This is a genomic window from Bacillus cereus group sp. N6 (genome assembly GCF_016483705.1).
In the GTDB taxonomy this organism is placed as follows: Bacteria; Bacillota; Bacilli; order Bacillales; family Bacillaceae_G; genus Bacillus_A; species Bacillus_A wiedmannii.
In genome coordinates this window covers 57158-114828 of sequence record NZ_JAEHBI010000009.1, presented here as the reverse complement: position 1 = coordinate 114828, position 57671 = coordinate 57158, and the positions used below count along the sequence as shown (strand labels likewise).

Genomic DNA, 57671 nt, shown 5'->3' with positions numbered 1-57671 from the left:
ATCTACTTTATATTCAATATGATTCTTTTTCGCAAGCTCTACTAAATGTTTACGCAGTGCATAATGATACGGACCACTAGAGTCTTTTGCACAAATAGATACAGTATACTCGTCAGATGCTTGTCCATCACCTAGCGCTCCCATATCAACTGCTAAATATTCAACCGTTTCTTCTGGAATGTTAGAGTTACCACCGTATCCAATCTCTTCATTATTAGAAATTAAGAAATGAGTTGTATATGGTAATGTTATGTTTTCATCTTGTAATCTCTTAATTAATTTTAATAGAATCGCAACACTTACTTTGTCATCTAAATGACGTGATTTTATGTATCCACTCTCTGTAATTTGAACGCGCGGGTCAAATGAAACGAAGTCTCCTACTTCAATTCCTAATTCGCGTACTTCATCAGCTGAAAATACACGCTCATCAATACGAACTTCAATATTTTTCTCATCGCGTTTCGCTTCACCTGCATCTTTATATACATGCACAGATGTTTGATGCATTAAAATCGTTCCTGTATACGTCTTACCGCTTGATGTTTCAATTTCGCAATATTCTCCTTCTACAGAGTTCCAGCGAAATCCGCCAATCATAGAAAGACTCAGACGACCGTCAGGCTTAATTTCTTTCACCATCGCACCTAACGTATCAACGTGTGCCGTTAATAAACGGTGCTGTGCATCATTTTTCCCTTTTACCGTTAAAATGAGAGCGCCTTTATTGTTACGCTTCGTTTCTACATTCCACTCACTTACATAGTTTTCAATAAAACGAATGATTTTCTCTGTATTTCCAGATGGACTTGGAATAGAGACAAGCTCCTTAATAAGTTCCATCGTTTCTTTCGCATGATGTGCCATTGTCGTTCCCTCCTCATTTTCTCTATTATTTAGTATACCGAATTTACTATAAATCCTCTACTCATATAGCTTAATTTTCTAAATTGCGGTAAAATTCTTTTTAGTATACAAAAGGAGTTATAAAATATGAATATATCAAAAAAATATATACACATTGCACTCATTTGGTTTTTAGCATCATTATTTTGTTTACAAGTTTCTTATGCAGTTCACACTACTACTTCTATTACAATTGGCTGGGTATTAACAGTTATCTTCTTCATTATTAGTTTAATTGCAACAAAAAAGCATAGCGTTACTCACTAACGCTATGCTTTCCCTACGAAACTATTCTTCTGAAACATCCAACAAATAAATGCCTCTTTCAAATCCACCGCGCTCTATTTCTTTTTTCTTACGAAGACGTTCTACATCTTCAATTGTTGCACCTTCTGCACGCGCTAATGAAATGATCACTTCCAATGCATCCGCAAGAGAATCTAGCGCATGTTCACGCTCTTTCATAGAAGCAAATTCACGAATTTCTTCCGTTCCAATTTTCGCTAAAGCTTGTATGTATGCTTGTCCTGTTAATTTTTGTGCTGTATATGTTTTTCCAGACCTTAAAATCTTCTCTGGAACACGATCTCTTACTAACTTGTTATATGCTGACATCATTCATCCTCCTATGTTTAATAACATCCGAGCTCTGCTTTATAGAAAAACCATTTTTTCTTCACGCACGCACTAAGCATATCAATTCCTGATCCATGTGCCCTTACGTGAGGAAAGAAATAGTGCTCTGATTCTTCTTCCTTACCATATAGAGTTTGGTACTCAGCTGGAATTGCTTCTTTTTTCACATCTTTTTCTTTCGTCACTTCGCCAGAAAACGCAACGCTTGGATGTCCTTCAAAAAACAACGCAGTTCGCACAGCCATAGATGGTGTACTATGCAAAGTATAATATGCTATTACAATCATGCCGATAACACCAATAATTTTCTTCATATATTACTCCTAAAAAAAAAGTGCTAACACAATTATACTAAAATGTGTTAGCACTTTCTCCCCTTTACCTTAAATTAACCGGCAGTAAAACTACTATTAATTCAAATTTCACTTTATTCCCCTTTAAATGCAGGCAAACGTTTTTCTAAAAATGCAGCAATGCCTTCTTTATGATCCGCTGTTTGTCTCATCGCATATTGGCCGCGCTTTTCAAGTTGCAATGTTTGTTCTAAATTGGAGCGATTTACTTCACATAAAATTTGCTTCGTTTGAATCATCGCTTTGATCGGCTTTTGTGACCATTCACTAATTTTTTGCTTCACAGCCGTTTGGAAATCCTCACTGATTACTTCATCAATTAAACCGATATCAAGCGCTTCTGTTGCTGATAATTTCTTTCCTTCCCAAATAATTTGCTTCGTCATATTTTCACCGACACGCTTTTGAAGGAAGAAATGGCCGCCACCATCTGGAATTAAAGCGATTCCAATAAAGTTCATCGCAATAATGGATGATATATCTACCATCACATAGTCAGCTGTTAACGCAATACTTAACCCAAGACCAGCAGTTGGTCCATGAATCGCACTAATAACAAGCTTCGGCATCGTATATAAAGTCACAACAACTTCAGAAATGGTATTCATAATGCCATCAAACTTGCTTTCATCATTACTTGAAAGCATCGATTTAATATCTCCACCCGCAGAAAAACCACGACCACTTCCGCATAACACAACAATGTGTGCAGAACTCTCCGCTACTTCTTTCAATTTTTGTAATAACTCTTTTAATGTTGGCTCATCTAATGCATTTAACACCTCTGGGCGATTGACCATAACCGTTGCAACGTGCCCTTCATATTTCACAACGACAGATTCTGTTTTACTTGTTACTTCCATTATATATCCCCCTCTTTTCTACATAAAGATTATACTTATATAATTATAGAAAGGTGGTGAAAAACCCTTCTTTTTTCTCAATTTTCTGTCTAATAATCTCGTAATTTGTATATGACCTTGTATAAAACATACAATTCCGTTGAAAAATATAGAAATTAAAGTCGGTTTATCACCTCTCTTCATCTATTTACCATTACAATGAAATGGTGTATTCTTAAGTCTGATATAAAAATTAAATATAGAAATTCATTCTCCTTCCTATTTATATAGAGGTTCTGAAATAAAGGAATGAAGAAATGGAGGAACATATGGTTACTAAGTTCAAACAGACGGATAACTACTTCCCGCATTTCCTACTGCTATTCATTGTGTTGCAACCAATTTTAGATTTGTTAACGTCTTTTTCAATCTATGTATTACACATGAGCGCAACAGTCGGAATCGTAGTCCGTTTCGCCTTTATGCTTCTTGCATTAGGTTATCTACTTCTTCATCATAAACAACAAGGCGCGAAAAAGTATATTCTTTATTTATGTCTATTTGGCATTGTACTCGCAATTGGCCTTGTGAATAATTTAATGGTCAAATCTCCAGTTTCATTTGGAGAAGAAGTGAAATTTATTTTGAAAAGTGTATATCCAATAGTACTACTGTTTGGATATATTATCGCACTAAAAGAATTAAAAAATAACGACTACGCGTTTCATAAAATCATTACGTATTTCTTATATGCAACGTTAATTTTAAGTATTTCAATCATCGCGGCTATGGCAACTGGTACAGATTTCCCAAGCTATCCGAACTCAAAGATCGGTTCAAGAGGATGGTTCTTTGCTGGAAATGATTTAAGTTCCATTTTTGCAATTATGTTCCCAATCGTTGTCTTATACTCAGTTCATAAAACAACTTCTTTCTCAAAAGCGTATTACTGGATTCCAACTGTAGTTGCAATGTATGCAAGCATTATGATCGGAACGAAAGTAGGCTATGGTGCCATCGTTATTACACTTGGTATCGCCCTTTTCTTCTTATTCATTGAATATATAATACATCGTAAAAAAGAAGGAAAAGGATTCACATATCTTGTAAATACAGTTGTTGCTGCTGTCGTATTAGGAGGGTTACTCGTACTTACACCGCAAACTCCTATCGCAAAAAACATGACCATCCATTTACAAATATATGAATACAAAAAATCAGTACAAGAAGAAAAAGACCGAAAAGAAGGAAAAGTAGTTACAGAAGAAGAACATGAGCAAGGCGAACTAACAGACTCTGAAATGAAAAGTTTAATTTACAGTGATCGCGACAAGTTTTTAAAAGTATATAAACAATACTATAAAGAAGCACCACTATCTCAAAAACTATTTGGAATGGGGTACGCTGGTAACTATACAACGAAAATGAAGTTAGTCGAAATGGATTTCCACGACCTATTCTTCGCATTCGGAATTGTTGGCTTCCTTATGTACTTACTGCCACTTCTTTATTTCGGTATAAAAATATTCATTCGCATCATCACAAACTTCAAGAAACTATTTAGCGTAAAACATATGCTACTAGCTAGCACACTCGTCTTATCGCTCGGTATCGGCTTTATGTCTGGACACGTATTAACAGCACCAGCCGTTAGCATTTTCTTTGTTGTGATACTCGCTTACTTAATTGTTGATTTAGAAATAGAATAGAAAAGAAGCAGCATCCAGATGGATGCTGCTTCTTTTCTATTCCAACCCTTTACCGCCTCTAGCATTCAAAGTGCTAATTCTTTCTGCTCCAGTAATCATTGGTTTTGCTCGCTTTATTAAATTTTGTGTAGACTCTAACGTTAAAGATGCTTTATGTGCTTCTTCATTACTCCATACTTCAAAAACATATACAGCATTTGGCTCGTCATCAGAAGTACTTACAATATATACCTCACAACTATGAAGTACATTCATCGATTCCGCAGCCTCTAGCAAAATATTCGTTAATTCTTCCCGATTACGTTCTTCCACAATAAACTTACCATACAATCCGAATTTACTCATTCTTCTCCCCCTAATTATGCCACTTCTCTTATCTCAAAATTAATAATTTCCATAAAAAAACACTTAATGGCACACCTTTCTTATGTATGAAATGAGAAACTACTTATATAGAATAATTATTTTAATCAAATTATTAACATGATAAAATATTAAAGGCACTATTATATAAAAGAATATATAATAGATATGTCGGTTTTTTTTTGCACGAAATGTATTTCGAAAAAAGTGAGGAGAGTCCTTTGGTATTTAGTAGTTCGATTTTCTTATTTATCTTTTTACCTCTCGTATTATTTCTCTATTTTATAGTGCGTGCCGAGCTACGTAATTTCGTATTACTTGCATTTAGTTTAATTTTCTATGCATGGGGCGAACCGCGTTTCGTTCTTTTAATGCTCTTTTCCATCGTATTAAACTACTGCTTTGGCCTACTTGTGCATCATTATGATAAACGAAAAAATATGAAAGTCACATTTTTAGTTATGGCTGTGGTCGGAAATATTTTATTACTTTCTTATTTTAAATATATTTCATTTTTCACAGACATTTTAAACAAATCATTGCATTTATCTATTAATGTGGAACCTATTCCACTACCAATCGGAATTTCATTTTATACATTCCAAGCGATGTCCTATGTCATCGATATATACCGTAAAGATGGGGATGTTCAAAAAAATCCACTTAATTTAGCGCTATATATATCTATTTTCCCTCAGCTTATTGCCGGACCAATTGTTCGTTACAATATCGTTGCTGAGCAAATTAAAATGCGCATCCATTCTTTTGAACGATTCACAGAAGGTATTCAAATTTTCGTTCTCGGATTAGCAAAAAAAATATTAATCGCCAACCAAGTAGGATTTGTCGCCGATAAAATATTTGCCTTACCACCATCTGAAATAAGTGTTGGAACGGCATGGATTGGTATTATCGCCTACACTCTCCAAATTTATTTCGATTTCTCAGGGTACTCTGATATGGCAATCGGAATTGGAAAAATGTTCGGATTTGATTTCCCGAAAAACTTCAACTACCCGTACATCTCTAAATCTATTTCAGAGTTTTGGAGAAGATGGCATATTACACTTGGTTCTTGGTTCCGCGATTACATATATATCCCGCTCGGCGGAAACCGTGTTTCAAAACTAGCGAATTATCGTAACCTCTTCATCGTATGGGGATTAACTGGTTTATGGCACGGGGCGAGCTGGACATTTATCGCCTGGGGCTTATATTATGGCTTTATTATTTCAATTGAAAAAGCTGGATTCGAAAAAATATTAAACAAACTATGGAAACCGCTGCAACATGCATACGTATTACTAATCGTTATGATCGGTTGGGTCTTCTTCCGAGCTGACAACTTCGCTTACTCGTTCCAATATTTAAAAGCGATGTTCGGCATAGGAGGACAATCTTTCATCGATGACAATACAATGTTATACGTACATGAATACATTATCGTATTTCTCATTGCCTTTATCGCAGCGACTCCAATTTTAAAACGAATGAAAAACATACTAGAACTTGCGCCAAAAACGTATATGTTCACGACGCAATTTGTACGTCCTATATTATTACTAACATTATTTATGATTTCGGTTATGTACTTGATTAACTCAACATATAATCCATTTATTTATTTCAGGTTTTAACTGATGTAGGAAGGAAAAGTTATTATGAAAAAATTGGGGAACCTCATCCTGTTTATCGGTTTTCTCACCATTATCTTTTCATTTGGCATATTATCGTTACTCAAAACAGACCGAGACATTTCACCAGTTGAAAATCGGCCGCTCGCTCAAAAACCAGCACTTACGAAAGAAGCTCTCCTAACTGGTAGCTTCTTTAAAGATTTTGAAACATACACAAATGATCAATTAATCGGACGAGATGAGCTTATTAAAAACTATACGATTGCCCAAATTAATATGGGCAAGTCTCTCATTAACGACATTATTTTAACTGATGATAAATGGCTCCTTAAAAATCCAGCGTGGACGAAAAAGTATAATGAAATTGATCAATCCATGCCCGCTATAAACGACTTATCTCAGTTTTTAAAAGAACAAAACGTCGAGTTTTACTTTGCTTTACCACCGTCAAAAACGAATGCATTATCATTTAAATTACCTTCTCATATTCACACTTATGCACAGGACAATTTAAATTACTTTCTAACAAAACTTCCAGCTGACGTAAAGCCAATAAAACTTATGGAACACTATAAACAGAACTATACGAACGAAGAAATACAGGACATGTATTTCAAAACAGATCATCATTGGAATATGGACGGTGCCTTCTTAGGCTACCAATATATAATGAACACAATCGGACAACAATCTTCTATATATAAAGGAAAAGAAATAAAAAAAGAAGATTACATTCGTACATGTGCGCAAAATAAACATTTAGTCGGAAGCTTCAACAACCAACTATACCAACTCATCGATGCAACTGGTGAAAAATTGTGCTACTACACACCGAAAGGCGGTTTCAACTTCACAAGCGTTACCGCAAAAGATGTGAAAGGTACTGTTCATCAAAACTTAGATGACATATACGGCGTAGAAAAACAAAAAGATACAACATCATACGCAGGATATTACACGGACGACTATCCAGAAATCGTCACCGAAAATAACAATGCACCAAATGAAGTACGCGCCTTAGTCCTAAAAGACTCATTCGCAAACGCAATCGTGCCACACTTAGCACAAAGCTTCAAACACACATCTATCCTCGACCTGCGTCACTATCACGAAAAAGATGTATATCAATACATTAAAGACAACAATATTAACATGGTATTGTTCGTGTATAGTGATTCGAATTTGAGTGGGGATATGTTTAAGTTTAAGAAATAGAAAGAAGGCTCTTGTAAATGTACAAGAGCCTTCTTTCTATTAAAAAATCAGTGGGGATGAATCCCCACTGATTTTTCACTTCATCTATAATCGAATTATAGATTTGGGTTGTTAAGAACGTTAACGTGTACAGCTTGTGAACCGATTTCGCTTGTAATAACATTTTTATCTGTTAATACCTTGAATACTAATGTACCTTTGTCAGTGTACTTAGTAGTTAAAGTATCGTAAAGGTCTGCCTTGAAGTTTGGAAGTGTAGAATCACTTGTTTGAGATACTGTTACATCTCCAAGTTTTACATCGCCAGCGTTAAATACAGCATCGCCGTTTCTATCTAAGTAAAGTTTACCTTGCTCGTCACCAGATTTTACAACACGTACTTTATGTTGTGTTTCTTTCGTTAAGTTAATACCTTTTACGATATCATCAAGGTTACTCTTCTCAAGCTCTAATACAGTACCGATGTTGATTTTCTTCTCAACGAAGTTTTCTGTTTGAACTGGTTTGAAGTTTACAGATTTAATAGCGATTGTTTCTTGAACGATTTCAACTGTCGCTTTACCAGCAGTTGCACCATTTTTCGTTAAGTGGATATCAACTTTACCTGGTGCTTTACCTGTTACAACAACTTTATTTCCAACAATTTTAGCATCAGCTATATCTTTGTTTTTAGACTCAACTACATAACCCTCTAAGTTTTCAGGATCAGAGTATACGCGATCTGAAGTGTACTTAGATAATTGATACTCAACTTTGTTAGAAACATTTAGGTCAAGTTTCGTATCAGGTGATTGGCCGTATTGACCTACTTTAGATACAAGTTCAAAGTTTTTAAATGCAACGTTACCTTCTGTTACATTCACATATAATGAACCTAAAGTAGCTCCATTAGCATTTTGGAAGTGAACTGTACCTTCGCCTACTTCGTTACCTGTAACCGATACAGTTTTTGTACCGATTGAGCCAGCATCCGTTGTTACTACATCTAATCCACCTTCTGCAACTACACCTGTTTTTGGAAGAACTTCTTTAATTGCAGCTGAGTTAGTACCAAATGGATCACCATATTGGTCAGTTGTTACGAATGTAACAGGTAATGTTTTATTTTGAACAACTTGTAATTTGTCTGGGTTAGCTTTTACTGATACTAATTTACGAGAATCAGTCGTTACTTTAAATTTAACATCTTTCGTTACGTCACCTACTTTAATAGTAAGTGTAGCTTCACCAGCAGCCTCAGCAGTAATATAGTTGTTTACTACAGAGATAATACCGTGGTTTGAAGATTTGATGCTAATTGATCCTGGATCAACTACTTTATCTTCTCCAGCAATTGTAGCAACTAATTTACTAAGAGATGCTTTTTCACCAACAACTAAAGTTTGGCTATTTAAAGCAAAGTCTTTACCAGCAAGCTTGCTGCCATAGTTTACAGCACCATCATTATCAGCATCTACCGCAAATACAACATTTTTAATTGCAGAAGCTGGTGTATCAAGGTTTTTCACTGTAATAATACCAGTGTTAGAAACTGTTAAACCACCGCGTTTTGTAACTTGTACTTCTACTTTGTAGTCACCTTGCTTAATGCCAACAGCTAGTTTACCTGTAGTAGAAGTAGCTTCTCCACCTTCAAAGATGTTTGCTGATGTACCATCTAAGTTATTTGCTACAAATTTGACGTCATGATCTGCTAAGTTTAAGTACTCAACATCAGCGTTACCTTTTTCATCGTTTAATTTGAAAGCAACTGTTTGACCAGCACGATCATCGTCAAATGTAAGTTTTTCTACTGCTAATTTTTTAACTTCGTATACGAATTTCGTTACGAATGATTGATTTTTCACTTTTACAGTAAGATTTTTATTTGGAGCTACTTTACCACCAAGTGTTACAACTGCAGAAGTACCGTCAGCACTTGCTTCAATCGCAACAGCTTTGTCTCCATCAAGAGTTACATCTTCAGCAGCAAGCTTATCTAAACCAGTACCTGTTAATGTTAATTTCGTTGGTTCAGAAATTTTCACATCAGTTACATATGCTTGTGCATTATCTTTTTTGCCATATTTTTTATCTGCTACTGCGATAAATTTAGCTGCTTCTGCACGAGATACAGATTTATTTGGCTCCCATTTGTTTCCGCCTGTTCCTTCAGAAAGTCCAAGATTGATTAGGATGTTTGCTTTTTCTTCACCCCAATGATCTAATAAATCTTCAAATTTTGTAACTAACTCGCCGTTAACTTTATCTTTTAAGTTATAAGCACCTACTATCATAGAAGCGAAAGAAGCACGGTCAATCTTTTTATCTGGAGAGAAGTTTTCTTTACCATCACCTCTAACAACACCCGCTTTTTCAACAGCTGCAATGTATTTAGAAGCCCAATGATTTTTAGCATCTTTGAAAGATGGTTGTGCACCCTCTTCAACTTTTAAACCTAATGTAATTGCCATAATTTTCGCAGCAGAAGCACGATCAATTTCTTCAGCTGGAGCGTATGTACCATCTGGCTTACCTTCGATTGCACCTTTATCTACTAAGTAATTGATAGAATCTAATCCCCAATGACCAGCTGGAACGTCTGGGAATGATTTTCCTGCTGCTGCTACTGGAGATACAACACCTGCTACCATTGCTGCTGTCATTGTACCTGCGATTACTTTTTTGTAAGAGTTAGTCTTTGCCATTTTATAAATTTCCTCCTTCAGGAATATGCTACTAGTTTCATATCATATTAAATTTGAAAACTAGCTAGTTAGAAAAACCATAAAACAATAAAAGCACAAACAAAATACTATAATGAAAGTAGTTCATATAATAAAATGATACAAACCGTTAAATGTAAATATAAGGTTTAAATACCATTTTTTGAAACAAGTTCATCATACTATACAAAACTATTCGTTATCAAGAACTTTCTCAAAAGAAGATTCGACACATTCTGATAATTCAGTCTTTTCATCGTATTATTAGTATATTATTAATACTCAAATATAGAAATGAGCAAACTGTTTTCCTATAAACCACTCTCACTGCGCTTCGTATATTTTTCATATCGAATACACAATTGGAATTATAGCACATATTTCCACTTCATCAATTAAATGTTTTTTACAATAAATACAATTTTCAGACTACATTCGACTAAAATTATTGAATTTCGACATTTTATTCTTCTTTTCGAATGTTTTTTTAACAAAAAAAGGTGTGAATTTACAAATAATTTACATATTAATGAGATATTCTTCTATTTTTGAAAACGTTTTCGATTTATTTCTCAATAAAACTATTCCTTTTCAACCTCAAATGCACATGAAATAAAATCAAAATAAAAAGCCTATGATACTCATAGACTTTTGTCTATTTTCTCATAGGCTTTTATTAATCATTTCATGTATCAAATGATTTTAAATTAGTTTTTTGCTGCTTCTTTAATAGAAACATCTACTCGTACTGGCTTATCAAGCTCAACTTTTTGTGTTTGCTCACCTTTTTTAACAGTAAGTTCTTTTACAAAGATTGAAGTAGAACCTTTTGTACCAAACTTAGCAGTTTCTTCCTTTACAACATTTGTATCTGCAGAAACGAATTTCACGTCAGTTACAGTTGCACCCGCAGTTGTTGCTGGAACACCATCAACTGATAAGATATTTAGAAGTGCAGTTTTTAATTCGCTACCTTGAGCAACCTCATTAAGAGATGTGCTTGTGAAATCTACTGCTAATTTTTTAGCTGCAGGTGCTGTATCAACAACTTTGAATGAGTGAGTTGTGATTAGCTTACCGTCTGCTACTACAGTTGCTTTATATGTTTCACCAGCTTTTGCTTCATTTCCTACAGTAATTGTGCCAGTAGTATTATTTACAGCTACTTGACCTGAAGTTGCATCTACTACTTTACCATCTTTATCTGTAGTAGTAACTGTAATTGTAGCTGCTTCTTTCTCTTTTAAAACTAAACCATTAGCATCTACTGGAAGAACAGAAACTACCATTTCATTCTTTTTGTTTTCTTCAGTAACATATTTATCTAATTCAGTTTCTAATCCACGAACCTCAAATTTAGAGAATACGCCTGGAGCTTTTAATTCTAAAGCTAATGTAGATTTTACTTCTGTTTTACCAGATTTAGCTGTTAATTCTACAGTATATTTACCAGCCGCTTGACCATTTGCATTTAAAACTAACTCTTTATTAGCATGAGTTGCTTTTAATTTTTGGTCTTGAACTGCTTTACCATCTTTATCAAGTACTTTCACTTCTACAGGAGCTGTGAACTCTTTGCCGTATTGATCTAAAACTGGAGCTTTTACAGCTAAGTCAGTTACATCATTTGTAGAAAGCACTAAATTAGTTTTTTCTAACTTAATCTCTTTTAATGCTTTTTGAGCGAAAGCTTCGATTTCAACTGTTTTTGAAACAAGCTCTTTACCATTTTCATCTTTAACAGTTACTTTTACTGGCGCTTTTCCTGCAGCTAGTACAGTCACTTTGCCAGTAGCTTTATCTACTACAGCTACCTCTGTATTTAATGACTCATATTCAGCTTGAACGTTTTTCACCACGTTATTGAATTGGTCTTTTAATTCTACCTGAACAGAAACGTTATCACCTTCATAAACTTTAGTGTTTTGTTTGAAATCTTTAGAAGTGAAATCAGCTTTATCTGCTGCTACTGTCCAATTAGAAATTGAAGCTACTGCAGTACCTTCAGCAGAAACTTTTACTTCTTTACTTTCAGCTACTACTTTACCGTCTTTTTTGTAAATAGCTTTTACAGTAGTTGAAGTACCTTTTTCTAACTTGATTTTACCATCTGTAATTTTAGCTGGAGATACAAATTCAATACCTGATGGTGAAACAACTTCAGTACCGTTTTCATCTTTAACTGTGTATTTTAGTTCGCTGTCTACGCCAGCTACAACTGTTTGGTTAGTCATTTCGATCGTTTTTGCTTCTAAAGAACCTACAGCTACTTCTGTTTTACCAACTTTGTTTACATCTACAGTGTAAGTTTGTTTAGCTGCTAAGTTGCTATATAATTCAACTGTAGCAGATTTTTTATCATCTGATAATTTTACATCTTTAACTAATACTTTATCGTTGTTAGCTTTGTTAGCTACTTTAACGTCTTCTTTAGTTAATTTTTCAACAGCTTTGCTGAATTTAACTTCTACTTTTTGAGTTGTAACTGCTTTAGCAGATTCAACTGTTACTGCTTCGTTACCGAACTCTTTGTCAGTCTTAGCAATGAATTTAGCAGCTTCTGCACGAGTTACAGATTTATCTGGCTCCCAACCATTACCAGTACCATTAGTGATACCTAAAGCAACTAAAATGTTAGCAGCTTTTTTACCCCAGTGCTTTTCTAAATCAGAGAATTTAGTTTCTAATTCTCCGCTTACTTTGCTGTCTAATTTGTATGCTTTTACGATCATTGTTGCCATAGAAGCACGATTAATTTGGTTGTTTGGATTAAACTTACCAGTTTCATCCCCTTGAATTACACCAGCTTTTTCAACAGCTGCGATATATTTAGCAGCCCATGAATCTTGAGCATCTTTGAAAGATGGTTTTGCACCCTCTTTAACTTCTAAACCTAATGTAATTGCCATAATTTTCGCAGCAGAAGCACGGTCAATTGCTTCAGTTGGAGCGAATGTTCCGTCTGGCTTACCTTCGATTGCTTTTTTTGCTACTAAATAATCAATGTACTCTGCACTCCAAGAACCAGGTTGAACGTCTGGGAATGATTTTCCTGCTGCTGCTACTGGAGAAACAACACCTGCTACCATTGCTGCTGTCATTGTACCAGCGATTACTTTTTTGTAAGAGTTAGTCTTTGCCATTTTATATATTTCCTCCTTAGGAATGTAATACTAGTTCCATAAGTTTTTAAATAGATATTCTATTTATTTTTGAAACTAGTAGATATAAATGTGGTTAACGTATTCTTTGTACAGAATAATAGAATATTCTGTATTACGGAATCGTAAAGAAATCATACACCCTTTTCATCCAATTTAAAATCTCAAATTCGACAAAAAAGTGAATTTTCGAAATTCTGAACGATCATTTTTTCGACTTTTATTTTAAAACATCCAGATTATAAAATCAGAATATTTTAAATGAACGGAAAAACGCGTCAGAATTACATTTTCAACCATCTTCTTATAACCATTTACAACTATAACAGAAAAACGTTTCCAATTTCAATATTTAACTATGAAGATATTACGACATTAATCGACAGCTTATTTTTATATACTTCGACATTTTTATTACATTCTCATTCTTTAAAATTAACAAACCTATTTTCTTATAATTTACCAAATAAAACGCATAATCCTAACATTCTCTATATAAGAATGTTAGGATTATCAAACATACATCTTATCTCTCAAACTTCTTTTTTATGAGCATACATTTAAAAGTATTTATACAATTCGACATTTTTCTACAAATATTTATTTTCTTTCGACATTTTATATTTTTCAACTAATAAAAAAAGAGGATGTCCTCTTAAATTAAGATTACATTCCCCTTTTTTCGAACTCTTTTGAATTCAAGTCACTTATGATGTAGCGAGACGCTGTTGAAATTTGTTCTCTCAATTCTTCTACTCTTTGTTCCAATGTTTCTTGTACATATTCTTTTTGTTCCAGTTGTTTCGTTGCCACGTTATACAAAGTTTCAGCCGTCCAGTCACCATCTACGTTTCCGATAATCGGCTGATTTACTTGTTGTAAAAATGAATCGATCTTTGGATCATATGAAATACCGACCATAGGAATATTAGCAACCGCTGATAATATAAGCGCATGAAGTCTCATACCTATTAGAAGCGAACATTCCGACAAAATTGAAATTTTCTCATGAATATCCAGCTTATACGGAAGCATATGGGCTTCTTCTCCCATTAAGTTAATAATATCGCGTGATGCATTTTGATCAAATGGTCCGTGCATTGGTACGAATAAAATATGGTATCCTTCACGCTTAAATTTTTTCAGCGTATCTGCTAGCTTCTTCATATAATCTTCTTTCGCGTCCCAATACCTCACACTAACTGCAATTACTTTCCCTTGAATCGAATGTTTTTGCAGCCAATCCGACTTCATTCCTTCTGGTTGACATGCCAATACTGGATCTGGAACTAGTTCGATCTCTTTCTTAATACCCATTTCTTTTAAATACAAAAATGAATCTTCATCACGAACTGATATATATGCCGCTTTTGATACTTGCCATTTCACTAATAAATGATTTTGTCTTTTCGTAATTGGACCAATTCCTTGCGCGTAAATATAATACGGCTTCTTCAAAAAACGAGCAATCCGCATAATACCTGTATAGTACAAAATGCTTTTAATACTCGTTTTATCTTGAAGGAGACTTCCCCCTCCGCTAATTAAACCGTTACTTCTCTTTATTTCCTTATAAATTGCTCTTATATCCCAGCGATTTACTGCCTCTACACCGTACATTTTTCTTGTATAGTCGGGGTCATTCGAAAGTACAACAAGCTCAAGAGTAGGATTCTCTTCATGTAGCGCTTTAATAATTGATTGCAAAATTGCTTCGTCCCCAACATTATAAAAACCATAATATCCTGATAAAACTAACCGCACTCTTAATCTCCTCCAACATTTCGCAATCAACTTTTTGTCATTCAACAAATTGCTATCAACTCTTTAATAAGAAAAGTTGGATAACTTCAAATTGATTTCTTTCACAAACATATACATAGCCATACTCATTTATAGACAAATTTACTTACTTAAAAATGGAATTTGCTTTTTGGATATCCAGTTCAACTTTAATGCGCATATGCCATATATGAACAAGGCCACACAAAATGCTAAACCACTATACATCATTGCAATAAATCTAGAATCTACCACATTTATTACAGTAGATGTGAAATATAATCCTATACCTACTATACTAGATACTCCGATTACAGCAAAAAATCTCCCCATGCGAATTGAATAAGCCAATTCTTTTCGAATGTATATATAATTTACGATACAAATTATGATATATATGATCAGTGTACTATAAGCCGCACCAGTTATGCCAAATTGACTTACGAGTACTATATTTAATATGACTTTTACAAAACTCGCTCCAACAACTATCCACGCCGCTTGCTTAGAACGGTTAATTCCTTGCAAAATCCCTATTGATAATACCATAAGTGATGTGAAATACGAACTACCAATTAAAATAGCTAACATGCCGCTCCCTTTAGCATCTGTAAACAACCCAACATTTAACGGGACTGTAAGTGCCATGAGCCAGATTGTTATCGGCGTTGTTAAAACATGAGCAAGCTCATTTGTTCGTTCAATTGTGTGTTTTGCTAACGCTATATCTTTCTTTGTTAATGCAGCAGTTAACAACGGGATTAACGGAAATACCATCGCGCTTGCAAACACGACAATTAATTGTGTAAACGCAAAGCCACGACTATATATACCAAATTGTTCTTGAATCGTTGTAGTGGATTCATGCAACATATGTGGAATCGTTACAGAATCAACTAAATTTAACAACGGCATCGATAATGCTCCAATCGCAATTGGAATCGAAACCTGAAGTATCTTTTTTGCATTTTCTTTAAAGTCTTGCAGTGAATATGTATTACTTTTATAACGATATATACTTTTTACATACTTCAATCTCAAATAGATAAGTGACGTAATTACCCCAAGGCAAGAACCAATCATTGCGCCGCCTGTTACAACATCACTATCTTTATTCCAAGATACGAATAAGAATGCAATTGCTAACATAAAGAAAACACGAATGAACTGCTCAATCACTTGTGACACCCCGGTAGGAATCATATCTCCAAAACCTTGGAAATACCCTCGATATACCGCCATATATGGTGCGATTAATAAAGCAAACGAAGTGACAATTAATGGGAGTCTCGTATCTTGTCCACCAAGCATATTTGCAAACATACTTGATCCAATCATAATAACCGAAAATCCAAGCACCCCAAATATTACTCCAATAATAGATGCTGACGTAAATAGTTTGGCAATCCCGCCCTGGTCATTCTTCTCATGAAGTTCAGCGATTAACTGTGATATAGCTAGCGGTACTCCCGCTACTGATAAAGTTAAAGCTATCATATATACAGGAAAAACAAGGCGGAAAATCCCAAGCACTTCATCTCCTGCTATATTTTGTAATGGGATTTGAAAAAAACTTCCCAACACTTTCGATAGAAACGTTGTAATCGTTAAAATCGTAGCGCCTTTCACAAACTTATTATTCATCTTCTAGCTCTTTTCTTTCAATATATAATTTAAATACTTATTACATCATAAAACGAGATAGCTATATTCTTCTCTTTTTTGAAAATTTTCACTTTATCTCATTTAGCTATCATACCAAATTTCTTATACATTGAATACTCTCTTTCTTTATGCCCTTCAAATATAGCATGTGCAATAACACCTTATTTATATCCAGTTTTTTCTTCAATTTACTACTTCTACTTATTCCAGATAAACATGTGCTATAATGTAGCTATTGTCAGTAAGAGGAGTGTTTACAACATGCTGAATTCGGTAAAAAAGCTGTTAGGAGATTCTCAAAAGAGAAAACTAAAAAAATATGAACAACTTGTTCAAGACATTAATAATCTAGAAGCAAAACTATCTGATTTATCTGATGAAGAATTACGTCATAATACTATTATATTTAAAAACATGCTACATGATGGAAAAACAGTGGATGATATAAAAGTAGAGGCGTTCGCTGTTGTACGTGAAGCAGCAAAGCGTGTACTTGGATTACGACACTACGATGTGCAGTTAATTGGTGGCCTTGTACTATTAGAAGGTAATATTGCAGAGATGCCAACTGGCGAAGGAAAAACATTAGTTTCTTCTCTTCCAACATACGTACGTGCTCTTGAAGGAAAAGGCGTTCACGTTATTACTGTAAATGACTATTTAGCAAAACGAGATAAAGAATTAATTGGCCAAGTTCATGAATTTCTAGGTTTAACGGTTGGATTGAATATTCCTCAAATCGATCCTACCGAAAAGAAACTTGCTTACGAAGCTGATATTACATATGGTATTGGAACAGAATTTGGCTTTGACTATCTACGTGATAATATGGCCTCTTCAAAAAATGAACAGGTACAACGTCCCTATCATTTTGCTATTATCGATGAGATTGATAGCGTTTTAATTGATGAAGCGAAGACGCCTCTTATTATCGCGGGTAAGAAATCAAGCAGCACTGATTTACACTATTTATGTGCAAAAGTTATTAAATCATTCCAGGATACTCTTCATTACACGTACGATGCAGAATCGAAATCTGCTAGTTTTACAGAAGACGGTATTACAAAAATAGAAGATTTATTTGATATCGATAACCTATATGATTTAGAACATCAAACTTTATATCATTATATGATCCAAGCATTACGAGCTCATGTCGCTTTCCAATGTGATGTTGACTATATTGTACATGATGAAAAAATTCTACTTGTAGATATTTTCACGGGCCGCGTTATGGATGGTCGCTCTTTAAGTGACGGTTTACACCAAGCTCTTGAAGCAAAAGAAGGTTTAGAAATCACTGAAGAAAACCAAACGCAAGCATCCATTACAATTCAAAACTTCTTCCGTATGTATCCAGCATTATCTGGTATGACAGGTACAGCAAAAACGGAAGAAAAAGAATTTAACCGTGTATATAACATGGAAGTTATGCCAATTCCGACAAACCGTCCTATCATTCGTGAAGACAAAAATGACGTCGTGTACGTAACAGCCGATGCTAAATATAAAGCTGTACGTGAAGATGTTCTAAAGCACAATAAACAAGGACGCCCGATTTTAATTGGGACAATGTCTATTTTACAATCTGAAACCGTTGCGCGTTACTTAGATGAAGCGCATATTACATATCAATTATTGAATGCGAAAAGCGCAGAACAAGAGGCCGATTTAATTGCAACAGCTGGACAAAAAGGACAAGTTACAATTGCGACGAATATGGCCGGACGAGGTACTGATATTATACTAGGTGAGGGTGTTCACGAACTTGGTGGATTACATGTAATCGGGACAGAACGCCATGAATCAAGACGCGTTGACAATCAGTTAAAAGGTCGTGCTGGTCGTCAAGGAGATCCAGGTAGTTCTCAGTTCTTCCTTTCTTTAGAAGATGAAATGTTAAAACGTTTCGCACATGAAGAAATGGAGAAATTAAATAAATCACTGAAGTCAGATGAAACAGGACTTATTCTAACTTCTAAAGTTCATGACTTCGTGAACCGTACACAATTAATTTGTGAAGGTAGCCATTTCTCAATGCGTGAGTACAATTTAAAGTTAGATGATGTAATAAATGACCAACGTAACGTTATTTATAAATTACGTAATATCTTGTTACAAGAAGATATAAATATGATTGAAATTATTATTCCAATGATTGATCATGCTGTAGAAGCCATTTCTAAGCAATATCTTTTGGAAGGTATGCTTCCAGAAGAATGGGATTTCGCTAGTTTAACAGCAAATATAAATGAAATTTTACCAGTAGAAAACATGCCATCACTATCAGCGAATAATGTACATTCACCGGAAGATTTACAATCCGTTTTGAAAGAAACATTATCTCTTTATAAAGAGCGCGTAAATGAGCTAAATAGCCATACTGATTTACAGCAGTCGCTACGATATGTTTCCCTTCATTTCCTAGATCAGAACTGGGTAAATCACTTAGATGCAATGACTCACTTAAAAGAAGGCATCGGGCTAAGACAATATCAACAAGAAGACCCTACTCGTCTTTATCAAAAAGAAGGCTTAGATATCTTTTTATACACATATGGTAATTTCGAAAAAGAAATGTGCCGCTATGTTGCAAGACATTTAGGTGTTCCTGAAAACGTACAATAACGAGGTGAAAGATTATGTTATCATTCCTAAAAAGAGCTAAGAAAAGCGGAAAAGATACGACTGTCTCTAGTAATCAATTATTCGGACAAGAAGAAACAAATACTGAAAATAAAACAGTAAAACCAACGCTTTACTTCCACCCTAGCTGGGGTGCAGTAGCACAAGAACAAAAATACATTTATCAATTTTTACATAAAGAACTAACACGTTTACAAGAATATCAAATTTCTTTATCTGGAATTGAGATTGAAAAACGTGATAATGGTTATGACGTAGCTGTATTTATTCGTAGCACTGTTCCGAAACCAATTTCTTTCGAAGAGGTTACATTAATCCTTCTAAATAAAGAGAAGAAACTATGTGCCCGCAAAACATTTAACCTTTCTGCATTAGGAGATATTCCTGCAAATGTAAATATGCCATTCATCTTTACATTTGAGCAAGAAACAATTACAGGTGCCGAATTATCGCAAACAGATTGGGAATTAGCGTTTGAACTTGAAAGTAAGCATGTATTAGATTTAGACCCATCTTGGGAAGCTCAGTTACCTGAAGCAAGCAAAGAAGCTTTACGTAATTTCGTAGACAATTTAACACCTCCAAATGATGGTGAAATTAACTTCCTAGGTCTGCAAGCTGCAAGAAAAGAAAACGGTGATTTACATACAACGCTTCTTATTCGTAACGGTTGCAAAGACGACATTCAACTAGAGCAACTTCCTCTTCACATTGAAGATGCAGCAGGTGCAGTTGTTGTTAAAGGTGCTTTCACATTACCGAACCTTGAAATTAAAACGAACACTACAAAACCGTGGTCATTTGTCTTCCCTGCTTCATCTATATTAAAAGAAGATATGGATCTATCTTCTTGGAAAGCATTTGTACCACAAGACTAATAATAAAGAGAGGCTGCTTCCAAAGCTACCTCTCTTCTTCTTTTTCGTACAAAAAAGCCTGTTCAAAAAGATGGTCATCACACCTCCTTGGACAAGCTTATTCTTTATGTAAAATTTACTTCGTTACTAATAAACGTTCAATATGATATTCAGCTTCTAATTTGCACATTTCATCTGCATGGTTCACTTTATTTCTCTTTAATTGCTCCACTTGCTCTTCGGTCGGTTTTTCATTAATAAACTCGTTAATTTTTTCATTCACTTTCATCGCTAATGCTTGATGGAAATCTGGATGTCCTTTCAACTCTTCGTCTACTTTATTAATCCAAGTTGATTTTGTGTATAAATACTGTTTCCACTGTTCAACAAATTGCTGCATATCAAATTTTTCTTCATGCCATTCAATTTCTTTCATATACTTCTCAAAAGAAACAACAATTGATCGCGTAATCCCGATCTTCACTCCATGTGGTAACTGTTTGTACATCAAATATTCCCTCCAGCTTACAGCTCTTCCTTCTGAATATAAAGGAATCTCAAAATTCATATACCTTCTTATAATAGCACATACCTAATCTAGAATGTTACTATACTGCTAAGATTAATAAATGTCAATAACATAAAAACATCACGATATAAAGATATTAAACACAATAAAAAACACCCTCATACGAGGGCATTTCCTTACATAGCACCAGCTTCTACAAACTGTAATTTATCTTTCTGCTCATTACTCGCCAGCGTTACTAACGTTTTTTCAATATGAGTAGGCACTTGTTCTAGCGTCACACTCACTCCTGACTTATCCGACTGCTCAATGAAATTAAATAACGCCATTGCGCCTGATACATCCATATAGCGCACATCTTTCATACGTAAAACAACCGGAGACTTTACGTCTTGTAAAGCATAAAAAATACGATCCACTGTTAAAAATGAAAGTGGGCCTTTAATTTTATATGTCGCGTCTTTTTCTTTTACAATAGAAGCTTTACGTTCTTTACATTTCACCATGTATATAATGAACGAAAGAATAATACCGAACGCAACAGCAATCATTAAATCGAACTTCACTGTGACAATCATCGTTACAAGCATAACAATGACATCACCTTTTGGTGCTACATGCATTTTCTTCATGCTTTCCCAATCAAACATTCCAATACCAGTTAAAATTAAAATACCTGATAATACAGCAAGCGGAATGTATTGTACGACCGATCCAAGTCCCATAATGAAAATAAATAATATAACACTATGCATACTTGCTGAAAGCGCCGTTTTACCACCGCTTCTTATATTAACGATAGACCGTACAGTCGCCCCTGCCCCTGCTAATCCGCCAAACAACCCGCTCATCATATTACCGATACCTTGTCCGACCAGTTCTTTATTACTTTTATGACGTGTACCTGTCACATTATCCATTACGACCGATGTTAACAACGAGTCAATCGATCCTAATAAAGCAATACTAAGCGCTGGTAAAATAAGTTCTGCAATCCCTGTTCCACTTAAAGATGGAATATGAAGCGTCGGCATCGCTTCTGGAATCGTCCCAATTTTTTCAATCACCTTATTTAATGACAAGTTTCCGATAATCGGTAACTTCACTGTAAGCCCTTCTAACGCAGAAGAAAATAAAGGAAGCAAAGCAGTTACACCGACTAATGCAACTAAACTAGACGGAATAGCCTTAATCCATTTTCCAGAAACAATCATTACAATAATCGTTAATACTACGAGTAGAAAACTATTTTGCACATGCTTTATTTCACCTAAAATAATAATTAATGCGATTCCGTTCATAAATCCTGAAACGACAGGATACGGAATGTATCGAACGTAAGATCCAAGCTTACATACACCGAATAAAATTTGAAACAGTCCCGCCATCATAAAGGCTATAAAACTCGCCTCTAATCCGTGCGTCGCAATAACTCCTGTTGCAATAACCGTAATCGGTCCAGTTGGCCCCGTTACCTGCCCAGGTGTACCACCAAATAACGCCGCAAATAAACCTGCAAAAATCGCACCATACAATCCGACTAGTGCTCCCTCAGATGTTCCCGTTGCAGCAATACCAAATGCAATGGCAAGTGGCAACGCAACAATCGCAACAGTAAAACCTGCTAAACATTCCTTTGCTATTTTTTGAAACATATAAATAACCACCTTCACATTAAGTCCACGTTCCATTGTACACCTAAAAGAATACATTCGTTAGTCCACTTTTTACAGTATCGTGACGTAAACGCATTCAATTGTAAGCTCACGCCGCATCTTTGGAAACCATTGTAACTGTGCTATAATAGATAAATTAAATCTTTTATTATATATTTGGAGGCACTATGCTAACTTTTGAAGAAAAATTATCGATTATTGAATCTTTCCCTGAATTAGAAAGAAAGAACGTATCATTAAAACGCGTGAACTTTCACTTTGAAGAAAGTCGTTTAGATAAAAAGAACGTTGTATATCATTTACATCCAAACGGAAACGGCTTTGTATATGCAAATGGTATTAAAGGTTATAAAACGGATGATAAAGGTATGATTAACATCCGCGAATTTTCAGCAGATGAATTACGCTCAGTAATTGAGCAATCAATTGAACTATTATCTCAAGAAGAAATCGTAGTTCCTGCAGAACCTGCGAAAGAAGAAGAATGGCATAACGAAGACGGCCATATCCTTACTCTTATCTCAGAGGATGATATGTGGAACGTGTACGCTGGTGTAAACTTAGACGGTACATTCAACTCTTATCCAGAAGCTGCGGAATACCTTGATGAAGAAGGATTTTCACGTAAGTAATACGATTTAAGGAGGCCGTCCCATTTTTTAGGGATGGTCTCTCTTATTAAGTAAGTAGGCTTTTTGGATCGTCCCCTTAAATTTATAGCATCAAAACTTCTTATTCTCACTATCCCCTATCAAAATTTGAATTTGACAACTATACGTCTCCGCATTAAAAATATCACTAACTAACTCCACTTCAATAAAACTCTCTACTTCTATACTATTTTCTTTCATATATTTAATCATAGTATTTCTACGTTCCTCTTCATTCTCTTTACTATACGCTAACGTTATATATTTCCCGCCCGGTAATACTTTTATATTTTGCATCTCTTCCATATGTACATCATCTCGTACTTTATTAAAAACATACTTCGGTTCTACATCCCAATCTTCATTTACGTTGTAGAGAATCCCCATCTCCATTTCCATTTTCTCTTCATAATCTTGCACGATTTTCTCTAAATCGGAATAATACAGCAACTCCTGTAAACTCCCTACTTCTTTACAAGGCGCAACAACGACATAACGTTGTTCAAAAAATTCAATAGAGATTTCATCATTCTTTAATATTTCCTGTGAACTCACTACTTTCGCATGTAAGTCATCAATCGTTTCCATTACCTCTTTCATTTTCTTTATATGCTCTTCTGCTTCTTCTCTCTTCAATTGTAAAAATCGTAGCAATTTATCCGTATTACATTCCTTAAAAATCTCTTGCAGCTCTACTATGCTCGTATTCAACTCTCGACAGCTTTTTATAATATCAATGTGAATAAATTGATCTATAGAATAATATCTATACCCCGTTGATTCATCAACATGTTTTGGAATAAGAATCCCCATCTTATGATAGTATCTTAGCGCTTTTATCGTAATATCCTTTATTTTTGCAACTTCTCCAATAGAAAACATTTTTTTCATTTGCATCTCTTCCCTTGTATTTTTTCGCATACAACCATTGACTCTCCCCTTAGAGGAGCCCTTACTATTTATAATAAGTCATTTACATTAATAAAGGGAGTATACAATTATGAACACAGTACAATATAGAAGTCTTGTTAAGGAAGACTATGAGCCTATAAAACATTTAATCAGTGAAGCATTTGGATTTAATGAATTCATTACAGATAAAAAATTTTTAAACTCAGTATTAAACTTTTATCTACACAGTTGTATTTTAGGAAGTTCCTTCAGTAAAGTAGCCGAAAAAGATAATAAAGTGATTGGTGTCATTTTAGGCGATTCTGAAAAAGATAAAAACCGTTTAAAGAGCTTCCATAACACTGTTAGCTTTGCCTTTAACACGCTAAAGCTATTCATAACGAATAAAGAGAATAGAGAATTTCTAAAAGCATTTATACAAGTACAAAAAACATATAAAGAACTCATTCAAGGAAAAGAAGATCAATTTCAAGGCTGTATACAATTATTCATCGTATCCGAAGAATCTAGAGGTCTTGGAGTTGGGAAGTCTTTACTAAACGATTTGTTCCAATATATGAAAAAAGAAGACGTAACATCTTTATATTTATATACAGATAACGAATGCAACTATGAATTTTATGATAGACAAAACTTCCACCGCATACAAGAAAAAGCAGTTAATTTTGGACCAAAGGAAGAAGATTTCAACGTATTTTTGTACCGCTATAACTTTAACTAATTAATATGTATACTTGATGCTTACAAAAATAATAAAAAGCGGAGATACATACTCTCCGCTTTTTTACATATACACTATTTCCTTATTAAGAAAGATAATCTTATTTGTATAAATCGGTTTCTATTGTTTTGCGCCTTTCAACGACTCTCTCAGGACAAATTTTTGTAATTTTCCACTCGCATTACGAGGAAGTTCATCCACAAATAAATAGTGACGTGGACGTTTATAATCTGCTAATTCATCACTTTCTTTACAATATATTTCTAATTCTTCTTCTGTAATCGTTTCATCTTTCTTTACAACGACGGCCACAACACGTTCTCCCCATAATTCATCTGGCTCACCAAGCACCGCAACATCTAATATACCAGGATGACTATGTAGAAAATCTTCAATTTCACGTGGATAAATATTAACGCCTCCGCTAATTACCATATCATCCACACGATCTGCGACGAATAAATAGCCATCTTTATCGAAGTAACCTAAATCACCAGAGTGATACCATCCTTTATACATCGATTTTGCATTTGCTTCTTCTCGGTTATGATAACCAGCCATCATAGTTGGGCCGCGTAAAATAATCTCCCCTACTTCATAAGGAGGTAATACATCATCTGGTTCTGCTGGTGCATCATCATTTGGTTTTACAATGCGGATTTCATGACTAAAGCACGGTGTTCCTGCTGAACCTGCTTTCGTAATTTGATCTTCTTCTACAAGAAACGCAACAACTGGTCCCATTTCTGTCATTCCGTATATTTGTACGAGATCAATATAAAGACGTTCTTTACATTCCTTCACTAATGCTGGAGCCATTGCCGCTCCTCCATATATACCAATCTTCATCGATGTTAAATCGTACTGCGTTAAATCTTTTTGCAGTAACATATTCCACATCGTCGGTGCTGCAAAAAATGTCGTAATCTTCTCTTCTTGAATCGTATGTAATACTCTATCCGTATCAAAGTGATGTAAAATAACATTCTTTCCACCAACTTGAATACGCGGAATGATTCCAGCATTTAACTCGCCGCAATGATATAAAGGCGCCACTACAAGCCCAGCACTATCTCTATTATATTTTAAGAAATACGTACAAATCATACTATGCTCAGCCATTTCACGATGACGATGTAGCACGCCTTTCGGATGACCTGTCGTACCGCTCGTATATAGCATAGAACAATAATCCATTTCATCAATTTCGATATCTACTTTGTCAGAAGATGCTGCGTTCACTTTTTCATGGTAAGAACTAGCATAGGAAGGTGTATCGTCTTCTACGTACCAAAAAGACGAATTTGGAAAATCTCGTTCAATGATAGCAACAGTTGATTCAACTGCTTTTTCAAAGACTACTACTTTCGAGGTTGCATCTTGGAGGATATACGATAATTCTTTTGCTTTTAGGCGGAAATTAATCGGGTTAAAGATCGCTCCAATTTTCGCACAAGCTAAGTAAACGTTTACAAATTCACGGCAATTATATAAGTAAACAGATACAGTATCTCCCTTTCTTACCCCTTCTTTCAATAGAGCTTGCGCCGTTTTATTTATTTGCTCATCCCACTGTTTATATGTCCAGCGAATATTTTTTTCCGGCTCTACTAACGCCTCTTTATTCGGATACTTACCAACCGCTAAATCAAATATTCTCCCTATCGTCATGTACATGCCAACAATTTCCCCCTTTTCTCTTTCATAAATCTATCATTTCGTCCATAAGTAGACATTGTCCTCTAATGACTTGACTAATTTTTCTGATTATTATCGACATAGTTTTACAAACAGTGTGGTCTCTTGATAAATGAAATTATAGCAATTTACTCACAACAATATAAAAAAGAGGCTGTTCCAAATCGGAACAACCTCTTTCTTCTTATACGAATAGCTCTTCTAAAATTTTCAGTTTGTCTTCTGTATATTTTACGAAACCATCGTTATATGATTTTGGATCTTTCGGATTTGCGAAGTGCGTAATTGCGCCTGTCTTCGGATGAACAAATTTACTTGATGCACCACAGCCAAGTCCGATAATCGATTGAACTTCTTCCATAATAACAATGTTATAAATACTTTCTTGCGTCGGCATTGCATAACCAACGTTCTCTAAGTTACCTAAAATATTCTTTTGACGATATAGGTAATATGGTACGTAATTATGCTTTTGCGTCCACTCTTCTGCTTCATGCATCATCGCTGTAATTTCTTCGCGACCTGCTACTTTATATTTACGTTTGTTTTGCGTCATTTCAGAAGCACGTTTGAATGATAACGTATGAACTGTTAACGATTCTGGCATTAACTTTTCTGTCTCATCTAACGTGTGCTTGCAAATATCTAACCCTTCACCAGGAAGACCAATAATTAAGTCCATATTAATATTGTTCATTCCCATTTCACGAGCTAAGTGATACTTCTCAATTGTTTCTTCTACAGTATGATGACGCCCAATTGCTTTTAATGTCTCTTGATGGTATGACTGCGGATTAATACTAATACGGTCAATGTTCCATTTATTTAACACTTCTAGTTTTGCTGGCGTAATTGTATCTGGGCGACCTGCCTCAACTGTTACTTCACGCACATTTTTCACATCTGGGAACGCTTCATACATTTCTTCATACAGCATATCCATCTCTTCTGCTGTAATACTTGTCGGTGTACCCCCGCCGTAATAAATCGTCGTAACTGTTACACCTTTTTCTTTTAAAAACTTACCAATTTCACGAACTTCATAATGTAAACCACCTAAGAATGAATCAACAGAGCCTTGGCGTCCGTTAATTGCATACGCCGGGAATGTACAATATGCACATTTTGTTGGGCAGAATGGAATACCGATATAAATACTTACTTCCTCTTTCAAACGGTATAAATCCGGAACTACCGCTAATTGGCAATCCACAATACGCTGAAGAAGTTCAATTTTCTCTTCATGAATTAAATAGCTTTCACGAAGTTCTTGGTGTGCTTCTTCTTTTGACATACCACTTTGAAGCATTTTATGAAGAAGTTTTGTCGGACGAACTCCTGTTAAAATGCCCCAGCTTTGTTCAAGACCAGTTAACTGCTGAAGAACAGAAAGATATACATAAGAAACAACGTGCTTCACTTGCTTCATACGCTCTTTTTCATCTGTGAAAGCAGATAAATCTTTTGCGAATGTTTCTTCATACACATTTCCAGTAGCAACATCTGTTAAACGAGCAGATGCTTTCACATTCTCTTCAATGTGTATATCAACGATAAGATTTGCTTCCTCTTGTTCAAATCCAATCGTACTATCTTCAAAAAATAAGCCGCCAATATTTTGCAGCGGACGTAAAAAACGATCATCTTGTAACGTTTTAATTGAAATTAACAACATTATCACCTTTTCATTTGCAAACTCTCTTTAGTTTACTTGAAGGGCGTTTGTAGGTCAATACAGAAGGTTTTACCTTATTCATATATCCTATTTAAAACAAACTGAATATTAGTTTTTCACGAACTTTTCTTAGTTGTATAGACATTGTAATATACTCTTGTTACAATCTAGAACGTATTAGTACTTGCTACTAATTTAAATATATCCAAAGGAGGACTGTTAACACGACATATATACTATAACGTGTTAAAAAACAACTATGAAAAAAAGGTTTTACAACATTTTGGCACTAACTTTGGCATTACAAACATTTGTAGCACCTACCCATTCATTCGCAGAAAATATAGAGAAAACTGCGGAATTGTCTATTGATGAACAAGCGTTAAAAAGCATTGAAGAACATGCAAAACAGCATAGACATGACGAAGAAAACGACCTTGAAATCTCGGGTGAATATCTTCTCCACTTATCAACAAAACTTCCACTATACGATGCAAACGACTTAAAAACCAAAACAAATATTGAAATTGCTGAACCAGTAGTAAAGGCAACGAAGAAAAAAGGTAATACATATTACGTACAAACTACATCCGGTTCTGGTTGGGTTAATAAGGAAAATAATAGTTTAGAAATACAAGAGATTCATAAACTTTCAAATCAAAAACTAATTGTGAAAGACGAAACATCAATATATTCATTCCCTTTCCAATCGTTTAAAGAGGAAACGAAATTACAGCCACAAACAGTAGCTCCTACTGAACAAGCTGGAAATTGGTTTAAAATTCAACTGAACGGAACTGAGAAATGGATTTATGCTCCTTCAGCTACATTTGAAGGTACGAAAGCATCATTATTTGAAAAAACAGGTTCTATCGAAAAGAGAAGCGCAACTTTCTTCAAAACACCATCTAATTTGCCTACAAATAACGTTTATGGTGTTACATTTAAAGAAATGATCGTTCCAAAAGGGAATGAAAACATTCGTCCTGGCTACGCAATGGAACCGAAATACATTACAATTCATGAAACTGCTAATACAAGTAAAGGTGCTAACGCGTTAAATCATGCGAAGTACTTAGATAGCCAAGCCCGCGGAAATACTGATCGTTCAGCATCTTGGCATTTTACAGTGGATGACAAGGAAATTTACCAACATCTTCCATTAAATGAAGTTGGTTGGCATGCTGGAAATAAGACAGGAAACTATGAATCTATCGGAATTGAAATTGCTGTGAATAGTGATGGAAATTATACGAAAGCAGTAGAAAATGCCCGAAAATTAGCTGCTTATTTAATGAACGAATTAAACATATCTCTAGATCACGTGCAAAAGCATCAATTTTGGAGCGGAAAAAACTGCCCTGCATTTATGATTCAACGCGGACAATGGGATGCTTTCTTAAAAGGCACGAACGCTTACTATAATGAACATCGTAAAGAGGTTATGCCACCGCCAGAAGTCCCTCATGAAAAAGACGACATTACAGGTGGTTGGTATGAACAAGACATTCGTCAATTAGCAGCTAGGAAAATCATGTTCGGTGATGGAAATGGTTCTTACTGGCCAAACCGCCTCGTAACACGAGCGGAGTTTGCAAATTTAATGTCGCGAGCTTTAAAATTACCGGCTGGAAACGCTAAATTTACAGACTTAAACGAAGCACATCCATCTTTAGTAGACGGAATTAATCGTGCAGCTAGCGCAGGTATCATTAATGGTCGTGGGAATAATAAATTTGATCCGACTGCTACAATAACACGTGATGAAGCTGTTATCATGATTGACCGTGCATTAGAATATAACTGGATTTATAGAAAAGAAGTGAAATTGCCATTCACTGACCAAAATTTAGCATACGATAAGAAAGCATTACAAAATGTTTACGCATACGGCATCGTAAAAGGGAACGAGCGCAATGAATTCGTACCAAAAGGCACAGCAACACGTGCTGAAGCAGCCGCATTTTTAAATCGAATGCTTAAGGTTATTGAAGCTTAAATAAAAAACTAAAAGGCATAAGAGATAACATATCTCTTATGCCTTTTATAAAACTATTAACTATTTTTAATCATAAATCTAAGACGTATTCCTAATAAAACAAGGGCAAAACCAACGAATGGAAGATAATTCATATCACGTCCTGTGGCTGGAAGGCGTTGTGCATGAGACGCACCTTGTCCTTTTTCTGGTGAGGTAGGTTGTTCTTTATCTACGTTTACCATTCCTTCACCCGGCTTTTCTGTTTCCTCACCCGGTTTCTCTGTCTCTTCGCCTGGCTTTTCTGTTCCCTCACCCGGTTTCTCTGTCTCTTCACCTGGTTTCTCTGTCTCTTCACCTGGCTTTTCTGTTCCCTCACCTGGTTTCTCTGTTTCTTCACCTGGTTTTTCTGTTTCTTCACCCGGCTTTTCTGTTTCTTCACCTGGCTTTTCTGTTTCTTCACCTGGCTTTTCTGTTTCTTCACCTGGCTTTTCTGTTTCTTCACCTGGTTTTTCTGTTTCTTCACCTGGTTTCTCTGTTTCTCCACCTGGTGTTTCTGTTTCTCCACCTGGTGTTTCTGTTTCTCCACCCGGTTTCTCTGTCTCTTCACCTGGCTTTTCTGTTTCTTCACCTGGCTTTTCTGGACCTTTTTCTGTCTCTTTTTCATTCAATACTTCTTGTTTCGCTACTTTATTAGCTACAACATTTACTTCTACTGTAACCTCTAACGCTTTGTAGCCTTCCGGCGCTTTCGTTTCTTCTAACGTATACTTACCTGGCACTAAGTTTTCGAATTTCACAACGCCGTCTTTATTCGTTGTTTTCGCTTCTCCAACTACTTGACCAGTTTCATTTTTCAGCTTAAATTCTGCACCTTCTAGAACTTTTCCGCTCTCTGCATCCTTTTTGATTACTTGTAAGCTTCCTAGTTCTTTTGCGTTTTCTACTTGTACTTGTACTACTTTGTTTGCTTCCACAACGACTTCAATTTCTTCTTTTAACAACTTATATCCTTGTGGTGCTTTCGTTTCTTTTAATGTGTATGTCCCTGGTTCTAATTTCTTAGAGGTTACTTTACCAGTTTTATCTGTTCGTAACGTCTCTACTTTTTTACCATCTTTGTACACTTCAAATTCTGCATCTGATAATACTTTCGCTTTATCTTCTGCATCCACTTTTACGATTTCAAATTGACCAAGGCTCTTACTGTTCGTTACTTTTACATCAATAACTTTTTCACCATCAACTGTTACATGAATTACTTGTTTTGTTAACTCATAACCTTCTGGAGCTTTTGTTTCTTCTAACGTATATTCACCAGGCACTAGTCCGTCTACTTTAACGATTCCAGATTTATCTGTTGTAATTCCTTCTTTTACAACATTTCCTTTCACATCTTTCAATGTAAATTCTGCGCCTGCTAAACGTTTCGCTTGATCTTTATCATCCGTCTTAATAATTTGTAGAGAACCTAAGATTCTTTCGTTTTCCGCCTCTACTTTTACTACTTCTTTCTCGTTTTGTATTGTTACTTTCCATTCTTTATTTGAAAGCTTGTAACCTTCTGGTGCTTTCGTTTCTTTCACTGTATATTCACCTAATGGTAATTTTGGTGACATCACTTTTCCACTCTCATCTGTTTTCAGTTCCGCTACCTTTTTACCATCTTTATATACTGTAAATTCTGCACCTGATAATACTTTCGCTTTATCATTCGCATCTACTTTTACAATTTCAAATTGACCTGTTACTTTTTCATTCATAACTTCTTGTTTTACTACTTCATTTGCTACTACGTTTACTTCTACTGTTACTTCTACTGCTTTATAACCTTCCGGCGCTTTCATTTCTTCTAACGTATATTTCCCTGGTACTAAGTTTTCGAATTGTATTACACCGTCTTTATTCGTTGTTTTCGCTTCTCCAACTACTTGACCAGTTTCGTTCTTCAGTCTAAATTCTGCGCCTTCTAGAACTTTTCCACTCTCTGCATCCTTTTTGATTACTTGTAAGCTTCCTAGTTCTTTTGCGTTTTCTACTTGTACTTGTACTACTTTGTTTGCTTCCACAACGACTTCAATTTCTTCTTTTAATAATATATATCCTTGCGGTGCTTTCGTTTCTTTTAATGTGTATGTTCCTGGCTCTAATTTCTGAGAGATTACTTTACCAGTTTTATCTGTTCGTAACGTCTCTACTTTTTTACCATCTTTGTACACTTCAAATTCTGCATCTGATAATACTTTCGCTTTATCTTCTGCATCCACTTTTACGATTTCAAATTGACCTGTAGCTTTTTCAACAATTTTTTTATTCAACACATCTACAGTCACTGTTTTATTAGCAGCTACATTAACATGAACTAAACTAGATGATAGTTCGTAACCTTTTGGTGCTTCAACTTCTTTTAATGTATATGTTCCAACTGGAAGTTGTTTTGATAAAGCTTCACCTTTACCATCTGTAATAATTGTTTCGACAACGTTCCCATCTTTATCTATAACATCAAATTTTGCACCTGGTAAAAGTTGACCAGATTCACTATCTTTTTTCAATAATTTAAATTGACCATTTTCTACTTTTTTCGTATTCTTCATAACAAATTCAATTATGTTTGTATTATCAATTGTTACTTTTACTGGTGTATCAACTTTTATATATCCTTCTGGTGCGCTAATTTCTTTTACAAAATAATCACCAAATGGTAAATCTTTAACTTCCGCAATACCCTTTTCGTTTGTTGTAACAGTAGCCACAACATTATTATCTTTGTCTATAACATCAAATTTTGCGTCTTTTAAAACAATGTTTTCATCGTTTTCATCAACTTTTTTAATTTGTAAATTTCCTTTTTCAGCTGCCGGCTTTTTCCACTTTGGCCAGTTAAATTTAAAATTATGAACCTCAAATCCATCTCTTTGGTGTAACCCACCAACAAAGGCTTGTCCGTTAATAGAGCCACCCTTTGTCTCTACAACTGCATTAGGCGCAAATACACTTCCTACTACACCATATCCTTTAGTTGTTATCTTTTTAGCATTAGGGAACACCCAAATGACTTTACTAGCTAACTCAGTAAAAAAGGAATTAGGGTCATATGCTTGAGAGGTATTAACTAATGTGAACCCGCCCTTATCTGTCGTATCATACAGGATTGCACCGCCACCAAGATTAACTTCTTCCGCATCTGAATAAATAACAATAAAATCTTTGTTATTTACATTTGGAAGATAAACATCCTTTACATTGAATGGTTCTTGCCCTTCTAATCCTGAAGAGACATAAATATTAGGATTATTTATATCTTCACCGATCCCAAAGGTCATACCCGTTTTTGGTTTATCAGTGTGTAATTGACCCGCATCCTCAATTACACTATTAACGTCATTTCTAAACTCTTTAAATTTAGCATCAATCTCCGCTTGCTCTTTATAAGAGATACGGTCATATGATGATTTCATTGCACCTTCTGGGTCACCATCTTTTGTCATCGCCACTGTTCCATCTTGGATAATTACTTGTCCTGTTCCCGCTTTCGTAAATTGACCGCCTAGTAATAATGACGGATATCCTTCATCTACCCATGTCGCTCCAGCTAAATTATTCGCTCCAGTTGCAGCCGCTACGACTGTATAACTTGATGCATTCATATTTTTTTGAACAGCCATCGCACCCTCAATATCCGCACTCGTTGCACTATGATCTCCAAAAATGATTGCATTGTAATAAGATACATCACCTAAACCTTTTAATTCTGTTGTAGCTGCCTCTGCTTTATACGGTAAATGGATTAAAAAATTCATACATACTAGTAACACAACTATAAAACTACTACTTAATTTTTTTATTTTTTGATTAAATGATTTCCTCAAAAAATTCATTCCCCCTTTTAAATTTCCTAAAACTACAAAAAAGCATCTTTCATATGTACCAAGCCTTACTCACAATAACTTAAAATCATCCATTTAAATAAAAACAAGAAACTCTACAACTGCTTAATAAAATTACTACAATTCATTTTTGAGATAATACGTGAACTAAACTATCATGCGGAAGTATTTTTTACATATGGAGCTCAACAAAATTAACCTGAAGGATATTTCATGTGGTGTAACTATTTTGGCAACATCATTCACTCTACAATAGTTTCCCAGAGTATTCAAGTGAATTGTATAGATTTCATACACAATTCATAATCTAAAACGTTTTCATTCATTTTAATAAGTTCAACAAAAAAAACGTAGCCTAAAAGCTACGTTTTTCTTTCATCGTTTCGGTGTATTTTTATGATTTTTCAAAAATGGAAGCGGGAATTGCTTACGGAAATGTTCTTTAATCATATACTCTACACCGTTCTCACTATTTGAACGTGTAATCCAATCGGCTGCTTGCTTTAATTCTACAGGCGAGTTCCCCATCGCTACCCCGAGCCCTACATTTTCAATTACTTCTAGATCTTCTAAGCTATCTCCAATCGCAACCATTTCGTTTAGCGAAATATTTAAATGCTCTCCAAGCAATTGTAATCCGCGTAATTTTGATACATTTTGCGGCAAAATTTCTATTCGTTTTGAATCACACTCAATATACTCTATATCTTGGAATGCTTTTCGTAATGTATTTAACCCTCGTTCTTTTTCACCTTTCGTTTGGAAAATTACATCAATTTTCGGAGCCGCTACTGGATGATCACGAAGCGCATCACCTAATGAGTCTACAAATTGAACTGGATAAAATAACGGATCTGCACTTGATAATACAGTACGCGCAATTAAGTTTGGTGTATTCCTCTCCCGATTTCCGATTGAAAACCGTTCATGAGAAATGCGGATGTTACAATCAAAGTGCTCTAATACTTGCACAATATTAAACGTCTTCTCTTCCGATAATCTTCTTTGAACGTACGGCTTATCTAACGTTGCTGAAACGAAAGCACCACCGTGTGTCACTAGGATAGAATCTAATTTTAACGCCTTTGCAACTTTATGAGCAGACTGAAAATTACGGCTCGTAAATAATGTAACGTATACATCTTTTCTTTTCACAAATTCAATTGTTTCTCGTAATCCTTTTGCAATTTTTCCGTTGTTGTATAGTAGTGTCCCATCTATATTAAGAGCTAGTAAGCGATAAATCATGTCGCACTCCCCCTCTTCGCTGTTGTACTCTATCCATAATTTATGAAATAAATGTAGCAAATAGAACGAGTTAGAATTACTACTGAAAATTTGGTTTACTATATACATATACACTCAGTAAAGGAGATAGTACAATGCAAGCACCACCTTCCTTTTATGAAGGCGATACGTTAGAAGTCGCAAAGAAATTACTCGGACAAAAACTTGTACATACTGTAGATGGAATAAAACGAAGCGGAATCATTGTAGAAGTAGAAGCATATAAGGGTCCCGATGATAAAGCCGCACATAGTTACGGCGGCAGACGAACAGATCGCACAGAAGTCATGTTTGGCGCACCGGGGCATGCTTACGTATATTTAATTTATGGTATGTATCATTGTTTTAACGTCATTACAGCGCCAGTTGGCACCCCACAAGGTGTTCTCATTCGAGCCCTTGAGCCAGTAGACGGGATTGAAGAAATAAAACTTGCACGATACAATAAAACCGACATTACAAAAGCGCAGTATAAAAATTTAACGAACGGCCCTGGCAAACTATGCCGTGCCCTCGGAATTACTTTAGAAGAACGAGGCGTATCCTTACAAAGCGACACATTACATATTGAACTCGTCCCAGAAGAAGAACACATATCATCACAATATAAAATAACAGCAGGACCTCGTATTAACATCGACTATGCAGAAGAAGCTGTACAATATCCGTGGCGTTTTTATTACGAGGGGAATCCGTTCGTTTCAAAGAAATAAACGATATCAACAAGAAATATTAATAAAAGAAGACTGTTCCACAATGGAACAGTCTCTCCCTTTTACTCTGCACCTTCCGCAGTCGCAATATTATCCTCTAAGTTTTCTCTAGATAATTCAGCCGCCATAAAATCAGCTGTTTCTGGAAGTGCTAAATGCATATGAGCTTTTTGACAAATTTGGATCGTACAGTTTTCAACAATATAATCGAAAACATGTCCTCCCCCGCTTCTTTCATCATCAATATAATGTAAGTGGAAACCCGCTACACCAATACCTTGCGCGTAATCTGGTGTCCAAAATCCAGCAAGCGTACCTTCTGTATGTTTAAATGAAAAGATTGGTTGTGATTTCGTCACTTCAACGAGCGGTGTATACGGTTTTTCTTGTCTTGGAACAGTTCTCGTTCTTACTTCACGGAACGTACCGTCCATTCGAATACCGTAAAATAAGTTTTTACTTGGCATTAATTCATGTAATAATGCCTCAACTTCTTCACGATTCATCGGACGCTCTACTGTATAACTCATTTCTTTTTCAAAAAACGTTACAGTCGCAAACGGTGTTGTTTCTTCCGGTTCTACTTTTTCTGCTGAACCGTCTGAACGTAAATGATAAAATTCGTTATCGAATGCAATCATTTCACCATCTAATTGATCAAATGTGCCGATGCCGAAATCACCACGTTCTCTCAATTCCTCAAAGCTAATTACACCATCATATATACCATCTAATAGCGCAAGCATTGTAGATGTTTGATATACTTCATTACTCGTTTTCGTTCTTTTTGCATCAATATCAATGAATTGTGCAACAGTCATCTCAATCATGCCTCCATTAGTTTAATTGGTTTGGTAATAATTTTTCGCTTAATTTAATGTTGTCACGGTAGTCAATTGGAACATCAATAATGACAGGGCCGTCTGCTGCTAGTGCTTCTTTTAATACACCTTCTAATTCATCAGGCGTGTTTACACGAAGACCCTTTGCACCGAAACTTTCTGCATATTTCACAAGATCGATATCGCCAAACTCTGTAGCTGATGTTCTACCGTATTTCATCATTTGTTGGAATGCAACCATATCATATGTACCATCTCTCCATACAAGATGTACGATCGGTGCGTTTAAACGTACCGCTGTTTCTAATTCCATCGAAGAGAATAAGAAACCACCATCACCTGACACGGAAACAACTTTCTTGCCCGGTTCAACTAAAGTAGCAGCAATTGCCCAAGGAAGTGCAACACCTAACGTTTGCATACCGTTACTAAATAATAATCTACGTGGTTCATAAGAACGGAAACATCTTGCCATCCAAATAGAATGTGAACCGATGTCACATGTAACGGTTGTATCATCACTAATTAAAGAACGAAGTGTACGAATCACTTGAAGCGGATGCGTAACACCTTCTGAAGCACGGTTTGGAACTTCTGCTTGTTCTGATAATTTCGCACGTAATCGTTCTAACACTGCTTCTGATTTCGAACTTAATACAAGTTTCGGTAATTTTTCTGCAATGCTATTTACAGTTAAAGCAATATCACCAATTAATTCGCGCTCTGGTTGGTAATCATGGTCGATATCTGCTTGATGGTCATCAAGATGGATAATCGTTCTGTCTCCAAGTTTATTCCAGAATTTCGGATCATACTCAATTGGGTCATAACCGATCGAAATAACAAGGTCTGCTTCTTCTAGTAAAATATCACCTGGTTGGTTACGGAATAATCCAACACGGCCGAAGAAATGATCTTCTAACTCACGCGAAATTGCACCAGCTGCTTGATACGTTTCAACGACAGGAAGTTCTGTATCCGCAATTAATTCACGAACGGCTTTCGTCACTTCATTTGTGCTCGCTCTCATACCGAGTAAAATAACTGGTAATTTCGCTGATTTTATTTTTTCTACTACATATGTAATTTCATGTGTGGGAGCGATTCCAAGCTGTGGCTTAGAAAGCGCACCGATAGACTCTACAGTCGTTTCCGCTGTCATAACGTCTTGCGGCAGACTTACTAAAGTAGCTCCTGGATTAGTGGAAGTCGCACTTCGGAATGCATTTGATAGTGCTTCTGGCACATTATCAGGATGCTCTACTTCTACGCTATATTTTGTGATTGGTTCGAATAGTGCAGCATTATCCATAGATTGATGCGTACGTTTTAATCGATCCGTACGTGGAACTGCACCAGCTAAAGCAACAACGGGATCACTCTCCGCATTCGCAGTAACAAGACCTGTCGCTAAATTCGATGTCCCTGGTCCTGAAGTTACAAGACATACGCCCGGTTTCCCTGTTAATCTACCAATAGCAGCTGCCATAAATGCTGCGTTTTGTTCATGACGACAAACAATTAACTCTGGTCCTCTTTCTTGCAGTACATCAAATACAGAGTCAATCTTCGCTCCTGGAATACCAAAAACATGTGTAACACCTTGTTTAATTAAACAATCAACAACAAGATCTGCTCCTTTTGTTTTTGTCTTCACGTCGTTTGCTTTTACACCTGTACTCAAACTAATCATCCCTTTATTTCATAATGTGTGTAATAAAGATTTTTAATTTCACCTAGTTAATTAATGTGGTGAAGTATTATTTATCATTATATTACAAATGCATTATTTTTCCAACAGTATGAATTTAACATTATTTTGACAACCAGTAAGGAATGCGCTTACAACCCTTTATTTATCCTAAAATAATATTTTTAAAACTTCTCTAAAAATGTACAAAAAACTTCCATCTTGTCACAGTATTAAAAACATAACAGTACCTTGCAAAGAACACTAGTAAATGATATATTTGTAAATATTGGAATACCCATTAATTGGAACGCACTTTGTAATTCGTATCCCCCTTTCAAAATATAGCATTCTCAACTTTAATCCATCATTCTATAAAGGAAAGTGATTGTTATGAACAAAAATGAATTTTTGGAACAACTTAATTCTTCCCTGCGGAATATGCCTAATGCAGAAAAGAAAGATATTATTTCAGAGTATGAAACTCATTTTATCAGTGGTAAACAGGATGGGAAATGTGAAGAAGAAATTGCTAGAAAACTAGGAAACCCCAAAACGATCGCGAAAGAACTTAATGTTTCCTATGCAATAAGCAATGCTGACAAGAAACGAAGCTTCAAAAATATGATAACCGCACTATTTTCTGTTATGAGCTTAAGTGTTTTAAACTTTACCTTTATCATTATCGCCTTTTTCGTACTACTCTTTTTATTACCGATTCTTCTAGCACTTATCATTGCTACTCCACTATTAATCATTTCACCTATTTTATTAATAGGTTTAGGATTTTTTAAAGGGTTTCATCAAATCAGTTATTCCGATGTTTACAATGTGTTCATCGCTTTTTGCAGCGGTTTACTCATATCCGTCATATGTTACCAAATGGTGAAACATCTATACGCAACTTTAGTAAAGTATTTGAAATGGAATATAGCTATTTTACAAAGATAATAATGAATATAAAAGGAGATTAAAATGAAGAAGTATACTTTATATCTACTCATGTTACTTACAATTTTATTTCTATCAGCTTGTTCAAACAGTGCACAACATAAGGAAGAAAACGATGTGCAATCTATTAAAGATGTAACGATAAAAATTCCAGAAACTATATTCACTTCCTCAAAAAAGAATGAAACGATTAACGAAGACGAAATGAAACAAAATATAAAAACGTATTTAAATTATAGCGGAGAGTTAGACGAAAACATCGTTCCACTTTCGTCAGCCATGTCTGACGAGGAAGTCACGGAATCCGATCGGAAGAAATTAAAACAACTAGTAGATTTAGCGCAACAAAACGATGCGAATTTCCTTAATTTTATTAGTAACAATACGATTCCTGATGATTACAAACAGCCTTCGAAGGAAATTCATGATTACATTTCAGCGTCTACGGCACTTTCAGTGGAACTAGAGCAAGAATTAGATAAACTCGCGCAAGATGGTAACTTATTCAAAACTGATTTTTCTTTTACAAAACGCTTTGAGAAGGTTAATGGTAGGAAGCAAAAAGAAATTGAAACATTTTTGAAGGCGAAGAATATTGAAACGGAGTATTTCCACAAATAACAAACAAAAAAGACGCCCCTATACAGGGGCGTCTTCCACTATTACGCTTGTTGTTGCGCGTTATATAATTCTTCAAGTGGCTGCATGATAATTTTGTTAACGTCAGTGATAACGATGTTTAAACGTTGTTCAGTTTCCATTAACTTTGTGATTTTAGCATCTTGTTGAATGCGAGCTACAACTTCTTGTGCTTTTTGGTTATCTTCTTCACTGATTTCTTGACCTTGCATCATTTTTTGTTGTAGGCCAAGTTGCATTGCGCGGAACTCATCGAATAAGTTCTTTGAATTTGCATCACCTTGTACTGCTGCGTAGCTTGCTTTTAATGTTTGGAAATCTTCGTTTTCAGCGATTGCTTTTTGTAATTCATATGCAACATCATGAATGTTTTTTGTCATTTTATTTTTCCTCCTTTAGAAGGCTAGCGCTTATCATGCGCACCGCCTTTTAAGTGCATTTACATACGCACCTCTTCTTACCATATCAAACTATGCAAGAGATGTGAAGAAATTTCACTTTTATTTCTATGTACTTATCTTTACTACATAAGGAACAACAGGAATAGCCCTTGCACGAGTCCAATCATTCCGCCTAATAAGGCACCTAAATACGTAATCATTTTCAGCTCATTTTTTGTAATGGACAGCACTAAATCTTCTAGTCTCTCTGTTGAAAATGTAGACACTTCTTGCTGGACAATTTCCGCAAGGTGGAGATTGTTTAATATACTTTCTACGTTTTCTGTCCCCCACTTTAAGCCTTTCGTTACAGCACTTGGGACTAGCTTTTCCTTGATTGTTTCTCGAACTGGCTCACATACTTGCTGCACAGATTGATTTAAAAATTTACTCACTGTTTCTTCAACTTTAACCGCTGACAATATGGAGCTTACAATCATTTCTTTTTCTACAAACGTTTCTAATTCTTTTACATCTCTTCCTTTTAACTTTTCCCACTCTTTTTGCAGTACGTCAGTTAAAAGCTGCTTTGTTCCATCTTGCCCTAAAAACTTAATGACTTCTGGCTGCACACGATCCACTACACTTACATTCCCTAAAAACATTCCGACTAAGTTAAGTAGCGTTCCCCTAGAAGCAAAGAAATCATCAATCATTTTTGAAAGACGTGCTTTCCCTTCTTCACTCTCAAAGAAACTAATTCCTCGCTCTAAAATAAATGCCGAGACATTTGGGATTGTATTCTCTATTTTTTCATGAACAGAATGAGGTAAAACCTGTTCCCATGTATATGTATAATACTCTGCTAAAAATGCCTCTATTTTTTCTGTAATCACATGTTCGATTTTCCCGGTCGCCTCTTTTTCTACATGTACTAAATTCCATTTTTCTAACATTTGTCGTAACGACTGTTCATTCGTAATTACTTTATCCACTTCTACTTGTGTCCATTGAATTAAACCTTTTTGAAACTCTTCATTTGTTAATTTCTTTCCGATTCCTTCTGGCGTTAACAAATGTTCGACAACCATTTTCCCTAATTGAACAGCAAGTTCATCGCGGCGCTTCGGAATTAACCCTGGTGTAAATGGAACTTGAAATTTTCCAATATAAATAGGGCGATGAGGACGAAATAACATTTTTATCGCTAAATGATTTGTAAATCCTCCAATAATCGCTCCGAGCCCTGTCGTCGTTAACATACTTAACCATATATTCATTACAATCAACCTTTCGCTTCTCCAAAACTATAGCATATCATCATACGGACAAAAGTATAATGGTATAAAAACGTATTTGCAATATATAGCTATGCCTATTATGCCAACATTTTGTTAGTAAAGGAGTGATTTCGTTGGTTCTCGGTATTTTAACTTCTCACCCTCATTATGAGCAAATGTATTACACCGAAATCGCTAAACGCGCTCGGCTTTATCATAATGTCGTTGCCCAGTTTACGCCATTTGGTATTGATCCTAAAACAGACCTTGTCTCTGGTCTTATTTATGATACAGATACAGGAAAATGGAAAGAGCAAATATTCCCTATTCCTTCTTATATTTACGATCGTTCTTCTTTTAACGAGGAAACAGACTTCAACAAAGCAAAATCAATTATTCACTCATTACACAACCGTCCTACCACTACCTTTTTAAATAACACACTCATTGACTTAAGCGAACTTCATGATTTATTTCTCACGAATAAAAAATTATCTCCTTATATACCAAAATTTGAAATAGCAACGATACAAAACATTTTCAAACTGTTATTAAAAACAAAAGATATTATTATACGGCCTACTAACACACATTCCAATGAAAGTCTGTACCGGATCACTTATAAAAACAAAACGTTTCATATCGATACGATAAATGATGACTATCATACTTCTACTCCAATCAAACGGACAGATGAATTTATATCTTGGTACAAATCTAACATACGATCAGCACGTTACATCATTCATACAATGCTGCAACCACCAAATCAATTAACATACCCGCTCCATATTCGAACCATTTTGCAAAAAAATAAAGAACAGAAGTGGACTGCTATCGGCCAATTTATACAAAAAAGCTCATTTCCGAATCAACTTTTACTTTCGGCAACGGATGATTCCTCGCTGCATTCATTTTCAAAAATTAAATACGTACTATCTAGTACCGGTGTACAATTATTACAAGACGCTTTACATGACATTATCAATGAAGTGTTTCAAACATTAGATGAATCTTATTCTTCGTTATTCGAGCTAGAGCTTTCCACCATTATGGATCAAAAAGGGGCAATTTGGCTTATGTATGTCAACACGATTCCCCCGTACGAACATTACATTCGTCATAGTGATGCACTAGCCGAAAAAATATATCACGGACCACTAAAGTTTAGTCGCTTCACACCATAATGAAAGGAGGTAACACCATTTTGAAAGAGCACATATATACATTAAACATTTCAGATGAGCATCCAAATAGTATTACTTTACCTTACATTTTTTCCATTACACCACCAATTGCATCTCTTTCCTTCGGCGTACGCCATGTTGCAAGTGAAGAGGTGAAAATTCATTATTCCTTTACTCGCGAAATCATTATCGGAAAACAAATTGCAGAGAAACTTTTACTTCCTCATTCCACTACTATCCATGCATTCACGCAAAATGAAACCATTATTTTCGGACCATTAATCGGGATTTTCACAACCGGTTTTAACGATGACTCTTCTAATCCTTTAGGAAACCGTTCAACTTCTCTCAGCGAGTTACTAACGCCGCCATTCACCTTGCGACCATTTGTATTTGTTTTTGGTGTGCAACATATAAACTGGGCAGACGAAACAATTGAAGGGTATTTCTTTCAAGAGGAACAGTGGATTAAGAAAAAAGTCCCTTTACCGAATGTCATTTATGATCGATTACCAAATCGGAAAGCCGAAAATTATAAACCGATCGTAAGAGCAAAAAGAAAATTAGAGCATGACTATTCCATTCCGTGGTTTAACCCAGGTTTTTTCAATAAATGGGAAGTGCATCAACTTCTTATGAAAGATGAATCCATTACTCCCTTATTACCAAACACGGAAGCTTTTCAACATTTCGAACAAGTAGAACGCTTTCTTGGGACGTATAAATCTGTTTACATGAAACCGATACACGGTAGCTTCGGGAGAAACATTCATCAAATATTTTACTCTCAAACAGAGAATTGCTACTACTGTCGTTATCGCGAAAATGAAGAAAATAAACTAAGAAAGTACCAATCATTAGAAACGCTTCTAAACCATGTGTTAAAAGGACATGATTTAAAAAAATTTATCGTACAACAAGGTATTTCCTTACTTCGCTTCGATGGGCAACCTGTTGATTTTCGCATTCATACAAATAAAAATCATTTCGGCCAATGGATGGTCAGTGCAATCGTTGCAAAAATTGCTGGCAAAGGTAGCTTAACAACGCATGTAAATAGCGGTGGCGATACAAAATTACTGCAAGAACTTTTTCCAGATTCAACGAAACAAGTTCAAATTGAAAATAAATTAAAACATACAGCCTTACAACTCAGTTACGCGCTCGATGAACAAGTAACCGGAAATATTGGAGAAATTGGTTTTGATATCGGTTTAGACACAGGGGAAAACCCGTGGCTCTTTGAAGCAAACTCTAAACCTGGGCGAACTGTATTCCAAGATGAAAAGTTAAAAGAACAAAGTGAACTGACGCGCCAATTATTTTACGAATATGCCATCTACTTAACTGAACATTCTTTGCGCGATGCAAAAGAAAAAATGTCTCAAATAAAATCCGGAACTCCAACAAACACCGAACATATCCCATCCCCTATGATTCACTCACAAATACAAAAACAAAAACTTCCACCTCATTCATAAGGTGGAAGTTTTCTATTTACACAAGTTTCACTACAACCTCTGTTTCCACGTTACATACTCCGCAATAAAAAATATGATTGCAGTATTCATTTGAATTATTATGTGTTAATCCATCTACTGCACTCAATAATTCTTGGTCCATATACGCACTATAATCGTCTATGTAATCTACAGTTTTTCCATAATCTTGGAGTATACCTTGGCAATTTTGACAAGAATATGTTTGTGATTCTAATGCGTTGCAAAGCGGGCAAATTCCCATCACGATTCCTCCATACGTTATCATTTACAAGCAGATTGAAGAGAGCATCTAGCCGTGCATAGGAGCGTCCTGTCCCCCCTACTTAAAATAGAACTATAAAGTTGCTACCGATTTAATTTTAGTAAGTCATAAATAAGAAGTTAATGATTTGCCCCACAATAGCGGGATACAAAAAGAAAAACATATTTCATATCGCTCTTAGTTTAGCCTTCTTTCTAAAAAATACAACGATTACTCTTATTTCATAATTTACGAAATCACTAAGATTTTTTTACAAAATTTACAAATTATTATTTCGTATATCTTTCTAGGTAACATCCATACTATGAGTACAAACTTAATTACCGATGGATTAGCGCCAAACGGGGCGATAATCTGGTTCAAATCCAGCTAGTCCAACCAAAAAAAATTTTTATAACTCTAAGGAGGATATATTCCTATGGCAAACCAAAATTCTTCAAATCAATTAGTAGTACCAGGAGCAACAGCTGCAATCGACCAAATGAAGTACGAAATCGCTCAAGAATTTGGTGTACAATTAGGAGCAGATTCTACGGCTCGTGCTAACGGTTCTGTTGGTGGAGAAATTACAAAACGTCTAGTTGCAATGGCTGAGCAAAGCCTTGGCGGATTCCAAAAATAAATATATATGGCAAAAAGGTCTCAAGGCATATGCCTTGAGACCTTCCTTCATTTACTGCAACATTTGTAAAAACTTCTTCGTGCGTTCTTCTTTTGGATTTGTAAATACATCTTCTGGTGTACCTTGTTCGACAACGACACCGCCATCCATGAAAATAACGCGGTTCGCAATTTGATGCGCAAAACGCATTTCGTGCGTTACAATGACCATCGTCATGCCTTCTTTAGCAAGTTCTTTCATTACTTTCAGAACTTCTTGAACGAGTTCAGGATCAAGTGCTGACGTCGGCTCATCAAATAGTAACACTTCCGGCTCCATCGCAAGCGCGCGAGCAATTCCAACGCGCTGTTGTTGTCCGCCTGATAATTGGAACGGATATAAGTCTACTTTATCCGCAAGACCAACTTTTTCAAGGAAATAGTTTGCTTTTTTCTTCGCTTCTTCTTTCCCCATCTTTTTCACTGTAACGAGCCCTTCCATTACATTTTGAAGTGCTGTTAAATGCGGAAATAGATTATGGTGCTGGAATACCATACCTGTTTGCGTACGAAGATTGACAATATCTTTCTTCGATACTTTTTGAGAGAAGTCGAGCTCTTTATTACCGATGCGAATATTACCAGCGTTCGGCGTTTCTAACACGTTGAGACAACGCAGGAATGTCGTTTTACCAGATCCAGATGGGCCGATAATAACAACAACTTCCCCCTTCTCAACTGATAAATCTATATGCTTTAGTACGGTATTATCTCCGAAACTTTTTTGTAAATGTTGAATTGAAATCATAAAAACAAAAACTCCTTTTATGAAAGGGTTATTTTAGAGTGTAACGTTCTGAACGTTTTTCTAATATTTGTTGCACAATAGATAATAAGAAGCAAATTGCCCAATAAATTAGACCTGCTTCGAAATAAACAATTAAAAACTCATAGTTCATTGCCGCAATTTCCTGCGCTTTTCGGAACATTTCTGTTACTAAAATTAATGATGCTAATGAAGTATCCTTCACTAAACTAATAAATGTATTCGAGAGCGGCGGAATAGATACTCGCGTTGCCTGCGGTAAAATAACACGTTTTAATGCTTGCGGGTATGTCATCCCAATTGTGTAAGCTGCTTCCCACTGTCCTTTCGGGATTGAAAGGATAGAAGCACGAATAATTTCAGATGCATACGCACCAACATTTAACGAAAATCCAATAACTGCTGCTGTATATGGCTCAACTTCAATATTAAGAGTTGGAAGACCATAGAAAATAATAAATAACTGTACAAGAAGTGGCGTTCCGCGAATGATAGATACATAGATACGAGCAATCCATTGTAAAATACGACTACCTGAAATACGTGCAAGCGCTGTTAACGTCGCAAGTATAATCCCGATAATAAATGTAATAAGCGTTAATGGAATTGTCGTAAATACAGCTTCCTTCAGCATAGGCATGAAGGAAGACTGCATAATATCTATCCAAGTAGACAATCGATCTGAAACCAACGCACTACTTAGATACATTTTCACCGAACCATTTTTTCGCTATTTTATCGTACGTACCATCTTTTTTCATATCTTCTAACGCTTTATTTACTTCTTGTACTAGCTTGTCGCTACCTTTACGGAATAAGAATCCACTCTGTGACGCTTCTTTTTCTGTATCTACAATTTTAATTTTTGCATCTTTTTTCGTTTCTAAATAATTTAACACTGATAATTTATCATTAATTGTGAAATCAACACGGCCAGTGTTTAATAATTCTGCAGCTTGGCTAAAGCCTTCTACATTCGTGATTTCCGCACCATTTTTCTTAGCAATATCTGCATAGTTACTTGTTAAAGATTGTGCTGCTTTTAATCCTTTTACATCAGCAAATGTAGCAGGTTTATCTTTATCCTTCGCAATAACTAATACCGCTGAAGATGAAACATATGGGCTAGAGAAGTCATATTTCTTTTGACGATCTTCACGAATACCAACTTCATTCGCAACCATGTCGAAACGTTTTGCATCTAAACCAGCAAGTAAGCTATCCCATTGTGTTTCTTTAAATACAGGCTTTACTCCTAAACGTTTTGCAACTTCCTCTGCTAATTCAACGTCAAATCCAGTTAATTTATTACTTGAATCGTGGAATGTGAACGGTGGATATGTACCTTCTGTTCCAATTACAAGTTCACCACTTTGTTTTATCTTTTGTAACGCATCTTGATTAGCTGTATCTTTTTTCTCTTCTTTACCGCAGCCCGCTACAATCCCGATTGCTAATGTAGTTACTGCAAGTACTGAAAATAATTTTTTCATGATGGTAATCCTCCAAGTATTCTGATAGGAATTTAAAAACTATATTGATTGTATGCAATCTTGAACAATTTTTCAATGAAAATGTTCTTATTTAGTTTATCCTTTTTCTTCATAATCAAACAAAAGGGGAAAATAACGCTACATACAAAAAATAAGTAACATTTTTTAATATAGCATTTATAAAGAAAAAGGTAAAACAATACTTCTTATTTAACAGCCCTGATTCACTAAAAAAGAACTTGTGAAAATCACAAGTTCTCCTCCATACATATTAAGCGCTCTGGTTTCCTTCCATTTGCGTTTTATACATATCGTAATAACGCCCGCGCTTTTTCATTAGTTCATCATGAGAGCCTTTTTCTAAAATCGTTCCTCTATCAAGCACAATAATTTGATCTGCGCTTTTAATTGTTGAAAGACGGTGAGCGATAATAAATGTCGTTCTTCCTTTTTTCACAACTTCTAACGCTTGTTGGATCATCGCCTCTGTTTCTGTATCAATACTAGACGTCGCTTCATCTAAAATTAAAATGGCTGGATCAAAAGCGAGTGCTCTAGCAAACGAAATAAGCTGACGTTCTCCGGTTGAAAGTGCGCTTCCTTTCTCCGTAATTTCTTCATCTATATTGTTCGCAAACCGTTCAGCACCAACATCACGCAATGCTTTTACGATGCGATCTTCTGAAATTTTTTCATTCTCTAAGCTTACATTAGAAGCGACCGTCCCGCTAAATAAAAACGGATCTTGCAGTACGATTCCCATATGTTCACGCGTTGCTTGTTTCGGCATCTCTTTTACATCGTGACCATCAATCGTAAGCTTCCCTTTTTCAAACTCATAAAACTGGAAGAGTACATTCATAATGGAACTTTTTCCTGATCCAGTATGACCGACAAGTGCCACTGTCTCTCCTTGTTTCGCTTCAAAAGAAATATTTTTTAACACTTCATCTTTTCCATTATAAGAAAACGACACATTATCAAACTTTACATTTCCTTGTAAGCGAGGCATACGTTCCTCTTCTACTGCTTCCCCTTTTTCCTCTAACAATTCAAAAACACGTTCTGATGCAACACGCGATTGTTCTAAGTTAGCAAGCTGATTTACCATATTTGTAATTGGCGAGAACAATCGTGTTAAATAATCAACGAACGCATACAGTATCCCTAGAGAAATGACGCCTGAAGCACTTAATGAAGCACCACCGAAATACCAAATCACACCTGTGAAAGCGATATTTCTTAATACAGACACTAAATTATGAGAAGTTGCTGCATTTAAATTCAAAATTTTATTTTGATATTTAAAATAATCGCCATTTAATTCTTCAAACTCTTTCTTCGTTTCACGCTCTTGACGAAACGCTTGAATAATCGGCATCCCTTGAATAGATTCATTCACTGTTCCGTTAATATCAGATAAACGTGAGCGCATTTTATGATTGTATACAGACGCATACTTTCTATAAAGAATTGCCCAAACAATTAAAATCGGGATGATAAGTAAACATAACGTCGCCAATTTTACATCGAGTAAAAATAGCGCAGCGAATATCCCAATAATATAAATGATACTAGAAACGAATGTCGCCAGTACCGTTACGTATAAATCACGAATGGCTTCCGTATCATTCGTTACACGCGATACAATTTTCCCTGCTGGTAAATGATCGAAATAACGAATCGGCAACGTTTGAATATGAGAAAAGACATCTTCCCTCATAATTTGAATAATTTTGTTCGCTGCCTTCTGTAGGAAAAATTGCTTTCCGTATGCAAATAATGAGACAACTACTAATAAAGCGAAATAACCACCACCAAGTAATAATAGGGGGTTTATTTCTGGTTTATAAAACGCAAACACTTCTTCTTTCGTTAATGCTTTCGCTTTATACACTTGCACTGCCTTACCATTTTGGACGGTAATCATATCATTTTTTACAGTACGTGACCCTTCAGCATTCACTTTATTCGGTACAAAGTAATATTGAAAACCGACTTGCATCACGCGTACTTCTTTTCCTTTTTTCTCACCTTCCTGGAAGCGATCACTTCGCTTATAAAAGGCGCCATTATACGAAACAGCCTCTTCACTCTTTTCTGTTTCATACCAAGGTTTCTCTATCCCGACGATATGATCGTCAATCATCGTTTTCGCGACGAAAGGACCAGCAAGCTCTGCGATAACGAAAATAAATAACATTAGCATCGCTGCAAAAATTGTCCCTTTTACTTTCATCGCATATTGAAACAATCGTTTTGAAACGCTCATATTTTCACCCCACTATCCGCACTTTCATTTTCCCCTTGTTGTCTTTCAAACTGCTCAGCATACCAGCCTCCGCTTTGAATAAGCTGTTCATGCGTACCCTCTTCCATTACTTCTCCTTCATCCATAACGAGAATCCAATCCGCATGTTGTACGGCAGATAAACGGTGCGTCGTAATAATCGTCGTTTTTCCGCTTCTTTCTGTTCTTATATTTTCAATGATCGCTGCTTCCGTACGAGCATCAACAGCTGATAAAGAATCGTCCAAAATTAAAATTTCTGGATTTTGAATGACAGCTCGCGCAATTGAAATCCTTTGTTTTTGCCCTCCTGATAAAGAAACACCCTTCTCTCCAACGAGCGTTTCTAACCCTTCTGGTAAAAACTCTAAATCCTTTGTAAACGCCGCAATTTCAATCGCTTTCTCGAGTTCTTCTTCAGTCGCTTCTCGGTTTCCGAATAAAATATTTTCCCTCGCTGTTTTTGAGAACAAAATATGTTCCTGAGGTACATACCCAATCCATCCGAGTACATTTTCATTCGTTATGTTATCTAACGTCACATCAGAGACTGCAATATCCCCATCTCCAAGTGGGTATTGACGAAGAAGCTGGCGTACGAGCGTCGTTTTTCCGCTTCCTGTTTTTCCAACAACCCCAAGCGTTTCCCCTTGTTTTAATGTAAATGAAACCTTTTTTAAATTTGTTTCAGTTGATGAAGGATATGAAAAGGTAACGTCATCGAACTGAATATAATCCGGCTCTTGTACAAGCTTTGGATTTTTCGGATCCTTGACATCCGGTTCATACGCTAACGTTTCATTCACACGGTCTAATGAAGCATTTCCTCTTTGCATAACATTAATTAATTCGCCAATTGCAAACATCGGCCAAATCATCATCCCTAAATACACGTTAAATGAAACAAGTTCACCAAGTGTTACCTTTGATTGAAATACAAGATACGCACCATACACTAAACCAATTAAATAACTAAGACCAACAAGCATTTTCACAGTTGGCTGGAATAATGCATCGATTCTAGCTACTTTCATATTTTTTTCGTATACGTCATTTCCTAAATGATGAAATCTTTCCTGATCCGCGTTCTCTTGTACGTATGCACGAATAACGCGCACACCAGCGATCGATTCAAGTACTTTATCATTCATATCTCCGAACGCATCTTGCGCAACTGTAAATCTCTCATGCAATTTCTTTCCATATATGTTCATCGCATACGCCATAATCGGAAGCGGTATAAGTGCCGCAAATGTAAGCTCCCAACTAATTGTAAATCCCATCATAAAGACAATCGTAAGCATATATAAACTCGAATCCACGAGCGTTAATATACCGAAACCAGCTGTCATAGCAATTGCTTTTAAATCATTTGTCGCTCTCGCCATTAAATCACCAGTACGATTTTTATGATAAAACGTCGGTGTCATCTTAAGTAAATGACCCATAAATTTAGAGCGCATCGTCTTCTCCAGTACGAATGCTCCCCCAAACAATTGATGTTGCCAAACGAAAGTAAGACCATATCCAATTACCGTAACCCCTATTAAAATAAGAATAAATTGCATAATTGCTGCATTCGTTAACGTTCCTGTTTTTATATTATCAATCGTAACCCCTAACACTTTCGGGGGAATGACTTCAACTATATTTACAATTAAAAGAGCTCCAATGGCGATACTATATCTCTTCCAATGCTCTTTAAAAAACCATTTTAACTTTAGTAATACTGATAACAATGTAACCTCTCCCTTCTCGTTCTCGTTTCACTCCCATTTCTTTACCCACTATCCAGATCCATCACATTTACATTTCGTAATCCATACAATCTCATCACACTTTTCCACCTTCCAAAGTTTTATATAGTAACGTGGAAAACAAAAAAAAGCATACCGCCGCTTGACGATATGCACAAAAATGCATAAAAGCGTACGTTACGATATACGCAACGTACGCTTTTTATAAGACAAAGATGCCTTATATATCCGCACGGGTTGCGTAATGATATGAATGTTTTCTGCCATTTAACAGAGCTAAGCCCATTACATTTACGATTACAATCATTACGCACACCCCCTTCATTTATTTTCCATTTATAATCTTACAACTTTATTGAGTATTCTGTCAATTGTTTTTTTTACAAACCGAATAAAAATATACGCTACATCATTTTGAAATAAGGGAATCTTCTGTAAGAAAGGGCATACAAAATAAAAAAAGAATAAGAAATCGTTTTCACAAACATTTCATTTGAAAAATGTTATCAAACACCCTACAATCACCTTATACTCACTCTTACAAGTTGCTATTTTAGGAGGACTAATCATGACAACTAGCAATACGTACAAATTTTATTTAGACGGAGAATGGAGAGAAAGCTCTTCAGGAGAAACAATCGAAATTCCATCTCCATACTTACACGAAGTAATTGGACAAGTACAAGCAATTACTCGCGGAGAAGTAGATGAAGCAATTGCATCTGCAAAAGAAGCTCAAAAATCATGGGCGGAAGCTTCTCTACAAGATCGCGCAAAATATTTATATAAATGGGCTGATGAGCTCGTAAATATGCAAGATGAAATTGCCGATATCATTATGAAAGAAGTCGGTAAAGGTTATAAAGATGCGAAGAAAGAAGTTGTTCGTACAGCTGATTTCATTCGTTACACAATCGAAGAAGCTCTTCATATGCACGGAGAAAGCATGATGGGCGATAGCTTCCCTGGCGGAACGAAATCTAAACTTGCGATCATCCAACGCGCACCACTTGGTGTTGTATTAGCAATCGCACCATTTAACTACCCAGTAAACTTATCTGCTGCAAAACTTGCACCAGCATTAATTATGGGTAACGCTGTTATTTTCAAACCAGCAACCCAAGGTGCAATTAGTGGTATTAAAATGGTTGAAGCACTTCATAAAGCTGGCCTTCCAAAAGGTCTTGTAAACGTAGCTACAGGACGCGGTTCTGTAATTGGTGACTACTTAGTAGAACACGAAGGCATCAATATGGTATCGTTCACAGGTGGTACAAACACAGGTAAACATTTAGCGAAAAAAGCTGCAATGATTCCACTTGTATTAGAACTTGGTGGTAAAGACCCTGGTATCGTTCGTGAAGATGCTGACTTACAAGATGCTGCAAACCATATCGTAAGCGGTGCATTCTCTTACTCTGGTCAACGTTGTACAGCTATTAAACGTGTACTTGTACACGAAAACGTAGCAGATGAGCTTGTTAGCTTATTAAAAGCGCAAGTAGCTGAACTATCAGTTGGATCTCCAGAACAAGATAGCACAATCGTTCCATTAATCGACGACAAGTCTGCTGACTTCGTTCAAGGTTTAGTTGACGACGCTGTAGAAAAAGGTGCAACAATTGTTATCGGTAACAAACGTGAGCGTAACTTAATTTACCCAACATTAATCGACCACGTAACAGAAGAAATGAAAGTTGCTTGGGAAGAGCCATTCGGCCCAATCCTTCCAATCATCCGTGTTTCTTCAGATGAGCAAGCAATTGAAATTGCTAACAAATCAGAGTTCGGCTTACAAGCAAGTGTCTTCACAAAAGACATTAACAAAGCATTTGCAATTGCTAACAAAATCGAAACTGGTTCTGTTCAAATTAACGGACGCACAGAGCGCGGCCCTGACCACTTCCCATTCATCGGTGTAAAAGGTTCAGGTATGGGCGCACAAGGTATTCGTAAGAGCCTTGAGTCTATGACACGTGAAAAAGTAACTGTATTAAACTTAGTTTAATCCTATATGTAGAAGCTGATCTAGTTTTAGATCAGCTTCTTTTTATATCAAATAATTATTCATTCCTAATAACAAACTCTTCTCTATAATCTGATTATTACTATATCCATTGACGTATAAAAATTCATTTGTTACTCTTAAAGACGTTAATTTAATATTTAAATCCTCATTCGTATCTCGGTGAGGTAGAGGTTGCAGTCATTAAGAGTATCATTTCAGGAGATGTAGTGGCATTGATGAAGGAATGAGAAAGGAATGATTGCCGAAGTAAGCCCGTGTCCACCATGCACGCTTGCTGGGTCTGCATTTAATAAGTGCAGAACTGTCACAAACGAAACGTTTCGTTTGTGGAGAGCTATCGAGAGGTATGTCGTGGGTTTCTTATAAGATAGAAAGCATGTAGCGGCAAATTACGTGCTTTTTTTGTTTTGTTTGGGACTTCTCTTCTCTACTAAGAAGACATACATATCTCCTCGCTTGACTTGGTTATACTAACTTTGGAGGTATTTTCTATGCAACAAAAAAAATGGGGCTTTTGGGTATTAACAGCTTTCGTTGTCGGTAACATGGTTGGCGCTGGTATTTTCATGGTGCCAAGTACGTTGGCACAAACAGCAAGCCCTCTCGGTGTCACTTTAGCTTGGTTAACAACAGGGTTTGGTGTTTTAATGCTAGCTCTTGTTTTCGGTAATTTAGCAATTCGTCGTCCTGATTTAACGACAGGACCACAAAGTCATGCATATGCTTTATTCTCAACACCAAAAAAGAAAAAAATGGCTGGTTTCAGTATGGTATGGGGATATTGGGTAGCAAACTGGGCAAGTAACGTTGCCATCATTACATCATTTGCGGGATATTTATCACTCTTCTTCCCAATTATGAAAGATACACGGCTACTATTTTCAATCGGTTCTTTTAACATAGAAGTCGGAAAACTAATTACATTTACGATTTGTTCCATCTTACTTTGGGGAACTCATATTATATTAACAAACGGTGTAAGCGGAGCTGGAAAGCTAAACTTCTTAGCAACAACAACGAAAGTAACTGGATTCCTTTTATTCATCGTCGTTACTTTATTTGCATTCGAGGCTTCTAAGTTTGGACAATGGTACACACCGATGATCGATAAATCAGGTGTATCACACGGCCTTCTTTCACAAGTAAATTTAGCCGCTCTTACAACGCTTTGGGCATTTATCGGAATTGAATCAGCAGTACTTTTATCAAACCGTGCTACCTCTCCTAAAACAGTAAAACGCGCAACGGTTGCGGGATTACTTATTACAGTTGCGATTTACTTAGGAATTACAATTTTAACAATGGGTGTCCTTCACGTTGATAAATTACAAGCTTCTGAACGTCCATTAGCAGACGCATTAAACGCTGCAATGGGGCATGGCGGCGGGAAACTGATGGCATTACTTGCTCTTACTTCCCTATTCGGTTCTATCTTGGGCTGGATTTTATTAAGCTCAGAAGTACCCTATCAAGCTGCAAAAGAAGGTTTCTTCCCTTCCTTCTTTACGAAAACAAATAAAAAAGGAAGTCCAATTTACTCATTACGATTAACAAACATTATGTCGCAAGTGTTCTTATTCTCAACACTATCCGGAACAATTGCGGAAGCTTATACATTCGTTATTACCGTATCAACACTGGCCTACCTCATTCCATATCTCGTTTCACCAATCTTCCAGTTAAAACTAGTCGCAACTGGTGAAACATATAAAAATGAAATGCGGGCAAGAATTACAGATGGCATAGTAGCAGTAATCGCACTTTGCTACGCACTATGGGTTATTAAAACCGGCGCATCCGATATAAAAACGTTCCTTCTCGGAATTGGTTTATTCGTAATCGGATTTGCTTTCTATCCATTAATGAATCGTGATGAGAAAAAAAATAACGAAAAGAAAAACGGGCAAGTTGCATAACGCAATTTGCTCGTTTTTTCTTTTGTAAAACATATATAATAGAACAAAGAGGTGAAAAACATGTCAATCGAATCACTATGGAGCAGCCGCTTCCAACAACATATTCAAAATATCATTACATACTTTGCACGTATGATTAACGGTTTACTATATAGCTTTATCTTTATTTCATGCGTTGGCGCATATTACTATGCTCAGTTTCTAAAAGCATCTCCTTCTAAAGGAATATCTTTACTACTTATCACGATTGTACTTACATTCATTATAACGAGATGCCCGATCCGTACATTTATTCAAAAACCTGATGCTGTCTATTTGCTTGCATTAGAAGAGAAACTAACGTCTTATTTTAAAAAATCTCTTCTATATAATTACATCATTCAGCTTTTCCCATTATTATTTACGTTCCTTATTCTCGTTCCACTTGCCCTGCAATCATTACAATTAACTGTACCTTTCTTATGTACAATCTTTATCGTTTTAATGATTACGAAAGCTTGGAACATGTACATACATTGGATGTGGCGTGATAGCCATGAAAAAAACATATGGTTCATTATTCGTATTGCTTGTAACGCCCTAATCATTTACATGCTATTTTACTCGGCACATGTTCTCATATTAGGCGGATTGCTCTTACTACTTGCTTTCCTACTTCTATACACGAAAAAACAGCCTACAAAACGAATACCGTGGGATTACATAATCGAGCAAGAAGAAAAAATGAACGTTCGTTTTTATCAATTTGCTAGCATTTTCACCGATGTTCCACAACTAAATAAGCAAGTAAATAAAAGGAAATGGCTTACAAATTGGATTGAACCTTTATTACATAAAAAACAAGCAACTTTCTTCTATTTACATACACTGGCATTTTTACGTGGGAATGATTATTTCGGTATATATATTCGCTTAGGGTTGATCGGTGCCTTCGCCTTATATTTTATACCAAACATATACGTAAAAGGCGCTATTGCTTACATCGTCCTATATATGATTTCTATGCAGCTCCGTTCCCTGTGGAAATATTTTTCGGGAAATATTATCGTAGCATTATATCCAATTGATACTGAAAAACGAATGAATCAATTTCTTCACTTAATCTTTATATTGCTAAGCATTCAACTCATTGTATTTTCAATTGTTATACTCATTGCTACAAGTCAATTTTTACATAGCCTTATCATTATGATTGTCGGGTTACTCTGGATCAAATGTATTATTGTACCAAAAACGAAGCAACGAATTTCTGCGTTTTAACGAAAGGAATTATCTTAAAAGCCAAGGAGAAAATAAATTATCTCCTTGGCTTTTTTATTTTTCTTCCCCAAACAAGAATTACTGAAACAACCGATATTTTATGATTTTTACATACAAAAACGATAATACATGTTTACGCCCTAACAAAAAGGGTATGTATTAAATTAACAGGGCAAAGGAGGTGCCTATATTGTGAATAAGAAAATGGAGCAATTGGAACATCACATTACAGATAATCAATGCAAACACGCTTTAACAACAAACCAAGGAGTAAAAATAGCCGAGGATGAATTTTCTTTAAAGATGGGCTTAAGAGGCCCAACCTTAATGGAGGATTTCCACTTTCGCGAGAAAATGACCCACTTTGATCATGAACGAATTCCTGAAAGGATTGTTCATGCGCGCGGAGTTGGCGCACATGGTTATTTTCAGCTTTATGAATCTTTAGAGGCATATACAAAAGCACATTTTCTTACTAACCCTTCAAAAAAAACACCTGTATTTGTACGGTTCTCGACCGTTCAAGGCTCTAAAGGATCCAATGACACAGTAAGAGATGTG

At 35.8% G+C, this 57671-nt stretch carries 45 protein-coding genes and 1 riboswitch (2 of these 46 running past the window's edge); of the genes, 19 read left to right on the top strand and 26 right to left on the bottom strand.

Translation table 11 applies throughout. The features are described 5' to 3' along the window. Nucleotides 1–867 carry the 5' portion of a M42 family metallopeptidase gene (locus tag JDS99_RS10000; protein WP_088062146.1) on the bottom strand. The gene continues 183 nt to the left of window position 1, outside the view, so the window shows 867 of its 1050 coding nt (coding positions 1–867); it begins with the start codon at nucleotides 865–867; its stop codon lies off the left edge, out of view. 126 nt (nucleotides 868–993) lie between these two features. On the opposite strand from JDS99_RS10000, the gene JDS99_RS09995 reads away from it, so the two are divergent. Next, entirely contained in the window at nucleotides 994–1173 is a 180-nt protein-coding gene (locus JDS99_RS09995) for a hypothetical protein (RefSeq protein ID WP_087985735.1), read from the top strand. A 21-nt stretch (nucleotides 1174–1194) separates the two neighbouring features. Here JDS99_RS09995 and JDS99_RS09990 read toward each other — a convergent pair whose 3' ends face one another. From JDS99_RS09990 to JDS99_RS09980, 3 genes are all read right to left on the bottom strand, one after another. Next, entirely contained in the window at nucleotides 1195–1521 is a 327-nt protein-coding gene (locus JDS99_RS09990; RefSeq protein WP_087985736.1) for a nucleoside triphosphate pyrophosphohydrolase, read from the bottom strand. A 17-nt stretch (nucleotides 1522–1538) separates the two neighbouring features. Next, nucleotides 1539–1856: a hypothetical protein gene (locus JDS99_RS09985; protein WP_087985737.1), complete on the bottom strand. Its 318-nt coding sequence runs from the start codon at nucleotides 1854–1856 to the stop codon at nucleotides 1539–1541. Between the two features lie 113 nt (nucleotides 1857–1969). Next, on the bottom strand, nucleotides 1970–2758 hold the full coding sequence (locus JDS99_RS09980; RefSeq protein WP_199695009.1) for an enoyl-CoA hydratase: 789 nt from the start codon (nucleotides 2756–2758) through the stop codon (nucleotides 1970–1972). Between the two features lie 308 nt (nucleotides 2759–3066). Here JDS99_RS09980 and JDS99_RS09975 point away from each other — a divergent pair, with 308 nt between their 5' ends. Next, nucleotides 3067–4446 carry an O-antigen ligase family protein gene (locus JDS99_RS09975; RefSeq protein WP_137036670.1) on the top strand — a complete coding sequence of 460 codons (1380 nt, stop codon included), beginning with the start codon at nucleotides 3067–3069 and terminating at the stop codon, nucleotides 4444–4446. A gap of 36 nt (nucleotides 4447–4482) precedes the next feature. Here JDS99_RS09975 and JDS99_RS09970 read toward each other — a convergent pair whose 3' ends face one another. Further along, nucleotides 4483–4791, bottom strand: coding sequence for a putative quinol monooxygenase (locus tag JDS99_RS09970; protein ID WP_088062140.1), 309 nt, complete (start codon nucleotides 4789–4791; stop codon nucleotides 4483–4485). 239 nt (nucleotides 4792–5030) lie between these two features. Between JDS99_RS09970 and JDS99_RS09965 the strand changes: the two genes are divergently transcribed. Together JDS99_RS09965 and patB1 are read left to right on the top strand one after the other, a co-directional pair. After that, on the top strand, nucleotides 5031–6446 hold the full coding sequence (locus tag JDS99_RS09965) for an MBOAT family O-acyltransferase (protein ID WP_199695008.1): 1416 nt from the start codon (nucleotides 5031–5033) through the stop codon (nucleotides 6444–6446). Nucleotides 6447–6470: 24 nt separating this feature from the next. Further along, nucleotides 6471–7661: a secondary cell wall polysaccharide O-acetyltransferase PatB1 gene (gene patB1, locus JDS99_RS09960; protein WP_199695007.1), complete on the top strand. Its 1191-nt coding sequence runs from the start codon at nucleotides 6471–6473 to the stop codon at nucleotides 7659–7661. 95 nt (nucleotides 7662–7756) lie between these two features. On the opposite strand, the gene JDS99_RS09955 is transcribed toward patB1, so the two are convergent. The 4 genes from JDS99_RS09955 to JDS99_RS09940 all read right to left on the bottom strand — a co-directional run bounded on the left by JDS99_RS09955 (nucleotide 7757) and on the right by JDS99_RS09940 (nucleotide 16953). Then, complete coding sequence (locus JDS99_RS09955) at nucleotides 7757–10348, bottom strand: S-layer homology domain-containing protein (protein ID WP_199695006.1); 2592 nt, start codon at nucleotides 10346–10348, stop codon at nucleotides 7757–7759. A 725-nt stretch (nucleotides 10349–11073) separates the two neighbouring features. Beyond that, nucleotides 11074–13509 (bottom strand): S-layer homology domain-containing protein, encoded by a 2436-nt coding sequence (locus tag JDS99_RS09950; RefSeq protein WP_199695005.1) that lies wholly within the window; start codon nucleotides 13507–13509, stop codon nucleotides 11074–11076. A gap of 684 nt (nucleotides 13510–14193) precedes the next feature. After that, nucleotides 14194–15291 carry a polysaccharide pyruvyl transferase CsaB gene (gene csaB, locus JDS99_RS09945; RefSeq protein ID WP_199695004.1) on the bottom strand — a complete coding sequence of 366 codons (1098 nt, stop codon included), beginning with the start codon at nucleotides 15289–15291 and terminating at the stop codon, nucleotides 14194–14196. Nucleotides 15292–15432: 141 nt separating this feature from the next. Then, nucleotides 15433–16953 (bottom strand): putative polysaccharide biosynthesis protein, encoded by a 1521-nt coding sequence (locus JDS99_RS09940; protein WP_199695003.1) that lies wholly within the window; start codon nucleotides 16951–16953, stop codon nucleotides 15433–15435. A 282-nt stretch (nucleotides 16954–17235) separates the two neighbouring features. Between JDS99_RS09940 and secA2 the strand changes: the two genes are divergently transcribed. Then, complete coding sequence (gene secA2, locus JDS99_RS09935; protein ID WP_199695002.1) at nucleotides 17236–19602, top strand: accessory Sec system translocase SecA2; 2367 nt, start codon at nucleotides 17236–17238, stop codon at nucleotides 19600–19602. A gap of 14 nt (nucleotides 19603–19616) precedes the next feature. Next, nucleotides 19617–20498, top strand: coding sequence for an accessory Sec system S-layer assembly protein (locus JDS99_RS09930; RefSeq protein ID WP_088062128.1), 882 nt, complete (start codon nucleotides 19617–19619; stop codon nucleotides 20496–20498). 115 nt (nucleotides 20499–20613) lie between these two features. On the opposite strand, the gene JDS99_RS09925 is transcribed toward JDS99_RS09930, so the two are convergent. Both JDS99_RS09925 and JDS99_RS09920 read right to left on the bottom strand, forming a co-directional pair. Next, nucleotides 20614–20985, bottom strand: coding sequence for a hypothetical protein (locus tag JDS99_RS09925; protein WP_087985747.1), 372 nt, complete (start codon nucleotides 20983–20985; stop codon nucleotides 20614–20616). A 197-nt stretch (nucleotides 20986–21182) separates the two neighbouring features. Further along, on the bottom strand, nucleotides 21183–22697 hold the full coding sequence (locus JDS99_RS09920) for a SulP family inorganic anion transporter (RefSeq protein WP_141542750.1): 1515 nt from the start codon (nucleotides 22695–22697) through the stop codon (nucleotides 21183–21185). Nucleotides 22698–22849: 152 nt separating this feature from the next. Here JDS99_RS09920 and JDS99_RS09915 point away from each other — a divergent pair, with 152 nt between their 5' ends. Continuing rightward, the gene (locus tag JDS99_RS09915) at nucleotides 22850–23314 is read left to right on the top strand and encodes a hypothetical protein (RefSeq protein ID WP_088057384.1); all 465 of its coding nucleotides are present in this window, start codon (nucleotides 22850–22852) and stop codon (nucleotides 23312–23314) included. 90 nt (nucleotides 23315–23404) lie between these two features. Here the strand turns inward: JDS99_RS09915 and JDS99_RS09910 are convergent, their stop codons facing one another. Then, entirely contained in the window at nucleotides 23405–24253 is an 849-nt protein-coding gene (locus tag JDS99_RS09910; protein WP_097892129.1) for a MerR family transcriptional regulator, read from the bottom strand. A 79-nt stretch (nucleotides 24254–24332) separates the two neighbouring features. Here JDS99_RS09910 and JDS99_RS09905 point away from each other — a divergent pair, with 79 nt between their 5' ends. Then, complete coding sequence (locus JDS99_RS09905; RefSeq protein ID WP_199695001.1) at nucleotides 24333–24965, top strand: GNAT family N-acetyltransferase; 633 nt, start codon at nucleotides 24333–24335, stop codon at nucleotides 24963–24965. Nucleotides 24966–25085: 120 nt separating this feature from the next. On the opposite strand, the gene JDS99_RS09900 is transcribed toward JDS99_RS09905, so the two are convergent. Next, entirely contained in the window at nucleotides 25086–26642 is a 1557-nt protein-coding gene (locus tag JDS99_RS09900; RefSeq protein ID WP_097892123.1) for a fatty acid--CoA ligase, read from the bottom strand. Nucleotides 26643–26847: 205 nt separating this feature from the next. Then, a complete protein-coding gene (locus tag JDS99_RS09895) occupies nucleotides 26848–28338 on the bottom strand; it encodes a coproporphyrinogen III oxidase (RefSeq protein ID WP_199695000.1) in 1491 nt (496 codons plus the stop codon). A gap of 259 nt (nucleotides 28339–28597) precedes the next feature. Here JDS99_RS09895 and JDS99_RS09890 point away from each other — a divergent pair, with 259 nt between their 5' ends. Further along, nucleotides 28598–30337, top strand: a complete 1740-nt coding sequence (locus JDS99_RS09890) for an S-layer homology domain-containing protein (RefSeq protein WP_199694999.1) — start codon at nucleotides 28598–28600, stop codon at nucleotides 30335–30337. Nucleotides 30338–30393: 56 nt separating this feature from the next. Here JDS99_RS09890 and JDS99_RS09885 read toward each other — a convergent pair whose 3' ends face one another. Next, nucleotides 30394–34188 carry an MSCRAMM family protein gene (locus tag JDS99_RS09885; protein ID WP_199694998.1) on the bottom strand — a complete coding sequence of 1265 codons (3795 nt, stop codon included), beginning with the start codon at nucleotides 34186–34188 and terminating at the stop codon, nucleotides 30394–30396. A 393-nt stretch (nucleotides 34189–34581) separates the two neighbouring features. Beyond that, a complete protein-coding gene (locus tag JDS99_RS09880) occupies nucleotides 34582–35454 on the bottom strand; it encodes a Cof-type HAD-IIB family hydrolase (RefSeq protein WP_199694997.1) in 873 nt (290 codons plus the stop codon). 134 nt (nucleotides 35455–35588) lie between these two features. Here JDS99_RS09880 and JDS99_RS09875 point away from each other — a divergent pair, with 134 nt between their 5' ends. Further along, complete coding sequence (locus tag JDS99_RS09875) at nucleotides 35589–36206, top strand: DNA-3-methyladenine glycosylase (protein WP_088062116.1); 618 nt, start codon at nucleotides 35589–35591, stop codon at nucleotides 36204–36206. 62 nt (nucleotides 36207–36268) lie between these two features. On the opposite strand, the gene alsD is transcribed toward JDS99_RS09875, so the two are convergent. Beyond that, a complete protein-coding gene (gene alsD, locus JDS99_RS09870; RefSeq protein WP_199694996.1) occupies nucleotides 36269–37027 on the bottom strand; it encodes an alpha-acetolactate decarboxylase in 759 nt (252 codons plus the stop codon). A 16-nt stretch (nucleotides 37028–37043) separates the two neighbouring features. Then, a complete protein-coding gene (gene alsS, locus JDS99_RS09865; RefSeq protein ID WP_199694995.1) occupies nucleotides 37044–38732 on the bottom strand; it encodes an acetolactate synthase AlsS in 1689 nt (562 codons plus the stop codon). Nucleotides 38733–39131: 399 nt separating this feature from the next. Here alsS and JDS99_RS09860 point away from each other — a divergent pair, with 399 nt between their 5' ends. Then, on the top strand, nucleotides 39132–39689 hold the full coding sequence (locus JDS99_RS09860) for an HAAS signaling domain-containing protein (protein ID WP_199694994.1): 558 nt from the start codon (nucleotides 39132–39134) through the stop codon (nucleotides 39687–39689). A gap of 24 nt (nucleotides 39690–39713) precedes the next feature. Then, nucleotides 39714–40310, top strand: a complete 597-nt coding sequence (locus tag JDS99_RS09855; RefSeq protein WP_060487637.1) for an NDxxF motif lipoprotein — start codon at nucleotides 39714–39716, stop codon at nucleotides 40308–40310. A 41-nt stretch (nucleotides 40311–40351) separates the two neighbouring features. Here JDS99_RS09855 and JDS99_RS09850 read toward each other — a convergent pair whose 3' ends face one another. Continuing rightward, nucleotides 40352–40708 (bottom strand): YlbF/YmcA family competence regulator, encoded by a 357-nt coding sequence (locus JDS99_RS09850; RefSeq protein ID WP_000164619.1) that lies wholly within the window; start codon nucleotides 40706–40708, stop codon nucleotides 40352–40354. 143 nt (nucleotides 40709–40851) lie between these two features. Then, nucleotides 40852–41988 carry a DUF445 domain-containing protein gene (locus tag JDS99_RS09845; protein ID WP_142398699.1) on the bottom strand — a complete coding sequence of 379 codons (1137 nt, stop codon included), beginning with the start codon at nucleotides 41986–41988 and terminating at the stop codon, nucleotides 40852–40854. A 134-nt stretch (nucleotides 41989–42122) separates the two neighbouring features. On the opposite strand from JDS99_RS09845, the gene JDS99_RS09840 reads away from it, so the two are divergent. Together JDS99_RS09840 and JDS99_RS09835 are read left to right on the top strand one after the other, a co-directional pair. After that, nucleotides 42123–43175 (top strand): YheC/YheD family endospore coat-associated protein, encoded by a 1053-nt coding sequence (locus JDS99_RS09840; protein WP_199694993.1) that lies wholly within the window; start codon nucleotides 42123–42125, stop codon nucleotides 43173–43175. A 20-nt stretch (nucleotides 43176–43195) separates the two neighbouring features. After that, nucleotides 43196–44656, top strand: coding sequence for a YheC/YheD family endospore coat-associated protein (locus JDS99_RS09835; RefSeq protein ID WP_199694992.1), 1461 nt, complete (start codon nucleotides 43196–43198; stop codon nucleotides 44654–44656). Between the two features lie 16 nt (nucleotides 44657–44672). On the opposite strand, the gene JDS99_RS09830 is transcribed toward JDS99_RS09835, so the two are convergent. Then, nucleotides 44673–44918 (bottom strand): hypothetical protein, encoded by a 246-nt coding sequence (locus JDS99_RS09830; protein ID WP_046956678.1) that lies wholly within the window; start codon nucleotides 44916–44918, stop codon nucleotides 44673–44675. Between the two features lie 439 nt (nucleotides 44919–45357). Between JDS99_RS09830 and sasP the strand changes: the two genes are divergently transcribed. Beyond that, nucleotides 45358–45561 carry a small acid-soluble spore protein, SasP family gene (sasP, locus tag JDS99_RS09825; protein WP_000013339.1) on the top strand — a complete coding sequence of 68 codons (204 nt, stop codon included), beginning with the start codon at nucleotides 45358–45360 and terminating at the stop codon, nucleotides 45559–45561. A gap of 51 nt (nucleotides 45562–45612) precedes the next feature. Here the strand turns inward: sasP and JDS99_RS09820 are convergent, their stop codons facing one another. From JDS99_RS09820 to JDS99_RS09800, 5 genes are all read right to left on the bottom strand, one after another. Beyond that, the gene (locus tag JDS99_RS09820; protein WP_000623593.1) at nucleotides 45613–46347 is read right to left on the bottom strand and encodes an amino acid ABC transporter ATP-binding protein; all 735 of its coding nucleotides are present in this window, start codon (nucleotides 46345–46347) and stop codon (nucleotides 45613–45615) included. A gap of 28 nt (nucleotides 46348–46375) precedes the next feature. Continuing rightward, nucleotides 46376–47074, bottom strand: a complete 699-nt coding sequence (locus JDS99_RS09815; RefSeq protein ID WP_033657688.1) for an amino acid ABC transporter permease — start codon at nucleotides 47072–47074, stop codon at nucleotides 46376–46378. Beyond that, nucleotides 47061–47858, bottom strand: coding sequence for an amino acid ABC transporter substrate-binding protein (locus JDS99_RS09810; protein WP_000732834.1), 798 nt, complete (start codon nucleotides 47856–47858; stop codon nucleotides 47061–47063). The genes JDS99_RS09815 and JDS99_RS09810 overlap by 14 nt, the downstream gene beginning before the upstream one ends. A gap of 271 nt (nucleotides 47859–48129) precedes the next feature. Further along, nucleotides 48130–50130: an ABC transporter ATP-binding protein gene (locus JDS99_RS09805; RefSeq protein WP_199694991.1), complete on the bottom strand. Its 2001-nt coding sequence runs from the start codon at nucleotides 50128–50130 to the stop codon at nucleotides 48130–48132. Next, on the bottom strand, nucleotides 50127–51887 hold the full coding sequence (locus tag JDS99_RS09800; RefSeq protein ID WP_199694990.1) for an ABC transporter ATP-binding protein: 1761 nt from the start codon (nucleotides 51885–51887) through the stop codon (nucleotides 50127–50129). Before JDS99_RS09800 ends, JDS99_RS09805 begins: the two co-directional genes overlap by 4 nt. A gap of 586 nt (nucleotides 51888–52473) precedes the next feature. On the opposite strand from JDS99_RS09800, the gene gapN reads away from it, so the two are divergent. The 4 genes from gapN to JDS99_RS09780 all read left to right on the top strand — a co-directional run. Next, nucleotides 52474–53913 carry an NADP-dependent glyceraldehyde-3-phosphate dehydrogenase gene (gene gapN, locus JDS99_RS09795; RefSeq protein WP_087985762.1) on the top strand — a complete coding sequence of 480 codons (1440 nt, stop codon included), beginning with the start codon at nucleotides 52474–52476 and terminating at the stop codon, nucleotides 53911–53913. Nucleotides 53914–54091: 178 nt separating this feature from the next. After that, nucleotides 54092–54279, top strand: a riboswitch (Lysine riboswitch). Between the two features lie 146 nt (nucleotides 54280–54425). Beyond that, nucleotides 54426–55850 (top strand): amino acid permease, encoded by a 1425-nt coding sequence (locus JDS99_RS09790; protein WP_088062091.1) that lies wholly within the window; start codon nucleotides 54426–54428, stop codon nucleotides 55848–55850. A 60-nt stretch (nucleotides 55851–55910) separates the two neighbouring features. Next, entirely contained in the window at nucleotides 55911–57110 is a 1200-nt protein-coding gene (locus tag JDS99_RS09785) for an ABC transporter permease (protein WP_199694989.1), read from the top strand. Between the two features lie 192 nt (nucleotides 57111–57302). Further along, nucleotides 57303–57671: the beginning of a catalase gene (locus JDS99_RS09780; RefSeq protein ID WP_199694988.1), read on the top strand. It continues 1629 nt past the right edge of the window; only the first 369 of its 1998 coding nucleotides appear in the window; it begins with the start codon at nucleotides 57303–57305; its stop codon lies beyond the right edge, outside the window.

What these genes read in the sequence shown, in the direction of transcription:
- JDS99_RS09995 (WP_087985735.1), top strand. Translation starts at nt 994, where the DNA reads ATGAATATATCAAAAAAATATATACACATTGCACTCATTTGGTTTTTA.
- JDS99_RS09990 (WP_087985736.1), bottom strand. Translation starts at nt 1,521, where the DNA reads ATGTCAGCATATAACAAGTTAGTAAGAGATCGTGTTCCAGAGAAGATT.
- JDS99_RS09985 (WP_087985737.1), bottom strand. Translation starts at nt 1,856, where the DNA reads ATGAAGAAAATTATTGGTGTTATCGGCATGATTGTAATAGCATATTAT.
- JDS99_RS09980 (WP_199695009.1), bottom strand. Translation starts at nt 2,758, where the DNA reads ATGGAAGTAACAAGTAAAACAGAATCTGTCGTTGTGAAATATGAAGGG.
- JDS99_RS09975 (WP_137036670.1), top strand. Translation starts at nt 3,067, where the DNA reads ATGGTTACTAAGTTCAAACAGACGGATAACTACTTCCCGCATTTCCTA.
- JDS99_RS09970 (WP_088062140.1), bottom strand. Translation starts at nt 4,791, where the DNA reads ATGAGTAAATTCGGATTGTATGGTAAGTTTATTGTGGAAGAACGTAAT.
- patB1 (WP_199695007.1), top strand. Translation starts at nt 6,471, where the DNA reads ATGAAAAAATTGGGGAACCTCATCCTGTTTATCGGTTTTCTCACCATT.
- JDS99_RS09955 (WP_199695006.1), bottom strand. Translation starts at nt 10,348, where the DNA reads ATGGCAAAGACTAACTCTTACAAAAAAGTAATCGCAGGTACAATGACA.
- JDS99_RS09950 (WP_199695005.1), bottom strand. Translation starts at nt 13,509, where the DNA reads ATGGCAAAGACTAACTCTTACAAAAAAGTAATCGCTGGTACAATGACA.
- JDS99_RS09940 (WP_199695003.1), bottom strand. Translation starts at nt 16,953, where the DNA reads ATGAATAATAAGTTTGTGAAAGGCGCTACGATTTTAACGATTACAACG.
- secA2 (WP_199695002.1), top strand. Translation starts at nt 17,236, where the DNA reads ATGCTGAATTCGGTAAAAAAGCTGTTAGGAGATTCTCAAAAGAGAAAA.
- JDS99_RS09930 (WP_088062128.1), top strand. Translation starts at nt 19,617, where the DNA reads ATGTTATCATTCCTAAAAAGAGCTAAGAAAAGCGGAAAAGATACGACT.
- JDS99_RS09925 (WP_087985747.1), bottom strand. Translation starts at nt 20,985, where the DNA reads ATGTACAAACAGTTACCACATGGAGTGAAGATCGGGATTACGCGATCA.
- JDS99_RS09920 (WP_141542750.1), bottom strand. Translation starts at nt 22,697, where the DNA reads ATGGAACGTGGACTTAATGTGAAGGTGGTTATTTATATGTTTCAAAAA.
- JDS99_RS09915 (WP_088057384.1), top strand. Translation starts at nt 22,850, where the DNA reads ATGCTAACTTTTGAAGAAAAATTATCGATTATTGAATCTTTCCCTGAA.
- JDS99_RS09910 (WP_097892129.1), bottom strand. Translation starts at nt 24,253, where the DNA reads ATGCGAAAAAATACAAGGGAAGAGATGCAAATGAAAAAAATGTTTTCT.
- JDS99_RS09905 (WP_199695001.1), top strand. Translation starts at nt 24,333, where the DNA reads ATGAACACAGTACAATATAGAAGTCTTGTTAAGGAAGACTATGAGCCT.
- JDS99_RS09900 (WP_097892123.1), bottom strand. Translation starts at nt 26,642, where the DNA reads ATGTACATGACGATAGGGAGAATATTTGATTTAGCGGTTGGTAAGTAT.
- JDS99_RS09895 (WP_199695000.1), bottom strand. Translation starts at nt 28,338, where the DNA reads ATGTTGTTAATTTCAATTAAAACGTTACAAGATGATCGTTTTTTACGT.
- JDS99_RS09890 (WP_199694999.1), top strand. Translation starts at nt 28,598, where the DNA reads ATGAAAAAAAGGTTTTACAACATTTTGGCACTAACTTTGGCATTACAA.
- JDS99_RS09880 (WP_199694997.1), bottom strand. Translation starts at nt 35,454, where the DNA reads ATGATTTATCGCTTACTAGCTCTTAATATAGATGGGACACTACTATAC.
- JDS99_RS09875 (WP_088062116.1), top strand. Translation starts at nt 35,589, where the DNA reads ATGCAAGCACCACCTTCCTTTTATGAAGGCGATACGTTAGAAGTCGCA.
- alsD (WP_199694996.1), bottom strand. Translation starts at nt 37,027, where the DNA reads ATGACTGTTGCACAATTCATTGATATTGATGCAAAAAGAACGAAAACG.
- JDS99_RS09860 (WP_199694994.1), top strand. Translation starts at nt 39,132, where the DNA reads ATGAACAAAAATGAATTTTTGGAACAACTTAATTCTTCCCTGCGGAAT.
- JDS99_RS09855 (WP_060487637.1), top strand. Translation starts at nt 39,714, where the DNA reads ATGAAGAAGTATACTTTATATCTACTCATGTTACTTACAATTTTATTT.
- JDS99_RS09850 (WP_000164619.1), bottom strand. Translation starts at nt 40,708, where the DNA reads ATGACAAAAAACATTCATGATGTTGCATATGAATTACAAAAAGCAATC.
- JDS99_RS09845 (WP_142398699.1), bottom strand. Translation starts at nt 41,988, where the DNA reads ATGAATATATGGTTAAGTATGTTAACGACGACAGGGCTCGGAGCGATT.
- JDS99_RS09830 (WP_046956678.1), bottom strand. Translation starts at nt 44,918, where the DNA reads ATGGGAATTTGCCCGCTTTGCAACGCATTAGAATCACAAACATATTCT.
- sasP (WP_000013339.1), top strand. Translation starts at nt 45,358, where the DNA reads ATGGCAAACCAAAATTCTTCAAATCAATTAGTAGTACCAGGAGCAACA.
- JDS99_RS09820 (WP_000623593.1), bottom strand. Translation starts at nt 46,347, where the DNA reads ATGATTTCAATTCAACATTTACAAAAAAGTTTCGGAGATAATACCGTA.
- JDS99_RS09815 (WP_033657688.1), bottom strand. Translation starts at nt 47,074, where the DNA reads ATGTATCTAAGTAGTGCGTTGGTTTCAGATCGATTGTCTACTTGGATA.
- JDS99_RS09810 (WP_000732834.1), bottom strand. Translation starts at nt 47,858, where the DNA reads ATGAAAAAATTATTTTCAGTACTTGCAGTAACTACATTAGCAATCGGG.
- JDS99_RS09805 (WP_199694991.1), bottom strand. Translation starts at nt 50,130, where the DNA reads ATGAGCGTTTCAAAACGATTGTTTCAATATGCGATGAAAGTAAAAGGG.
- gapN (WP_087985762.1), top strand. Translation starts at nt 52,474, where the DNA reads ATGACAACTAGCAATACGTACAAATTTTATTTAGACGGAGAATGGAGA.
- JDS99_RS09790 (WP_088062091.1), top strand. Translation starts at nt 54,426, where the DNA reads ATGCAACAAAAAAAATGGGGCTTTTGGGTATTAACAGCTTTCGTTGTC.
- JDS99_RS09785 (WP_199694989.1), top strand. Translation starts at nt 55,911, where the DNA reads ATGTCAATCGAATCACTATGGAGCAGCCGCTTCCAACAACATATTCAA.